This is a genomic window from Nocardioides sp. NPDC000445 (assembly GCF_040300245.1).
Lineage (GTDB): Bacteria > Actinomycetota > Actinomycetes > Propionibacteriales > Nocardioidaceae > Nocardioides.
In genome coordinates, this window is sequence record NZ_JBEPDH010000026.1 from 1 (window position 1) to 55,869 (window position 55,869).

The 55,869-nt window shown below is 69.7% G+C and carries 54 protein-coding genes and 2 riboswitches (1 of these 56 only partly in view); of the genes, 27 read left to right on the forward strand and 27 right to left on the reverse strand.

Annotated elements, in window-relative coordinates; translation table 11 throughout:
• Positions 1–151 precede the first annotated feature (151 nt).
• Together ABT304_RS26925 and ABT304_RS26930 are read left to right on the forward strand one after the other, a co-directional pair.
• Complete coding sequence (locus ABT304_RS26925; RefSeq protein WP_350719943.1) at positions 152–2,869, forward strand: DEAD/DEAH box helicase family protein; 2,718 nt, start codon at positions 152–154, stop codon at positions 2,867–2,869.
• A 105-nt stretch (positions 2,870–2,974) separates the two neighbouring features.
• A complete protein-coding gene (locus tag ABT304_RS26930; RefSeq protein ID WP_350719945.1) occupies positions 2,975–3,754 on the forward strand; it encodes a class I SAM-dependent methyltransferase in 780 nt (259 codons plus the stop codon).
• A 147-nt stretch (positions 3,755–3,901) separates the two neighbouring features.
• Here the strand turns inward: ABT304_RS26930 and ABT304_RS26935 are convergent, their stop codons facing one another.
• Positions 3,902–4,651 carry an SGNH/GDSL hydrolase family protein gene (locus tag ABT304_RS26935; RefSeq protein ID WP_350719947.1) on the reverse strand — a complete coding sequence of 250 codons (750 nt, stop codon included), beginning with the start codon at positions 4,649–4,651 and terminating at the stop codon, positions 3,902–3,904.
• Between the two features lie 132 nt (positions 4,652–4,783).
• Between ABT304_RS26935 and ABT304_RS26940 the strand changes: the two genes are divergently transcribed.
• Together ABT304_RS26940 and ABT304_RS26945 are read left to right on the forward strand one after the other, a co-directional pair.
• Positions 4,784–6,010 (forward strand): sensor histidine kinase, encoded by a 1,227-nt coding sequence (locus tag ABT304_RS26940; protein ID WP_350719949.1) that lies wholly within the window; start codon positions 4,784–4,786, stop codon positions 6,008–6,010.
• Positions 6,007–6,666, forward strand: a complete 660-nt coding sequence (locus ABT304_RS26945; protein ID WP_350719951.1) for a response regulator — start codon at positions 6,007–6,009, stop codon at positions 6,664–6,666. Before ABT304_RS26940 ends, ABT304_RS26945 begins: the two co-directional genes overlap by 4 nt.
• Positions 6,667–6,678: 12 nt before the next feature.
• On the opposite strand, the gene ABT304_RS26950 is transcribed toward ABT304_RS26945, so the two are convergent.
• A complete protein-coding gene (locus ABT304_RS26950; protein WP_350719953.1) occupies positions 6,679–8,505 on the reverse strand; it encodes a flavin-containing monooxygenase in 1,827 nt (608 codons plus the stop codon).
• Between the two features lie 106 nt (positions 8,506–8,611).
• On the opposite strand from ABT304_RS26950, the gene ABT304_RS26955 reads away from it, so the two are divergent.
• The 4 genes from ABT304_RS26955 to ABT304_RS26970 all read left to right on the forward strand — a co-directional run bounded on the left by ABT304_RS26955 (position 8,612) and on the right by ABT304_RS26970 (position 13,813).
• A complete protein-coding gene (locus tag ABT304_RS26955) occupies positions 8,612–9,796 on the forward strand; it encodes a GAF domain-containing protein (RefSeq protein WP_160021976.1) in 1,185 nt (394 codons plus the stop codon).
• Between the two features lie 96 nt (positions 9,797–9,892).
• Positions 9,893–10,474, forward strand: a complete 582-nt coding sequence (locus ABT304_RS26960) for a hypothetical protein (protein ID WP_350719955.1) — start codon at positions 9,893–9,895, stop codon at positions 10,472–10,474.
• A 244-nt stretch (positions 10,475–10,718) separates the two neighbouring features.
• Complete coding sequence (locus ABT304_RS26965) at positions 10,719–11,429, forward strand: ABC transporter ATP-binding protein (RefSeq protein WP_160021978.1); 711 nt, start codon at positions 10,719–10,721, stop codon at positions 11,427–11,429.
• Positions 11,429–13,813 (forward strand): ABC transporter permease, encoded by a 2,385-nt coding sequence (locus tag ABT304_RS26970; RefSeq protein WP_350719957.1) that lies wholly within the window; start codon positions 11,429–11,431, stop codon positions 13,811–13,813. Before ABT304_RS26965 ends, ABT304_RS26970 begins: the two co-directional genes overlap by 1 nt.
• 33 nt (positions 13,814–13,846) lie before the next feature.
• Here ABT304_RS26970 and ABT304_RS26975 read toward each other — a convergent pair whose 3' ends face one another.
• The gene (locus ABT304_RS26975; RefSeq protein WP_350719959.1) at positions 13,847–14,782 is read right to left on the reverse strand and encodes a TerC family protein; all 936 of its coding nucleotides are present in this window, start codon (positions 14,780–14,782) and stop codon (positions 13,847–13,849) included.
• 202 nt (positions 14,783–14,984) lie between these two features.
• Between ABT304_RS26975 and ABT304_RS26980 the strand changes: the two genes are divergently transcribed.
• Both ABT304_RS26980 and ABT304_RS26985 read left to right on the forward strand, forming a co-directional pair.
• The gene (locus ABT304_RS26980; RefSeq protein WP_350719961.1) at positions 14,985–16,367 is read left to right on the forward strand and encodes an FAD-binding oxidoreductase; all 1,383 of its coding nucleotides are present in this window, start codon (positions 14,985–14,987) and stop codon (positions 16,365–16,367) included.
• A 24-nt stretch (positions 16,368–16,391) separates the two neighbouring features.
• Positions 16,392–17,219, forward strand: a complete 828-nt coding sequence (locus ABT304_RS26985; RefSeq protein WP_350719963.1) for a DUF8832 domain-containing protein — start codon at positions 16,392–16,394, stop codon at positions 17,217–17,219.
• Positions 17,220–17,222: 3 nt separating this feature from the next.
• Here ABT304_RS26985 and ABT304_RS26990 read toward each other — a convergent pair whose 3' ends face one another.
• The 5 genes from ABT304_RS26990 to ABT304_RS27010 all read right to left on the reverse strand — a co-directional run bounded on the left by ABT304_RS26990 (position 17,223) and on the right by ABT304_RS27010 (position 21,761).
• The gene (locus ABT304_RS26990) at positions 17,223–18,926 is read right to left on the reverse strand and encodes a copper resistance CopC/CopD family protein (RefSeq protein ID WP_350719965.1); all 1,704 of its coding nucleotides are present in this window, start codon (positions 18,924–18,926) and stop codon (positions 17,223–17,225) included.
• Positions 18,923–19,633 carry a YcnI family copper-binding membrane protein gene (locus tag ABT304_RS26995; RefSeq protein WP_350719967.1) on the reverse strand — a complete coding sequence of 237 codons (711 nt, stop codon included), beginning with the start codon at positions 19,631–19,633 and terminating at the stop codon, positions 18,923–18,925. The genes ABT304_RS26990 and ABT304_RS26995 overlap by 4 nt, the downstream gene beginning before the upstream one ends.
• Before the next feature lie 61 nt (positions 19,634–19,694).
• A complete protein-coding gene (locus ABT304_RS27000; protein ID WP_350719969.1) occupies positions 19,695–20,216 on the reverse strand; it encodes a cell division protein FtsQ in 522 nt (173 codons plus the stop codon).
• A gap of 149 nt (positions 20,217–20,365) precedes the next feature.
• A complete protein-coding gene (locus ABT304_RS27005) occupies positions 20,366–20,995 on the reverse strand; it encodes a 3-oxoacid CoA-transferase subunit B (RefSeq protein ID WP_350719971.1) in 630 nt (209 codons plus the stop codon).
• Between the two features lies 1 nt (position 20,996).
• Positions 20,997–21,761, reverse strand: a complete 765-nt coding sequence (locus ABT304_RS27010; protein ID WP_350719973.1) for a CoA transferase subunit A — start codon at positions 21,759–21,761, stop codon at positions 20,997–20,999.
• 128 nt (positions 21,762–21,889) lie between these two features.
• On the opposite strand from ABT304_RS27010, the gene ABT304_RS27015 reads away from it, so the two are divergent.
• The gene (locus ABT304_RS27015) at positions 21,890–22,672 is read left to right on the forward strand and encodes an IclR family transcriptional regulator (protein ID WP_350719975.1); all 783 of its coding nucleotides are present in this window, start codon (positions 21,890–21,892) and stop codon (positions 22,670–22,672) included.
• Here the strand turns inward: ABT304_RS27015 and ABT304_RS27020 are convergent.
• The 9 genes from ABT304_RS27020 to ABT304_RS27060 form a co-directional block, all read right to left on the reverse strand.
• Complete coding sequence (locus ABT304_RS27020; protein ID WP_350719977.1) at positions 22,638–24,140, reverse strand: FGGY-family carbohydrate kinase; 1,503 nt, start codon at positions 24,138–24,140, stop codon at positions 22,638–22,640. The genes ABT304_RS27015 and ABT304_RS27020 overlap by 35 nt on opposite strands.
• Before the next feature lie 80 nt (positions 24,141–24,220).
• Positions 24,221–24,739: a ribose-5-phosphate isomerase gene (locus tag ABT304_RS27025; protein ID WP_350719979.1), complete on the reverse strand. Its 519-nt coding sequence runs from the start codon at positions 24,737–24,739 to the stop codon at positions 24,221–24,223.
• Complete coding sequence (locus ABT304_RS27030; protein WP_350719981.1) at positions 24,736–26,484, reverse strand: dihydroxyacetone kinase family protein; 1,749 nt, start codon at positions 26,482–26,484, stop codon at positions 24,736–24,738. Before ABT304_RS27030 ends, ABT304_RS27025 begins: the two co-directional genes overlap by 4 nt.
• 4 nt (positions 26,485–26,488) lie before the next feature.
• Positions 26,489–27,454, reverse strand: coding sequence for a substrate-binding domain-containing protein (locus ABT304_RS27035; protein ID WP_350719983.1), 966 nt, complete (start codon positions 27,452–27,454; stop codon positions 26,489–26,491).
• Between the two features lie 62 nt (positions 27,455–27,516).
• Positions 27,517–28,644 (reverse strand): ABC transporter permease, encoded by a 1,128-nt coding sequence (locus tag ABT304_RS27040; RefSeq protein WP_350719985.1) that lies wholly within the window; start codon positions 28,642–28,644, stop codon positions 27,517–27,519.
• Entirely contained in the window at positions 28,641–30,242 is a 1,602-nt protein-coding gene (locus ABT304_RS27045; RefSeq protein ID WP_350719987.1) for a sugar ABC transporter ATP-binding protein, read from the reverse strand. The genes ABT304_RS27040 and ABT304_RS27045 overlap by 4 nt, the downstream gene beginning before the upstream one ends.
• On the reverse strand, positions 30,239–30,898 hold the full coding sequence (locus tag ABT304_RS27050; RefSeq protein WP_350719988.1) for a DUF2291 family protein: 660 nt from the start codon (positions 30,896–30,898) through the stop codon (positions 30,239–30,241). The genes ABT304_RS27045 and ABT304_RS27050 overlap by 4 nt, the downstream gene beginning before the upstream one ends.
• Positions 30,895–31,740 (reverse strand): triose-phosphate isomerase family protein, encoded by an 846-nt coding sequence (locus tag ABT304_RS27055; protein ID WP_350719990.1) that lies wholly within the window; start codon positions 31,738–31,740, stop codon positions 30,895–30,897. Before ABT304_RS27055 ends, ABT304_RS27050 begins: the two co-directional genes overlap by 4 nt.
• Positions 31,737–32,798: an alcohol dehydrogenase catalytic domain-containing protein gene (locus ABT304_RS27060; protein WP_350720108.1), complete on the reverse strand. Its 1,062-nt coding sequence runs from the start codon at positions 32,796–32,798 to the stop codon at positions 31,737–31,739. The genes ABT304_RS27055 and ABT304_RS27060 overlap by 4 nt, the downstream gene beginning before the upstream one ends.
• Positions 32,799–32,960: 162 nt before the next feature.
• Between ABT304_RS27060 and ABT304_RS27065 the strand changes: the two genes are divergently transcribed.
• Positions 32,961–33,947, forward strand: a complete 987-nt coding sequence (locus ABT304_RS27065; RefSeq protein WP_350719992.1) for a sugar-binding transcriptional regulator — start codon at positions 32,961–32,963, stop codon at positions 33,945–33,947.
• Between the two features lie 15 nt (positions 33,948–33,962).
• On the opposite strand, the gene ABT304_RS27070 is transcribed toward ABT304_RS27065, so the two are convergent.
• Positions 33,963–34,952: an LLM class flavin-dependent oxidoreductase gene (locus tag ABT304_RS27070; protein ID WP_350719994.1), complete on the reverse strand. Its 990-nt coding sequence runs from the start codon at positions 34,950–34,952 to the stop codon at positions 33,963–33,965.
• 162 nt (positions 34,953–35,114) lie between these two features.
• On the opposite strand from ABT304_RS27070, the gene ABT304_RS27075 reads away from it, so the two are divergent.
• Positions 35,115–35,795 (forward strand): Crp/Fnr family transcriptional regulator, encoded by a 681-nt coding sequence (locus ABT304_RS27075; RefSeq protein ID WP_350719996.1) that lies wholly within the window; start codon positions 35,115–35,117, stop codon positions 35,793–35,795.
• A 9-nt stretch (positions 35,796–35,804) separates the two neighbouring features.
• On the opposite strand, the gene ABT304_RS27080 is transcribed toward ABT304_RS27075, so the two are convergent.
• A complete protein-coding gene (locus ABT304_RS27080) occupies positions 35,805–36,842 on the reverse strand; it encodes a CobW family GTP-binding protein (RefSeq protein WP_350719998.1) in 1,038 nt (345 codons plus the stop codon).
• 77 nt (positions 36,843–36,919) lie between these two features.
• A riboswitch (glycine riboswitch) is annotated at positions 36,920–37,015 on the forward strand.
• A 1-nt stretch (position 37,016) separates the two neighbouring features.
• A riboswitch (glycine riboswitch) is annotated at positions 37,017–37,117 on the forward strand.
• Positions 37,118–37,173: 56 nt separating this feature from the next.
• Here ABT304_RS27080 and gcvT point away from each other — a divergent pair.
• The 4 genes from gcvT to ABT304_RS27100 are packed head-to-tail and all read left to right on the forward strand — an operon-like array spanning position 37,174 to position 40,691.
• On the forward strand, positions 37,174–38,277 hold the full coding sequence (gcvT, locus tag ABT304_RS27085) for a glycine cleavage system aminomethyltransferase GcvT (protein ID WP_350720000.1): 1,104 nt from the start codon (positions 37,174–37,176) through the stop codon (positions 38,275–38,277).
• Between the two features lie 20 nt (positions 38,278–38,297).
• The gene (gene gcvH, locus ABT304_RS27090; protein WP_350720002.1) at positions 38,298–38,669 is read left to right on the forward strand and encodes a glycine cleavage system protein GcvH; all 372 of its coding nucleotides are present in this window, start codon (positions 38,298–38,300) and stop codon (positions 38,667–38,669) included.
• Positions 38,670–38,717: 48 nt separating this feature from the next.
• The gene (locus ABT304_RS27095) at positions 38,718–40,124 is read left to right on the forward strand and encodes an L-serine ammonia-lyase (RefSeq protein ID WP_350720110.1); all 1,407 of its coding nucleotides are present in this window, start codon (positions 38,718–38,720) and stop codon (positions 40,122–40,124) included.
• A 39-nt stretch (positions 40,125–40,163) separates the two neighbouring features.
• Positions 40,164–40,691 (forward strand): helix-turn-helix domain-containing protein, encoded by a 528-nt coding sequence (locus tag ABT304_RS27100; RefSeq protein WP_350720004.1) that lies wholly within the window; start codon positions 40,164–40,166, stop codon positions 40,689–40,691.
• 4 nt (positions 40,692–40,695) lie between these two features.
• Here the strand turns inward: ABT304_RS27100 and ABT304_RS27105 are convergent, their stop codons facing one another.
• Positions 40,696–41,181 carry an FBP domain-containing protein gene (locus ABT304_RS27105; protein WP_350720005.1) on the reverse strand — a complete coding sequence of 162 codons (486 nt, stop codon included), beginning with the start codon at positions 41,179–41,181 and terminating at the stop codon, positions 40,696–40,698.
• A gap of 57 nt (positions 41,182–41,238) precedes the next feature.
• Between ABT304_RS27105 and ABT304_RS27110 the strand changes: the two genes are divergently transcribed.
• The gene (locus ABT304_RS27110) at positions 41,239–41,850 is read left to right on the forward strand and encodes a TetR/AcrR family transcriptional regulator (protein ID WP_350720007.1); all 612 of its coding nucleotides are present in this window, start codon (positions 41,239–41,241) and stop codon (positions 41,848–41,850) included.
• Here the strand turns inward: ABT304_RS27110 and ABT304_RS27115 are convergent, their stop codons facing one another.
• A complete protein-coding gene (locus ABT304_RS27115) occupies positions 41,851–42,798 on the reverse strand; it encodes a GlxA family transcriptional regulator (RefSeq protein ID WP_350720009.1) in 948 nt (315 codons plus the stop codon).
• 71 nt (positions 42,799–42,869) lie between these two features.
• Here ABT304_RS27115 and ABT304_RS27120 point away from each other — a divergent pair, with 71 nt between their 5' ends.
• The 6 genes from ABT304_RS27120 (at position 42,870) to ABT304_RS27145 (ending at position 49,336) form a co-directional block, all read left to right on the forward strand.
• Positions 42,870–43,952 (forward strand): saccharopine dehydrogenase family protein, encoded by a 1,083-nt coding sequence (locus ABT304_RS27120; RefSeq protein WP_350720011.1) that lies wholly within the window; start codon positions 42,870–42,872, stop codon positions 43,950–43,952.
• A 482-nt stretch (positions 43,953–44,434) separates the two neighbouring features.
• Positions 44,435–46,177: a KAP family P-loop NTPase fold protein gene (locus ABT304_RS27125; protein WP_350720013.1), complete on the forward strand. Its 1,743-nt coding sequence runs from the start codon at positions 44,435–44,437 to the stop codon at positions 46,175–46,177.
• Positions 46,178–46,293: 116 nt separating this feature from the next.
• Positions 46,294–46,959 (forward strand): Qat anti-phage system associated protein QatB, encoded by a 666-nt coding sequence (locus ABT304_RS27130; RefSeq protein ID WP_350720015.1) that lies wholly within the window; start codon positions 46,294–46,296, stop codon positions 46,957–46,959.
• Positions 46,956–48,260, forward strand: coding sequence for a hypothetical protein (locus ABT304_RS27135; RefSeq protein WP_350720017.1), 1,305 nt, complete (start codon positions 46,956–46,958; stop codon positions 48,258–48,260). The genes ABT304_RS27130 and ABT304_RS27135 overlap by 4 nt, the downstream gene beginning before the upstream one ends.
• Positions 48,261–48,291: 31 nt before the next feature.
• On the forward strand, positions 48,292–48,975 hold the full coding sequence (locus ABT304_RS27140) for a TatD family hydrolase (protein ID WP_350720019.1): 684 nt from the start codon (positions 48,292–48,294) through the stop codon (positions 48,973–48,975).
• Between the two features lie 37 nt (positions 48,976–49,012).
• Entirely contained in the window at positions 49,013–49,336 is a 324-nt protein-coding gene (locus tag ABT304_RS27145) for a hypothetical protein (RefSeq protein ID WP_350720021.1), read from the forward strand.
• Positions 49,337–49,897: 561 nt separating this feature from the next.
• Here ABT304_RS27145 and ABT304_RS27150 read toward each other — a convergent pair.
• From ABT304_RS27150 to ABT304_RS27165, 4 genes are all read right to left on the reverse strand, one after another.
• Positions 49,898–50,476, reverse strand: coding sequence for a carboxymuconolactone decarboxylase family protein (locus ABT304_RS27150; RefSeq protein WP_350720023.1), 579 nt, complete (start codon positions 50,474–50,476; stop codon positions 49,898–49,900).
• Between the two features lie 87 nt (positions 50,477–50,563).
• A complete protein-coding gene (locus tag ABT304_RS27155) occupies positions 50,564–51,439 on the reverse strand; it encodes a helix-turn-helix domain-containing protein (protein ID WP_350720025.1) in 876 nt (291 codons plus the stop codon).
• Between the two features lie 48 nt (positions 51,440–51,487).
• Positions 51,488–52,039: a DUF6879 family protein gene (locus ABT304_RS27160; protein WP_350720026.1), complete on the reverse strand. Its 552-nt coding sequence runs from the start codon at positions 52,037–52,039 to the stop codon at positions 51,488–51,490.
• Between the two features lie 5 nt (positions 52,040–52,044).
• Complete coding sequence (locus tag ABT304_RS27165) at positions 52,045–52,266, reverse strand: hypothetical protein (RefSeq protein ID WP_350720028.1); 222 nt, start codon at positions 52,264–52,266, stop codon at positions 52,045–52,047.
• A 204-nt stretch (positions 52,267–52,470) separates the two neighbouring features.
• On the opposite strand from ABT304_RS27165, the gene ABT304_RS27170 reads away from it, so the two are divergent.
• Positions 52,471–53,175: a TetR/AcrR family transcriptional regulator gene (locus ABT304_RS27170; RefSeq protein WP_350720029.1), complete on the forward strand. Its 705-nt coding sequence runs from the start codon at positions 52,471–52,473 to the stop codon at positions 53,173–53,175.
• A gap of 23 nt (positions 53,176–53,198) precedes the next feature.
• Here ABT304_RS27170 and ABT304_RS27175 read toward each other — a convergent pair whose 3' ends face one another.
• Both ABT304_RS27175 and ABT304_RS27180 read right to left on the reverse strand, forming a co-directional pair.
• Positions 53,199–53,729, reverse strand: a complete 531-nt coding sequence (locus tag ABT304_RS27175) for a hypothetical protein (RefSeq protein ID WP_350720030.1) — start codon at positions 53,727–53,729, stop codon at positions 53,199–53,201.
• Positions 53,730–53,883: 154 nt separating this feature from the next.
• Positions 53,884–54,825: a hypothetical protein gene (locus ABT304_RS27180; protein ID WP_350720032.1), complete on the reverse strand. Its 942-nt coding sequence runs from the start codon at positions 54,823–54,825 to the stop codon at positions 53,884–53,886.
• Positions 54,826–55,027: 202 nt separating this feature from the next.
• Between ABT304_RS27180 and ABT304_RS27185 the strand changes: the two genes are divergently transcribed.
• Positions 55,028–55,438: a hypothetical protein gene (locus tag ABT304_RS27185; RefSeq protein WP_350720034.1), complete on the forward strand. Its 411-nt coding sequence runs from the start codon at positions 55,028–55,030 to the stop codon at positions 55,436–55,438.
• Between the two features lie 65 nt (positions 55,439–55,503).
• Positions 55,504–55,869, forward strand: the beginning of a protein-coding gene (locus ABT304_RS27190) for an alpha/beta fold hydrolase (protein WP_350720036.1). 495 nt of this gene lie beyond the right edge of the window; the window shows 366 of its 861 coding nt (coding positions 1–366); its start codon is at positions 55,504–55,506; its stop codon lies beyond the right edge, outside the window.

The window sequence follows — 55,869 nt, forward strand, 5'->3', positions numbered from 1 at the left end:
TTTATTTTTTTTTTTTTTGTTGTGTGGTTTCCCGTCGGGGCCGTCCGTCTTGTCGTGCGGGGGGGGGGGGCGGGGGGGACCCCCCCCCCCCGACGTACCTGACGCCTCGGCCGGCGCGGGTGACGCCTCGGCGCTGGCTAGGCTTCGCTGAATGAAGCTCCGTGTCCATCAGCAGCGTGCGCTCTCCGCACTGAGCGCGGCGTGGGGTGCGGGGCGTTCGCGGGCGTGGGTGGTGCTGCCGCCCGGCGCCGGGAAGACGCTGGTCGGGCTGGAGACGGCACGCGAGGCGATCGCGGACGGGGCGAAGGTCGTCGTACTCAGCCCCAACACGGCCATCCAGGGGCAGTGGCTGCGCCAGGCGGCCGCGCTGGGACTTTCGGCGTCCTCGTCGCGGGATCTGGACGCGCCACTGACCTCGCTGACCTACCAGTCGGTCGCGGTCTTCGGTGACCCCGACGACGAGGCGGAGACCGGGGAGAGCCATCTGGCCAGGCTGCACGACAACGGCCGGGCGCTGGTCTCGGCGCTGCGTACGGCCGGGCCGCTGCTGCTCGTGCTGGACGAGTGCCACCACCTGCTCGAGGTCTGGGGCGAGCTGCTCGGCGAGATCCTCCTGCTGCTGCCGGACGCGCGGGTGCTGGGGCTGACCGCGACTCCACCCGAGGCGCTGACCAAGGAGGAGTCCGCGCTGGTCGGGCTGCTGTTCGGCGAGATCGTCTTCTCGACCTCGATCCCGGCCGTGGTGCGCGAGGGCGACCTGGCACCGTTCGCGGACCTGGTCTGGCTGACCGCGCCGACGCCGGGCGAGCGGGAGTGGCTGCGAGGGAGCGCGGAGCGGTTCGAGGAGCTGCTCACCGCGCTGACCTCGGCCGATCTGGGCAGCGTGCCGTTCCTGACCTGGCTGGACCGGCGGTTCGTGTCCCGGTCGGCGGGGGCTCCGTCCTGGGCCGAGCTCACGAAGGCGATGCCCGACGTGGCCACGGCGGCGCTGCGGGCCCACCATCGCGGGCTGCTCGCCCTGCCCGACGGGGCGAACCTGACCGAGGCGCACCGTCGCGATCCCTCGGCCGAGGACTGGGTGGCGCTGATCGGCGACTGGGTACGCGGACATCTGGCCGCCTCCGAGGCGGAGGCCGACCAGGAGGCGCTGGCCGCGATCAAGCAGGCGCTGCCGGCGGTCGGCTACTCGCTGACCCGGCGTGGCATCCGGGCCGGGCGCTCGCCCGTCGACCGGGTGCTGGCGCGCTCGGAGGCGAAGACGACGGCGACCGCGGCCATCGTGGACCACGAGCGTCTGGCCCACGGTGACTCCCTGCGGCTGCTGGTCGTCACCGACCACGAGCGGGCCTCGGCCACGCTGCCGATCGACCTGCGCGGCGTGATCGCCGAGCAGTCCGGCTCCGCGCGGGCGGTGCTCGCGACGCTGTGCGGGTCCCACGACGACGTCCTGCTGGTCACCGGCGCCACCGTCGCCGGACCCGCGGCGACCCTCGCCGCGCTGGTCGAGCACATCGCCGAGACCGACCCCGCTCTGGCCGAGGCTCTGGAGGTCGAGCCGGGGGAGGCGTACGCCACGCTCGTGGGGCGCTGGGGGAGTCGGCAGTGGGTCGGGCACGTGACCCGGTTCTTCGAGGCCGGTGGCTGTCGGGTGCTGGTCGGCACGCGCGGCCTGCTCGGGGAGGGCTGGGACGCCCGGTCGGTCACCGGGATCGTCGACCTCACCGCGGCCACGACCACGACCGCGGTCGTGCAGCTGCGCGGGCGGTCGCTGCGTACGGATCCGGAGCGGCCCGACAAGGTCGCGGTCAACTGGACGGTCGTCTGCGTCGAGGAGGAGCACCCGCGCGGCGACAACGACTGGAAGCGCCTGGTCCGCAAGCACACCGGCTTCTTCGGCGCCGACGAGGACGGTTCGGTCGTCGACGGCGTCGGCCACATCGACGAGACGTTCTCCCCGTACGCCGCCCCGCCGGAGTCCGACTTCGACACCGTCAACGCCCGCATGGTCGCCCGCTCGGAGGACCGCACGGCGATCCGGGAGCGGTGGCGGATCGGGGAGCCGTACGCCGACGTCGCCGGCCGCACCGTCAGGATCCGGCTCCGCCGGGCGGGTGCGCTGCGTGCGCCGTCGGGGGTCGTGCTCACGCCGCGGCCACCGGGATTCCGGCTGCTGGAGGGCCGGGTGCCGGAATGGCGACTGCCGGCGCCGGTCGTCCTCGTCTCCGCGGTTCTGCTGAGCTTCGGGCTGGCCCTCGCGCTCGCCTTCGGTGCCGCCGGCGGGGCCGCTGCGGTCGTCGGCGGCGCGGTCGGTGGGCTGTGGGCGCTGTGGGCCATGAACGTCTATCGGGACGGCACCCGGATCGCCTCCCAGCTGCGCCGGCGCCCCAGCGTCGGTGCGGTCGGGGCGGCGGTCGCGGACGCGCTGAAGACGACCGGACAGACCTCGGCCGGCGCCGACAGCCTCGAGATCGCCGTGGACAGCGACGGCAGCTACCGCCTCCACCTCTCCGGGGTGCCCGAGGGCGAGTCGGCACTCTTCGCCGCCTCGCTCGAGGAGGCGCTGGCGCCGATCGCCGCCCCCCGCTACCTCGTCTCGCGCCCGATCACGGGCGACCTGAGTGCCCTCGAGAGGCTGCGGCTGGGCGTCTCGGGCAGGCACGCCGCGAACGCCGAGGCCTGGCACGCGGTCCCCACCGCCCTCGGCCGTCGAGCCGCCGACGCGAAGTCGTTCCTCGCCGTCTGGGAACACTGGGTAGGCGGCTCCGGCCTGCTCTACACCGGCTCACCCGAAGGCGCCGGCGTCCTCGCCGCCCAACGCGGCGCCGACCCCTTCGACGTCACCGCCGTCATCCGCCGCCACTGGTCCTGACCCGAGACGGCACCTACGTCGGCCGAGACGGCACTTACGTCGGCCGAGACGTCAGTTATGGCAATCGAGTTGTCAGTTGTGGCGACGTACCGGAGTGTTGCCTGCGTGGACTCGGACCTTCGGCACCGGCACGCCGCATCCTTCGGCGCGGCAGCGAATGCGTATGCCGCCCATCGTCCCGACTACGCGCACGACGCGATCCGGTGGGCGCTCGAGCCGGCGCCGGGGCCACGGGTGCTCGACCTCGGCGCCGGCACCGGGAAGCTGACCGCGACCCTGGCGGCGATGGGTACGGACGTCACGGCCGTCGAGCCCGACCAGGCGATGCTGGCGGAGCTGCGAAGGAGCCTGCCCGAGGTCGCGGCGCTGTCGGGCAACGCCGAGTCGATCCCGCTCCCGGACAGCTCCGTCGACGCGGTCCTCGCCGGTAACGCGATGCACTGGTTCGACATGGCCGTCGCCGGCCCCGAGATCGCCAGGGTGCTCGCGCCGGGCGGGGTGCTCGCCGGTCTGTGGAACACCGTCGACGACAGTGTCGACTGGGTCGCCGGGCTGGCGAGGGCCAGCGGCCCCGCGGCGATCGGGCAACGCGACACCCCGGCGAGCTGGCGTACGGAGACAGCGACCCTGCACCTGCCGACGACGGACGCGCCGGTCCACTTCGGCTCCCCGGAACAGGCCGGTTTCCAGCACGGGCAGCGCCGCACCGCCGACTCGCTCGTCGCGACGCTCGGCACCCGCGCCGGGATGCTGGTCATGCCGGACGAGGAACGGGAGGCCAACCTCGCCCGGATCCGGGGCTACCTCACCACCAGGCCGGAGACCTCGGCCGGCGAGTTCACTCTGCCGATGGTCACCTGCGTGCTCCGCGTACGACACCTCTGACCACTCGGCCCCAGCGAGGCGTCGCTCCCGTCGGCCGAGGCGTCACTCGCGCTGGCCGAGTTGGCACATCATGCCCACTCGGCCGACGTACGTGACGCTTCGACCGACCGACGTGACGCCTCGGCCGACGTAGCTGACGCTTCGGCGTCAGTTGGGGATCGGGGTCCAGGTGGGGAACTTGGCGGTGCGACCGTCGCCGGAGGATCGGCCGGTGAGGCGGCGGTGGATCCAAGGGCCGACGAACTCGCGGTAGTAGGCCAGGCCCTTCTTGCCCGCGGCGGCCTCGAAGTCGAGGTCCCACCAGCCCTCGGGGACCTCGACGCCGAGCGAGTCGAGGACGCGGGCGGCGACGCGGTGGTGGCCGCGGGCGTTCATGTGGAGGCGGTCCTCGGACCAGAAGCGGCCGTCGGTGAGGGTGGTGTCGGGCCAGTTGTAGGCCCGTACGACGTCGTCGCGATGGGCGATCCGCTGCTCGACCAGGCCGACGAGCTCGTCGCCGCGACGCTGGAAGACCTTGCCGAGCGGGAGCCGGGCCGAGGGGTTGGCGCCGGAGAGCAGGATCAGCTTGATCCCGTGGGCGTCGCAGGCCTCGAGCACGGGATGGAGGAAGTCGGCGATCGCGTTCGCGTCGGCCTTCGGGCGGAGCATGTCGTTCCCGCCGCCGTTGAAGGAGAGGTGGGTCGGCTTGAGCGCGAGCGCGGCGGGGAGCTGCTCCTCGACGATCGGGCGGATCAGGCGCCCACGGATCGCGAGGTTGGCATACTCCACCCGGACGCCCGAAGCGGCCCAGCCCTGGGCGACCAGATCGGCCCAGCCGCGTACGTGACCATCAGGAGTCTCGTCGCCGACTCCCTCCGTGAACGAGTCACCGATCGCGACGTAGCGCACTGCCTCCACGAGCCCTCCCAAGCACCATCAAGCGGCGAGTATCCATCGCCAGCCTCTGGATTCTAGTCCGCCCCGGGTCTGAGGAGCACATCCGTCCCCGGGCTGACGTCGTGGCCGCCTCGGCTCCTCTACGGTGGGTGCGTGGAGGAGTTGGTACGGCCCTGGCGGCTCGGCCCGCGTGGGCGATGGTGGTTCGACGTACTGCTCGCGGGGACCCTGTTCCTGATCATCCCGTTCTACGCGGTCCAGGCGCTGCTCAGCGGCGGCGCGGCCCAGGACGTGTCCAGCGTCAACCACGTCGCCGACCTGGTGCTCGTGGTGATCCAGCTGGTGCCGTTGCTGTGGCGCCGCCGGCACCCGGTGATCGTCTACGCCATCGTCGCCGGAGCCTGCGGGCTCCAGGTGCTCCTGCTCGACTATCCGCTCGTCTCCCAGGTCTCCTTCCCGATCGCGGTCTACTCGGTGGCGCGCTACGCCCGGCCGCGCTGGGGCCTGGCCGCGCTCGCGGTGGGCCTGTTCGGGTCTGTCCTCGGCGCCTACGACTGGCTGGGCGCCGTCGATGCCGCCTCCAACGGCCCGGCCCAGGACGAGATCAACTGGAGCACCTACGTCCCGGTCGTGCTCTCGCTCGCCACCTTCCCCGTGGCCGCCTGGGCACTGGGAGCGCTGGCGCGCACAAGAACGGCGTACGTCGACTCGCTGATCCAGCGCAACGAGCAGCTGCGCCGCGAGGCCGAGCAGCGTGCCGAGCTCGGAGCGACCCAGGAGCGGGCGCGGATCGCGCGCGAGATGCACGACGTGGTCGCCCACGGACTGAGCGTGATCGTGGTCCAGGCAGACGGCGCGCGCTATGCCGCCGAGCAGGACCCGGCCCTCGCCCCGAAGGCACTGGAGACCGTCGCGCAGACCGCCCGGGAGGCGCTGACCGAGATGCGGCAGCTGCTCGGTCTGCTGCGCGACGGGGACACGCTGACCCGTCCGCAGCCACGGCTGGGCGACATCGCGACCCTCGTCGAGGAGACCCGGGCCGGCGGCATGGAGCTCGCCGCGAACCTTCCCGAGCCCGGTCTCGCCGTGCCCGAGGGCGTCGCGCTGACCGCCTACCGAGTGGTGCAGGAGTCGCTCAGCAACGTACGTAAGCACGCCGGTCCGGGCGCCGCGGCCAGAGTCACCGTGACCGCCGACGACGGCGGTCTCGCGATCGAGGTCACCGACAACGGCCGCGGCGCAGCCGCGGACGCCACCGCGCAGCCGGGCGGCCTCGGCCTCGTCGGGATGCGCGAGCGCATCTCCGCCCACGATGGAACACTCGAGACCGGCCCCGCATCCGGCGGTGGCTTCCGTGTCTACGCAAGACTCCCGCTATGACGATCCGTGTCTTTCTCGTCGACGACCAGGAGCTCGTCCGTGCCGGCTTCCGGATGCTCATCGACTCCCAGCCCGACCTGAGCGTCGTCGGCGAGGCGGGCGACGGCCAGGAGGCCGTCGCCGCGCTGGGCCGGACCGAGGCCGACGTGGTCCTGATGGACGTACGCATGCCCCGCATGGACGGCGTCGAGGCGACCGGTCTGGTCGCCGGCCGCCAGGGCGCACCCCGGGTGATCGTGCTGACCACCTTCGACCTGGACGAGTACGCCTTCGCCGCCATCCGGGCGGGCGCCGCTGCTTTCCTGCTCAAGGACGCCCGCCCCGAGGACCTGCTGACCGCGATCCGCACCGTGCACGCCGGCGACTCGGTCGTCGCGCCGAGCACCACCCGGCGCCTGCTGGAGCACTTCGCCGCCTCCGCGCCCGCGACCGCCGGGCCGTCGGTCGAGGGGCGGCTGGAGGCGCTGACCGAGCGTGAGCGCGAGGTGCTCACGCTGGTCGGCCGCGGCCTGTCCAACACCGAGATCGCCGAGACCTTCGTGGTCGCCGAGGCCACCGTGAAGACCCACGTCGGCCGGCTGCTGGCCAAGACCGGCTCTCGTGACCGCGTCCAGCTCGTGGTGCTGGCCTACGAGACCGGCCTGGTCGGCCGCTGACTCCGGAGAGTCTTAGGCGAGGTGATGCACCGGCGCCAGGTTGTAGACCGGCGTCTCGATCCCCTCGAACCGGGCCTTGAGCTGCAGCGCGAGATAGAGCGAGTAGTGGCGCGACTGGTGCAGGTTGCCGCCGTGGAACCACAGCGCCTCCTGCTGGGTCGGCTTCCACATGTTGCGCTGCTCGCCCTCCCACGGCCCCGGGTCCTTGGTGGTGTCGGAGCCGAGACCCCAGCACTTGCCGACGCGGTCGGCGACCTCCTGGCTGATCAGGTCGGCGGCCCAGCCGTTCATGGAGCCGTAGCCGGTGGCGTACACGACCAGGTCCGCCGGCAGCGACGTCCCGTCCTCGAGCACGACGGCCGACGAGGTCAGATGGGAGACCTGGCCGTGAGCGAGCTTGACCGACCCGTCGGCGACCAGCTCGGCAGAGCCCACGTCGATGTAGTAACCCGAGCCGCGGCGCAGGTACTTCATGAACAGCCCCGAGCCGTCGTCGCCCCAGTCGTGCCGGAAGCCTGCCTTCTCCAGACGCTGGTAGAAGTCGGCGTCGCGCTCAGCCATCTGCTCATACAGAGGAATCTGGAACTCGTGCATGATCCGGTAGGGGAGCGAGGCGAAGACCAGGTCGGCCTTCTCCGTGGTCATCCCGGAGGCGACCGCACGCTCGGAGTAGAGGTCGCCGAGCCCGATGTCCATCAGCGTGTCGCTCTTCACGATGTGGGTCGAGGACCGCTGCACCATCGTCACGTCGGCACCGTGCTCGAACAGCGCCCCGCAGATGTCGAAGGCGGAGTTGTTCGACCCGATCACGACACACCGCTTGCCCTCGTACGCATCCGGCCCCGGGTGCTTGGAGGAGTGGTGCTGCTCGCCCTCGAAGATGTCCATGCCCGGCAGGTCGGGGATGTTCGGCTTGCCGGACATCCCGGTGGCCAGGATGAGCTGCTTCGGGTGCAGCGTGATCTCCTCCCCGCCGCGCGAGACGGTGACCGTCCACTCCCCGGCCTCCTCCGAGTAGGAGGCGCTGGTGGCCGTGGTCGAGGACCAGTACGGCACCTCCATCACCTTGACGTAGGACTCCAGCCAGTCGCCGATCTTGTCCTTGGGCGCGAAGACCGGCCAGTTGTCGGGGAACTTCAGATAGGGCAGGTGGTCGTACCAGACCGGGTCGTGCAGGCACAGCGACTTGTAGCGGCCGCGCCACTGGTCACCGGGCCGCTCGTAGCGGTCGATGACGAGCGACGGCACCCCGAGCTGGCGCAGCCGCGCCCCGAGCGCGATCCCGCCCTGCCCGCCACCGATGACCACCGCGTACGGCTGCTCGGTCAGGCCCAGCGTCTCCGCCTCGGCCTGCCGCTTCTCCGCCCAGGTCACCCGGTCCCGGTTGACGCCGTGCTCGGCACCCCTCGGGCGACGTACGCCGCGGGGCTCCTCGTGTCCCTTGAGCTCGTAGAGCGTGGTCAGGAACGTCCACGCCTTCGCGCGGTCGTCCTCGACCTTGAGGCGCAGCAGCCCGCGGCCGCGACCGATCGCGGTCTCGAAGGTGAACCACGCGGTGGTCACCCCGTCCGCGGTCGCCTCCGGCTCCTCGAGCGCGAAGCCGGAGGGGTCGACGCGCTCCAGCGTGGCCGAGAGCAGGTCGGCAACCCCGGTCGGGTCCTCGACGGTGGTGATGTTCCAGGAGAACGCGACCAGGTCGCGCCAGAAGCTCTTCGTGGCGAAGAGGCCAGCGGCCCGGGGGATGTCGCGCTCCTTCAGGGCGGCCTCGAAGTCGGCGAGCCAGGTCTGCGCCGGGCCGCTCTGGACGGCCGCGGGAGTGGGTTCGAGTGTCTGGGTCATGCCCCCAGCACACCGCCGCGCGGGCGGAGGAGAAAGGGTTGCAGCCGATTGCATGTGGCGCCGGTCACAGCGAACACCTACCCTCGGAGGCGGAGGTGGACGCCAGATGACAGTGACCGGAGCAGTCCCGGCGGGAGCAGACCTGCCGCGCCTCGCCCGTGATCTCGTACGCGTCCACGACGCCGTCCTGTCCGGCACCCGCCCACCCAGCACGCCCCGGATCCTGGTCGAGCGCTCCTGGCGCCGCGTGATGAGCATGGGCCTGGAGCCCGGCAGCAGCAACGGCAGGCGTACGCCGTCGGCAGCCGAGTGCGCGGCCAGGAGAGCGCGCTCGCCGCTGGCGATGGTGATCGACGACCTGAAGGCGGTGCTGACCTCGGCCGCGGATGCGGCGACGTACCTGATGGTGGTCACCGACGCCGAGGGCGTGGTGCTGTGGCGGGCGGGCTCGGCCCGGGTCCTCAAGATCGCCGACCAGCTCGGTTTCGTCGAGGGCGCGCTGTGGACCGAGCGCGCGGTCGGCACCAACGCCATCGGCACCGCGCTGGCCGAGGCAGCACCGGTCGAGCTCTTCAGCGCGGAGCACTTCGAGCAGGCCCAGCATCCCTGGTACTGCACGGCGGCCCCGATCCACGATCCCCGCACCGGAGCCCTGCTCGGCGTCGTCGACGTCAGCGGCCCGGCCCTGACCTTGCACCCTGCGATCGGCGCCTTGGTCGAGAGCGCGGTGCGCCTGGCCGAGATGAGCCTGTGGCGCCGCCACCAGGAGTGGCTCGAGCGGCTGCGCCGGGAGACCGACCACGTCGTCTCCGGCGTCGAGGGTCCGCTGCTGGTCGTCGACGACGACGGCTGGGTCGCCCACCACGCCGGGATGGCCGCCCGCGACCGGATCGCAGCGCCCCGGCAGGACAAGATGCTGACCGTCCCGGGACTGGGGCTGTGCCTGCCCGAGCGGGTCGGCGAGCGCGGCTGGCTGGTCCGGCCGACCTCCTCCGGCTCCTCCGGCACCCTGACGGCCCGGCTCGACCCCGACGGGACCCTCGAGGTCGTCTCGGAGTCAGGCCGGTGGCGCACCACCCTGACCCGGCGCCATGTCGAGATCCTCACCCTCGTCGACCGGGCCGGCCCCACCGGGCTCACCGCCCGCGGGCTCAGCGAGGCCGTCTTCGGCGACGCCGAGCACATCGTCACCGTCCGCGCCGAGGTCTCCCGGCTGCGCCGCTCGATCGGTGCGCTGGTCGCGACCAACCCCTACCGGCTGGCCGACGGGGTGACCCTCACCCGGGGATGACCGTGCTCCACCGGGCGAGACCGCCAACCGTCGTCGAATGTCGGCATCGGTGTGCCTGCCGACGATTCTCGGCACGTCAGGGGACAATCCCGTCCGGTGAGCACCGATCATCCGGACTATGCCCTTCACGCTTGGGTGGACGAATCCATCCATGTGAGTGCAGGCTTCTACATGATCGCCGCGGCGATCGCCGATGTAGCCCAGATCGAGTCTCACCGCGACTTCGTGCGAGCGATCGCCCCCTCACCGCGTCGGCGGATCCACTGGCGCGAAGAGGAGGACAAGGATCGACTTCGGATCGCCGAAGCGTTCGGGCAACTCGACCTTGCGCATACGGTCGTCGTTGCCAGCCCGATCGATCCTAGAAAGCAAGAACGTGCACGCCGCAAATGCTTCGAGCGCCTTCTCCCCGAGTTGGCCGGCATCGGCGTCACGCATGCCTGGCTGGAGACTCGGACCACCGTGCTCAACGGTAGGGATCGCGCCATGGTTGCTGCGATGCGCGGCTCCGGGGCCTTGACAGGATCCTTGCGCGTCGAGTTCGGGGATCCCGAGATCGAGCCTCTGCTCTGGATCCCCGATGTCATCGCCGGGGCTCTCGGAGCGGCCCGTCGCGGACTGCCTAGGTACCGTGACGCTCTTGCGATCGCTATCGACGAGATCGAAGTCTGTCTGTAGCCGCTGAAAAGCGCGAAACCCGGGTCCCGTACTGCGGCGGTATCCCGGGTTCACTTCCTCGCACCCCTCAGGGGGAGGCTTCATCCATTACCTTACAGGTTGGGCCTGCAATGCGCACGCAGCTCCACACGCCGCTCTGAGGGAAGACCCTGAGCCGACCCTTGCCGATCCACCCCCGGTCGTACGCCGGGATCAGCCTCCAGCCCGATGCGGGCTGACGCGTCGCGACGAGAGGCTCGGTGGCATGACACAGACCTCTGTTCCCACGATGACGGCCGCTGCCCGAGCGGTGGGCCTGACCAAGACCTACGGCAAGGGTGCGACCGAGGTGCACGCCCTGCGCGGGGTCGACCTGGAGATCCGCAGCGGCGCATTCACCGCGATCATGGGCCCGAGCGGCTCGGGCAAGTCGACGCTGATGCACTGCCTGGCCGGCCTCGACCGTCCCACCGGCGGTGAGGTGACGGTCGCGGGCCAGCCCCTGCAGAACCTCAACGACGACCAGCTGACCATCTTCCGGCGGGAGAACATCGGCTTCGTCTTCCAGGCGTTCAACCTGCTGCCGATGCTCACCGCCGGGCAGAACATCCAGCTGCCCCTGGAGCTGGCCGGCAAGCGGGTGACCGACGAGACCCGCGCGCGGGCGCAGATGATCGCCGACACCCTCGGCATCGGGCAGCGCCTGGGCCACAAGCCCTCCGAGCTCTCCGGCGGCCAGCAGCAGCGCGTGGCCATCGCCCGTGCGCTGGTCACCCAGCCCGCGATCCTCTTCGCCGACGAGCCCACCGGAAACCTCGACTCGGAGACCTCGGCCGAGGTGCTCGACCACCTGCGCCGCAGCGTGCGCGAGCTGGGTCAGACCGTGGTCATGGTGACCCACGAGGCCTCCGCCGCGGCGTACGCCGACGAGATCGTCACTGTGAAGGACGGCCACATCGAAGGGGTGACGCGCTGATGCGGACGGTGCTGTTCGCATCCCTGCGGACATACGCACGCCGGTACGCCGCGGCAGTCGTGGCGGTCGTCGCCGCGGTCGCGCTGATCGTGGTGACCAACGCCCTCACCTCGGCGACGAAGTCGGGCCTGTTCGCGGGCATCGACGCGCCGTTCCGCAACGCGGTCGGGGCGGTCGACCTCCCGTCCGAGGAGGTCACCCAGAAGTACGTCGAGAAGGGCGGCTGGGCGCTGGCCGCCTCGACGCAGCCGGTCCGCACCGACGAGACCATGCTCGGTCAGGACATCATGGTCGGCGCGGTCTCGACCGAGAAGCGCTGGCAGTGGCAGGACCTCGAGGAGGGCCGGTTCCCGACCCGCGCCGGCGAGGCCGTGGTCGACGCCAACGCCGCCAAGACCAACAAGGTCGCCATCGGCGACACGCTGAAGGTCGGCAGCGGGAAGACCGCGATCGAGACGACCGTCGTCGGTCTGGTGGATGCCCCGTCGATGTGGTCCTCGCCGGTCTACGTCACCTGGCCCGAGATGGAGGGCTGGGAGAACCAGTACGTCCAAGCCGTCATGACCGCGGGGACGGGTGCCGAGGCCGACAAGTGGCTGAGCACCGACGACTACCTCGTCGAGCTGCAGACCCAGCTCAACAAGGAGGTCAACATCGTGGCGTACATGATCCTGATCTTCGCCTTCATCGCGCTGTTCGTCTCCGTGCTGGTCATCACCAACACCTTCTCGATCCTGTTCGCCCAGCGGATGCGCGACTTCGCGCTGCTGCGGGCGATGGGCGCGACGAAGCGTCAGGTCCTGCGATCGGTACGCCGCGAGGCGCTCGCCCTCGGGCTCCTCGCCTCGTTGCTCGGCCTGGTGGTCGGTGTCCTGCTCGGCTGGGGGATCGTCGCGCTGGTGCGCCAGCTCGCCGAGACCGCGCCGCTGGGTGACGTCTCCTTCGAATGGCCGTGGCTCATGGGCGCCTTCGTCCTCGGCGTACTCACCACGCTGGTCGCCTCGTGGCTGCCGACGCGCCGGCTGATGCGGCTGAGCCCGCTGGCCGCGCTGCGGCCGCAGGAGGGCTTCGACGTACGCGGCGCCGGGCTGTTCCGGCTCGGCCTCGGTCTGGTCGTGGCGCTCGCCGGCATCGTGACGATCTTCGTGGCGGTGGGCTGGGACGACTCGCAGACCGGGATGCTGATCGTGCTGTTCGGCTGTGGGGTCACCTTCATCGGCGTGATGCTCCTCGGGCCCGCGCTCGTGCCGGGCCTGGTGAGGCTGGCCGGGTCGGCGCTGGCGCTGGTCGCCGGCTCCCCGGCGAAGCTCGCCGCGGCCAATGCCGGACGCAACCCGAAGCGCACCGCCGCCACCGCGGCGTCGCTGCTGGTCGGCGTCACCCTCACCACCGGCGTGCTGACCGGGATGGCGACCATCCGCGGCGCCACCCTGGACGAGATGGCCAAGCAGCACCCGATCGACATCGCGCTCCAGTCCGAGTCGAAGCCTCTGGAGGACTCGGTCCTCGGCGATGCGAAGTCGGTCCCGGGGGTCGCGGACGCGGTCGCCGTACCGGGAGCCATGGCGTCGGTGAAGGCCGACGGCAAGCCGGTGTCGCTGCCGGTCGTGGCGCCCCCGGCGGGTGACGTCCCGCTCCGGGACCTCACCGTGAAGCCCGGCACCATGGTGATCTCGCCGGTGGCCGCCTCGGCCTTCGTGAAGGACGAGTTCGAGGCTTCGGGGGAGAAGGTCACGCTGGCCGTCGGCGACCGGACCGCGACGGTGACCCTGGACGTACGCGAGGTCGACGGTGCCCCGCAGATCTCCGCGGCCACGCTGCGAACCCTGGTCGATGACCCGCAGACGTACGCCGTCTGGGTCCGTGCCGACGCCGACGCCGATCCGGAGGACCTGGCCGGTGCACTGGGGGCGATCGCTCCGGACGCCGAGCTCACCAACGGCAAGAGCCAGCGCGCCTGGGTCGAGCTTCAGCTGGACGTGTTCACCTGGGCGGTGATCGGGCTGCTGGCGGTCTCGGTGCTGATCGCGCTGGCCGGTATCGCCAACACCCTGGGCCTCTCGGTGCTCGAGCGTGGACGTGAGCACGCGCTGCTGCGGGCGCTGGGCCTGACCCGGCGCCAGCTGCGGCGGACGCTGGCCGCCGAGGCGGTGCTGCTCTCGGCCGTTGCGGCTCTCGTCGGCACCGCGCTGGGCGTCTTCTTCGCCTGGGGCGGCAGCGAGATCCTGGTCGGCGACACGCTCCCCGACGCCACCTTCGAGCTGCCGGTGTTGCAGCTGGCGGCGGTCGTCGTGGCCGCAGGCCTGGCCGGCCTGGTCTCCTGCGTGGCGCCGTCCAAGCGGGCCACCAAGGTCAACCCGGCGGAGGGACTCGCGCTGGACTGACCCTGGCTGGGCCGACTTCGGGACAACGCTCGATCAGACCTCCGCGTGCTCCTTCTTCTCCTCCTCCTCCGGAGAGGTGGAGCGCGCGGAGGCGATCAGGCTGGTGGTGACGGTGACGGCGAGGATGCCGACGATGATCACCAGGGAGAGCCAGGTCGGGACGACCGGGACGCTGTCCCAGAGGCCGTGGGCCCAGTGCAGGCCGAGCTTGACGCCGATGAAGGCTAGGATCGCGGCCAGACCGTAAGAGAGGTGGACCAGCTTGGACAGGGCACCCTCGAGCACGAAGTAGAGGGCCCGCAGGCCGAGCAGGGCGAACGCGTTGGTGGCGAAGACCAGGTAGGGGTCGCCGGTGATGCCGTAGACCGCCGGCACCGAGTCGACCGCGAAGACGATGTCGGTGGCGAAGATCGCGAGCACCACGATGGCCATCGGCTTCAGGCCGATCTTGCGGCCGATACGTACGGCCAGCATCTCCTCGGGGTCGACCTTCTGGTCGTGGCCCCGGAGCGCCTCGGTGAAGATCTTCGCGGCGGTGATCAGCAGGATCGCGCCGAAGATCAGGAAGACGATGTCCCACTGGGAGAGCGCGGCGGCGCCCAGCGCGATGAAGATGCCGCGCAGCACGAGCGCCCCGACGATGCCGAAGAGCAGCACCTTCTGCTGCAGGTGCCGTGGCACCGCGAAGGCGGCGAGCAGCAGCATGAACACGAACAGGTTGTCGACGCTGAGCGACTTCTCGACGATGTAGCCGGTGTAGTACTCGAAGCCGGTCTGGCTGCCATGGGCGTTCCAGACCCAGACGCCGAAGGCGAGCGGGAGCGCGATGTAGAAGGCCGACCAGCCGACGGCCTCCTTCATGGAGACGTCGTGGGGCTTGCGGGTCAGCACGAAGTCGAGGGCGATCAGCACCACGACGGCGGCGATGGTCACGGCCCACAGAGTGGGCGTGGCGATGGTATCGAGCATGCGGGTTCCTCAGGCGTGTCGATGAACGTCTGAGGTCTCCCTCACCCCGAGATCGGGGTGTCACTCCGGGACGGTGTCGGCACCGACGTACTGACCGGAATGAGCTTGGTGAGGTACTCCCCTCGAGGGAGAGCGTATCGGTAACGTTGAAGGGGTTGGCAATTGGCCGCCGGAGGAGTCGGTCAGGCGAGAGGATGTCAGGATGACGACGGAGTCACAGCTTTCCCTGGTCGATGATCTCGCCGCCGGCGTCTCCGAGGTGGTGACCGACGAGATCTCGCTGCTGGCGGCCTCGACCGACCGGTCCGGATCGGTCGCCGCCGGCCTGCCGCTGGCGGTGGTGAGGGCTCACAGCATCGCGGACGTCCAGGCGGCGATGCGGGTCGCCTCCGCGCACCGGGTGCCGGTGGTCCCGCGGGGCGCGGGCACCGGGCTGGCCGGGGGAGCGGTGGCCGGCACCGGCCACCTCGTCGTCGACCTGTCCGCGATGGACCGGATCCTCGAGCTCGACCCGGTCGACGAGATCGCGGTCGTCGAGCCCGGCGTGCTCAACGCCCGGCTGGACGCGGCGGCGGCCGAGGTGGGGCTGAGGTACGCACCCGACCCGGCCTCCGCGGCGATCTGCTCGATCGGCGGCAACGTCGCCACCAACGCCGGCGGGCTGCGGTGCGTGAAGTACGGCGTCACCCGGGAGGCGGTCCTCGGCCTCGACATCGTGCTCGCCGACGGCACCCTGATCCACACCGGCCGCCGCACCATGAAGGGCGTCGCGGGCCTCGACCTCACCGCGCTCTTCGTCGGCTCCGAAGGCACCCTGGGCATCGTGGTCGGCGCGACCCTGCGGCTCAAGCCACGGCCGGTGCTCACACTGACCGCGTCGGCGGCGTACGCCTCGGTGGCGGCGGCCGCTCGCGCCTGCGCCGAGATCGCCGCCGCGCGGCGGCTGCCGTCGATGCTGGAGTTCCTCGACCGCAGCTGCCTCGAGGCGGTCGACCGGTTCGCCGGGACGTCCTATGCCGAGCGCGGGGACGCGCTGGTGATCGCCCAGGCCGACGGGCCCGCGGCGGCGACGGAGATCGAGGCCATCGCGGCGATCCTCGGCAAGGAGGCGACCTGGATCGAGCAGGGCGTCGACGAGGAGTCCTCCGACCGGCTGGTCGAGACGCGTCGCCAGGTCCTGCCCGCGATCGAGGCGGAGGGCTCCTGGTTCATCGAGGACATCTGCGTGCCCCGGTCCCGGCTCGCCGAGGCGGTCGACCGGATCTCCGAGATCGCCGAGCGGCACGGCGTACGCACCTACACGCTCGCCCACGCCGGCGACGGCAACCTCCACCCGGTCATCGGCTGGGACCCGTCGCCCGACGATGTCCCCGGGGTGATGCCGCCGGCCGAGACCGCCGCGGGCGACGAGATCTTCGCCCTCGCCATCGAGCTCGGTGGCACCACGACCGGCGAGCACGGCGTCGGCCGGCTCAAGCAGAAATGGCTCGAGCCCGAGATCGGCGCCGACTCCATCGACCTGCAGCACCGGATCAAGGCCGCCCTGGACCCGCTCGGGATTCTCAATCCTGGTGTCGGGTTCTGACCAGCGCCATGGCACCCTTGGCCCGTGCGTGTCGGAATTGCTGCTGTCGTCCTGACCCTCGGCCTCGCGATCACCTTGATCGCCTGCGGCGGCGAACCGGAGGCGGCCGACCCCACCTCGACCCCGAGCGCGGCGACCGTCGTGACCGCCATCAAGGGCGCCGACGGCACCTCCGCGACCGCGGGCGGCTACACGATCGGTGACGTCAGCCTGCCCGCCGAGGCGGGCACGCCGGGGAAGGTGAGCTTCACGATCACCAAGGAGGGCGACCCGGTCACCGACTACATCGAGGAGCAGACCAAGGACCTCCACCTCTACGTCGTCCGTGACGACCTGGAGGTCTTCCGGCACCTGCACCCGACCCAAGGTGAGCCCGGGGAGTGGTCCGGCGACCTGACGCTGCCCGCGGGCGGCACCTACCGGGTGGTCGTCGAGTTCGCGGCCCGGACCCCCGACGGCAAGGGGGAGCAGGCGATGCTCGGCACGACGGCGAAGGTCGCGGGAGCCTCCGAGGTGGACGTACCCGGCTCCGACGACGGCACCGTGATCGCTGCCCTGGAGGAGACCCCGAAGCCCGGGATCGACCAGGAGATCGGTGTCCTGATCTCCGACCCGGCCGGCAAGCCGGTCAACCTCGGCACCTACCTCGGGGTCTACGCGCACGTGACCGCGTTCAGCCGCGAGACGGGCGAGGTGATCCACCTGCACCCGCTCGGCGGCCCCGAGAACGGCGAGGACGGCACCCGCCTCGGCATCCACGTGAAGCCGCCGAAGGCGGGTGACTACGTCTTCTTCGTGCAGGTACGTGTCGACGGGATGATCCACACGCTCCGGCTCCCGGTCACCGTCTGAGAGTCATTGCCTGACGGAGAACTTCACCAGCGCCAGCGGGCTCTCGAACTCCCCCAGACGCAGTCCGACGGTCGCCTCCCAGACACCGCCCTTGGGCAGTACGACATCTGCCTCCCAGGTGCCGGCAGCGACCGTCTTCAGGGCCAGGCTGCCCAGGTCGACATCGCCTGACCTCAGCTTGGCGGTCGGGACCGCCGCCGCCTCGACGGGCTCGCCGGCCGCGTCCTGGATCTGCAGCCGGAGCACGTTCGGGCCCGGCCCGGACGGGGTCAGCGTCGCGTAGACCCGGTGGTCGTCGCCCAGCTCCGCGGCCTGGGTGTTGGTCTGTGCGACCGTGGCCGATCCGGTCCCGGGCGAGCCGCCCCCGGCCTGCGGCGGCTGGTCGACCAGGAAGCCGGTGACGCCGAGGACGACGACGAGCACGCCGGCCTCCATCAGCACGGCCCTGCGCAGCATGGAGCCGGCCTCGACGGTGTCGTCGTGGCCGGCCGCCTGACGGACGCGCGGGAGGACCAGCAGCCGGTTGCCGGCCGCCATCACCGCCACGGCGACGACCAGGGCGATCTTCGTCATCAGCAGGGTGCCGTACGTGCTGTTGAGCAGGTTGTCCCACGAGCCGAGGATCCGCCAGCCCATCAGCACGCCCGAGACCGCGAGGGCGGCCAGGGACACGGCGGCGAGGGTGGAGAAGCGGGTGACGATCTCGGCCGCGACCGTACCGCGCCGGGTGATCAGCGGCAGGGTCAGCGCGAGACCGACGAGGCCGCCGAGCCAGAGCGCCCCGGCGACGAGGTGGATGACGTCGGTGGCGGTGACCAGCCAGGCGGGTACGACCGCCCGGGAGTGGCCCACCAGCGCCGGGGAGCAGATCGCGACCAGCCCCGCGACCGCGGCGAGGCGGGGGCGTTCGCGCAGCGCGAGCGCGGCCGCGATGCCCACGATCCCCACCAGCGCGCTGAGCCACTCCTTGCCGACCGAGGCCGGCGACCAGGCATCGAAGGTGAGGATCGCCCCGGGTCCGCTCTCGCTCTGCAGCGCACCGCTGGCCGGGGCCAGCGCGACCAGCGCGACCACGGCGACCATGCCGGCCAGGATCTGCACCCGCTGGACCCGGGCGATGGCACGGTCGGGTACGCGGTGCTCACCGACGATCACCCCGCGGAACCAGACCAGGCCCACGACCAGCAACAACGCGGCGTACTGGAGGAACTGGAGCACCCCGTGGATCATCGCCGTCGCTCTGGACGGCTCTGTGGACGGAGGCGGGGCGACGCTGAGGCTCGGGGCGCCGACGGCGAAGGTCAGCGAGCCCGAGATCGGGTGACCGTCGGCCGACACCGCTCGCCAGGCGACGACGTAGGTGCCGTCGCCGAGGCTGCTCGCCTCCGCGAGCGCGACCTGCATCTCGGTGCCGCTCGCGGTCGCCTCGGAGGTGACCTCCTCGCCCTTGGCGTCGTAGACGGTCACGCCCGCCGGAGGCAGCGTCACAGCCTCGTCGAAGGTGAAGGTGATCGTCTCCGGCGCCTGGTCCAGGACCGCCCCCTCCTCGGGGTCGGTGCCGATCAGCGTCGCGTGCGCCTGGGCGGGGGAAGTGCTGAGCAGGACGGCGTACGCAGCGGCGGCGAGCACCACCAGCAGCCGCCCCAGGGCGCGCCGGCCCGGGCCTCGGTGGTCGAGGCCGGGCCGGCGCGTCAGGGGAGCACTCACGCCTTACGACGCCCCAGCGCGAGGGCGGTCGTGCCCGCGATCAGACCGAGGATGCCGGCGCCGGCACCAATGGCACCCCACACGTTGTTGCTGTCGCCCTCCTCGATCTCCGCAGCGGCCGGCTCGGCCTTCTCGGCCGACTCCTCGGCGTCGTGGCCGTGGCCGTCCTCGGACTCGGCGGCGGTGACCTCGAAGGAGGGCGCGGGGTTCTCCGGCTCCTCGGTGGCGCCCTCGGGAGCCTCCTCGACCCAGGCGGTCTCGCCCTTCACGCAGGTCTGGATGACCGGGAAGGCGAGCGTGCCCTCCTCCTCGGGCAGCTGCAGGGAGACCTCGAAGGCGTCGCGCTGACCGTCGGGCAGCGGCGTCTTGGCGGTGTAGACGACGGTGGCGTCGCGCTCGGTGAGCTTGTTGCCGTGGGCGTCCTCGATCGGCTCGGCGAGCTTCTCGGAGACGACCTTGACGTCGTAGAACGGCTGCCGCGTGGGCGTCACGTCGTTGATCCCCTCGGGGACCTGGATCGTGATCTGCTTGGTCGGCGAGCCTTCGCAGCCGTGGCCGTTGCTGAAGGTCAGCACGGTGTAGGCGCCGGCCGCCGTCTCGGTGGGGGTCACCGTGACGTGCGCGGAGGCCGGAGCGGCGACGAGGAAGATGACGGCCGCGGCAGCGGCAGCGGGCGCGCCGAGGCGCGCGAGGGTACGTCGAGACATGGTTGTTGCTTTCTGTGGAGTGTCTGCTGGTGGGCGATGCCCAGTTGTCGGGGTCGGGTCCTCAGAGGAGGACCGGCGGACCCCGGCCGGCAGCGACGTACGTCCACAGCCCGGTGCGCGGCACGACCGGCTGTGCCTGGACCGGCAGGCGGAACGGGATCGGGTTCGGGGGCGTGGTGAGCGCCCGGGAGATGACCTGCCAGGCCCGGCGGTGCAGCAGCCACACGACCACGGTGAGCACCGCCGCCGCGGTGTGCGCGACCAGCATCGAGGTGTCGCCCGAGCCGCTGTCGTGCAGGTGGGGAGCCGGAGTCGCGTACGCCTCGAAGGCCTCGTGCATCCCCAGCTGGGCCGCGCCCGCCAGCACCGCCCCCAGGACGATCCCGACTCGGCGTTGCAGCACCACGATCCCGGCGCCGAAGGCGGCGAACCCGGTCGCCACCAGCCACAACGCGTCCGGCAGCTCCCCGCCGCCGGCCAGGTGGGCCAGGCTGGACCCGGTGGTGATCTCCACCGCCGCGAGCAGCGCCAGCCACACGCTCCCGCGCGTCGGCCGCACCACCCTCAGATCCACGCCGGACATTGTCGCAGACCCGCCGAGCCGTCACCTACGTCGGCCGAGACGTCACGTACGTCGGCCGAGTCGGCACGTACGTCGGCCGAGTCGGCACGTGCCTGCCAACTCGCCCGACGCAAGTGACGCCTCGGCCGACGCCGCTGACGTCTCGGCGATCAGCGGAGGATCGGCGGCTCGGTCTTCTGCTCGACCTCACCGAGCGTGACGCCCGGGGCGAGCTCGACGAGGCGCAGACCCTCGGGAGTGATGTCGAGGACGCAGAGGTCGGTGATGATGCGCTGCACGACGCCCAGCCCGGTGTAGGGCAGCGAGCACTCGTCGACGATCTTGTAGGAGCCGTCGCGGGCGACGTGCTCCATCAGCACGACGACCTTCTTGGCGCCGTGGACGAGGTCCATCGCGCCGCCCATGCCCTTGACCATCTTGCCGGGGATCATCCAGTTCGCCAGGTCGCCGGCCGCGGAGACCTGCATCGCGCCGAGGATGGCGGCGTCGATCTTGCCGGAGCGGATCATCCCGAAGCTGGTGGCGGAGTCGAAGAAGCTCGCCCCCTTGCGTACGGTGACCGTCTCCTTGCCGGCGTTGATCAGGTCCGGGTCGACGGCGTCCTCGGTGGGGTAGGCGCCGGTGCCGAGGATGCCGTTCTCGCTCTGCAGCACCAGCTCGACGTCGTCGGGGACGTAGTTGGGCACCAGCGTCGGCAGCCCGATGCCGAGGTTGACGTAGTCGCCGTCGGAGAGCTCCGCGGCGGCGCGGGCGGCCATCTCTTCACGTGTCCATGCCATGTCAGCGGACCGTCCTCTTCTCGATGCGCTTGTCGGCGGCCTGTTCGGGGGTCAGGGGGACCACGCGGTGGACGTAGACCCCGGGGAGGTGGACGTCGTTCGGCGGGATCTCGCCGGGCTCGACGAGCTCCTCGACCTCCGCGATCGTGATCTGTCCGGCCATCGCGGCCAGCGGGTTGAAGTTGCGGGCGGAGTCCTTGAAGACGAGGTTGCCGTGACGGTCGCCCTTCCACGCGCGGACGATGCCGAAGTCGGCGACGATGGCCTCCTCCAGGACGAACTCCTTCTCACCATCAGGCGTCTCGAAGGTCATCACCGGCTTCTCGGGAGAGGTCTTGATGACGTTGCCGGCGTCGTCGTACTTCCACGGCAGCCCGCCCTGCGCGACCTGGGTGCCGACGCCGGTGCGGGTGTAGAACGCGGCGATGCCGGAGCCGCCGGCGCGCATCCGCTCGGCCAGCGTGCCCTGCGGGGTCAGCTCGACCTCGAGGTCGCCGGAGAGGTACTGCCGCGCGAACTCCTTGTTCTCACCGACGTACGAGGCGACGACCCGCCGCAGGCGCCCGGCGCCGAGCAGCAGGCCCAGGCCCCAGTCGTCGACGCCGGCGTTGTTGGAGACCACCTCGAGGTCGGTGACGCCGGCCTCGAGCAGAGCATTGATGAGCACCGACGGGATGCCGCACAGCCCGAAACCGCCGACCGTGAGGGTCGCTCCGTTCGGGATGTCAGCAACCGCCTCGGCAGCTGAGGAGATGACCTTGTCCATGATGATCAGTCAAGGATGGGTCGGCCGTCCGGTCAATAGATGAGCGCGAGTTCACGCTCGATCTCTCGTTGAACGACCCCGCTGCCGCAGATGCGTCCACTGAGTGGACGTCGCCTATCGTACGTCCCATGGAACCCGGTCCCAGCGTCATCCGTCGCAGTGCGCACCTGCTGCGCCTGCTCGCCGCGCGCGAGCCGGAGGGCGCGACGACCACCCATCTGGCGACGACCGCCATCATCCCGCGCCCGACCGCCCACCGGCTGCTCAGCGCGCTCCAGGAGGAGGGGCTGGTCGAGCGCGACAACGACACCGGCACCTGGCACCTGGGCCCGGAGTGCTTCCTGCTCGGCGCCGCCGCGACCACCCGCCACGACATCACCCCGGCGGCCCGGGCGGCTGTGCTGCGCATCGCCCGGGAGACGGGGGAGAGCGCCTTCTTCTCGATCCGGCGCGGTGACGAGACGGTCTGCGTCCTGCGTGAGGACGGCAGCTTCCCGATCCGCTCGCACGTGCTCCACGAAGGCATCCGGTTCCCGCTCGGCGTCGCCTCGGCCGGCCTGGCGATCCTCGCTTTCCTCCCGGAGTTGCGGCGCGAGGCCTACCTGGCCCGCACCGACCTCGTCGGCGCCTACGGCGAGCAGCACTCCGCCGACGCCCTGCGCGAACGCGTCGCCGCGACCCGCGAGCTCGGCTACGCGGTCAACCCGGGCCTGATCGTGGTCGGCAGCTGGGGCCTCGGCGCCGCCGTCTTCGACGCTCACGGACAGCCGTACGGAGCGCTCAGCATCACCGGCATCGAGGCCCGCCTCGCGCCGCCGCGGCAGGCCGAGCTCGGTCGCCTCCTCCTGGAGGTCGCCCACGCCCTGACCACGAAGGCTAGGTCGGGACCTGAGTCAGGGCTTCCTGCATGAGGGCAAGGCGGTGCACCTGCTCACGGGTCGCGGGATACAGGTCGGTGAAGGCGCCGTAGAGCTCGTCGTAGACCGCGCGGTTCTCGGGGATGGGAACGACCTCTCCGACGATCCGGGTCCAGTCGGTGTCCGGAGGCACCAGGCCGGAGCCGATGGCGGCCAGGAGGGCATCGCCGTAGGAGGCTCCGATGGTCTGCTCGGGCACGAGCTGCCTGATCCCGGCGACGTCGCTGACGATCTGGGTCCATGGTCCGCTCCGGGTGCCGCCACCGACCGCGACCACGCGGGACGCCGGCCCGCCGGCATCCTCCAGGAGCTCGAGGATCTGGCGTACGCCGTAGGCGATGCCTTCGTAGACGGCCCGGTACAGGTGCCCGCGGCCATGGCGCAGGGACAGCCCGGCGATGACGCCGCGTGCGTGCGGATCGAAGATCGGGGTGCGCTCCCCGGCGAAGTAGGGCAGCACGATCAGCCCCTCCGCGCCGGCCGGAACGACGTCGGCCTCCTTGGCGAGCGTGGTGATGTCACGGTTCCCGGTGAGCTCCTGGACCCACGACAGCAGGCTCCCGGAGGTGGCCATCCCACCCGCGAGCGTCTTCACCTCCGGCTGCACGCTCATCGCGGTCCACAGCGGAGGACAGGCAGCGAGATCGGTGCCGATCTGGATGAAGAACATCGTGGAGCCGTACATCAGCATCAGGTCGCCCGGCTGCCGCACACCGCAGCTGAAGGCCTCGGCCCAGGCATCCACCGTTCCGGCCATGACCGGGGTGCCGGTGGGCAGGCCCGTCGCCGCGGAGGCCTCGGCGTGCAGCGCCCCGACCACGTCACCGGACCAGGCGAGCCGGGGCATCGGGAGGTCGCCGAGGATCTCCTCGGCCCAGTCGGACGCCCAGTCCTCGGCCGCGATGTCGTAGAGCGGTGCGCACTGGCTGGCGGTGTGGTGGTCCATGATGTATTCGCCGGTGAGGCGGGCCACGACGTAGGAGCTCGAGCCGAACCAGCGGCGGGTCCGCGCCCAGACCTCGGGCTCGTGATGGCGGAGCCAGAGCAGCTTGGGGCCGACCGCCTGGGAGCTGAGCGCGCTGCCGGCCCGGTCGAGGATGGCGTCCGCGCCGAACCGGTCGGTGAGCTCCTCGATCTCGGCCGAGGCCCGGCTGTCGATGCCGTAGAGGATGCCCGGCCGGAGCGGGGTCAGGTCGTCGTCGGTGACCAGTACGCAGGGGCCGATGCCACTGACACAGAGCCCGGCGATGGTGTGCCCCCGAGCGTGCAGCGCGAGCTCGCGGCAGATCGAGGCCACCTCGCCCCACCAGATGGTCTCGGCGTCCATCTCCGCGTGTCCGGCCCGGGGCAGCGACATCTGGTGATGCCGCATCGTCTTGGCGATCACGACGCCGTCGGCGGTGGCCAGCACGCCCTTGCTGCTTCCGGTGCCGACATCGACCCCCACGACCAAGGCAGCCATATACCCTCCCAGTCGCGCCGGACCGCCGTGTCCGACAACCTCGACGGCGTGATCGGTCGATCCTAGTAGCAGTCGGGGACTCAGCAGCTCGAGGGTTGTTCCTGCTCCGTGGCACCTTGCTCGACGGCACCTTGCTCGTACTGGCCGATGGCCGCGACCTTGGCCGCCGAGGCCGACTCGGGGTCGAACTCGTAGCCCAGCCACTCCTTGGCGAGGCGTCGGGCGAGCTCGATCCCGACGACGCGCTGTCCCATGCACAGGACCTGCGCGTTGTTGCTGAGCACCGCTCGTTCGACGGAGAAGCTGTCGTGCGCCGTCACCGCGCGTACGCCTGGCACCTTGTTCGCGCTGATGGCGACGCCGAGCCCGGTGCCGCAGACGAGCAGCGCCCGGTCGACGCTGCCGTTGGCGACCAGGTGTGCGGCCGAGGCGGCGACGTGGGGGTAGGCGGTGTGCTCGTCGGTCGTGACCCCGACGTCGACCACGACGGCGACCCGGGGATCGGCCTCCAGGTCGGCCTTCAGGATGTCGCGGTAGGAGACGCCGGCGTCGTCGCAGCCGACGGCGATCCGCAGTCCTTCGGTGGACGGCTCGGTCATGAGGACTCCTCGAGGTTCTGGCAGGTCTGGTCGAGCTGCTCCCCGATCGCGGTGACGATCAGAGCGAGCGAGACGGCACCGGGATCAGGGGTGCCGATGCTGCGGTCGGCGAGCGGGCGGGCTCTTCCGACCTTCGGCACCATCGGCGCGGTCGCCTCCGCCGCCCTGGTGCAGGCCTCCGCGGCAGCGCGCCAGGCCTTGGCCAGGGGGAGCGCAACCTCGGCACCCTGTTCGAGCGCGTCGGCGAAGGGACAGAGCGCATCGAGCATCGTCTTGTCGCCGAGCTCGGCGTGCCCGAACGTCTGCACCCGGGTCGCCCCCGCACGTACGGCCGCGGCGAGACCGTCGAGGGTGACCGGTTCCTGGTTGCCGAGGCCCTCGCCGACGGTCTCCAGGAGCAGGCCCCACAGGATCCCGCTGGTGCCGCCGGCGCGGTCGCCGAACGCGGCCCCCGCCGCCTCGAGTACGGAGCGGACGCCGCCGCCGGCGGAGACGGCCGCCTCGGCCGCCTCGACGGCGGCCCGCGATCCGCGACTCATGCCGATGCCGTGGTCGCCGTCGCCGGCTACCGCGTCGATCTCGCCGAGCCGTTCCTTGTGCTCCTCGACCGTCGCCGCGAGCGTCGCGACGAGGCTCTGCGCGATGGTCGCGTGCCGGCGGGAGGCATCGCTGGCGATCTCGTGCGTGCCCTCTTCGGTGGCGCCGGCCGACACCGCACGTTCGGTGAACAGCCCACCGGCGACCGCCTGGCCCCGGCGGTAGGCGGGGGTGTCGGCCGGAGCCCGCCACAGCGGTTCGAGCTCGTCGTCGAGCCAGGTCACGGTCAGCGAGCAGCCGGCCATGTCGAGGCTGGTGACCAGCTCGCCGACCTCTGGGTCGATCAGGTCGACCCCCGCGGCCCGCAACCTGGGCTCGACCTCGCTCCAGAGCACGTAGAGCTCCTCGTACTTCGTCGAGCCGAGGCCGTTGAGCAGCACCGCGGCCCGCCCGTCGGCCGAGGCCGGTCGCTCGGCGAGGACCCGGTCGACGAGCTGGTCGGCCAGCCGCGCGGCGGGGATCCAGTCGGTGGTGCTGATGCCGGGCTCCCCATGGATCCCGAGCCCGAAGTCCACCTGGCCGTCCTTCACATGGAAGAGAGCGTCGCGGGCACCCGGCAGCGTGCAGCCGTCGAACGCCACCCCGAAGGAGTACGTCACTGCGTTGGCGTACCGCATGAGCCGTTCGACCTCGTCCAGGTCCCGGCCCTCCTCGGCCGCAGCGCCCGCCATCTTGTAGACCGTGAAGGTCCCGGCGATGCCACGGCGGTCCTCCTCGGCTCCCGCCGGCGCGGAGGCCACGTCGTCGGTCACCCACACGACGCGTACGTCCACACCCTCCGCACGCAGCCGGTCGGCCGCGACGCCGAAGTTGAGCCGGTCACCGGCGTAGTTGCCGAAGGCGAGCACCACCCCCGCGCCGCCGTGGGCGGCGCGGGCGATGCGGTAGACCTGCTCGGCGGACGGTGAGGCGAAGATGTCGCCGAGCACGGCGCCGTCGGCGAAGCCCGGACCGACGACCCCGTTGTAGGAGGGGTAGTGGCCCGATCCGCCGCCGATGACCAGCGAGACCTTGCCGGCCAGGGGCCCGCCCGCGCGGATGAATCCGGAGGCGTCGGGGACCCGTTCGACGTAGCGGGGGTGGGCGGCGGCGAAGCCGGTAAGGACGTCGCTCTTGAAGGTGTCGGGATCGTTGTAGATGTGGGTCATCGGGTCACTCGCTGATGACGAAGTTCTCGACGGAGTCGACGTTGTCCTTGGTGACCAGGACGCAGTCGAGGGCCTGCTTCTCCTCCGAGACGCCCGTCTCGCCGGTCCGGATGACGCTGTCGAGCTGCTCGATCGCGCTGGTGGTGCCTTCGACGATCGGCTGGACGACGGTGGCCACCAGGTCACCGGCCCGCACCGCGTCGACGGCGTCCTGGCTGCCGTCGAAGCCGAGGACCTTCACCTGGTCGAGCTTGCCCTCTGCCTTGAGCGCGTTCACCGCGCCGAGCGCCATCTCGTCGTTGCCCGAGATCACCCCGGTGATGTCGGGGTTCTTCGCGAGCAGGGCCTCCATCTTCTCCTGGCCCTCCTGGCGGTCCCAGTTGGCGATCTCCTCGCCGACCTTCTTCAGGTCCGGGTACTGGCTGAGGACCTGCTCGTAGCCGTCGGAGCGGACCTGGGCGTTGTTGTCGCTGGGGTTGCCGAACAGCTCGACGTACGTCCCCTTGTAGTTCATCGACGCGGCCCAGGCCTCGGCGCCGACGGTGGCGCCCTGGGCGTTGTTGGAGACGATCTGGGACGCGGCGAGTCCGGTCTCGGAGATCTCCGCGTTGATCAGCACGATCGGGATGTCGGCATCGACGACCTTCTGCACCGCGGCGATCGACTCATCGGCTCCGGCCGGGTCGAGCAGGATCCCGTCGACCTCGTCGTTGACGGCGGTCTCGATCAGGGTGTTCTGCTCGTCCGGGTCGTTGCCGTGTGCCGCGGTGTAGGAGTCGTAGCCCAGGTCGGTGGCGGCCTTCTTGGCCGTGTCGACCTCGGCCTTCCAGTAGGGGTTGGAGGGGTCGACGGTGATGATGGCGATGGTGCCGCCGCCCTTGCTGCCCGCGTCGTCGGTGGCCTCCGCGCCGCAGGCGGCCAGGCTCAGGGCGAGCCCGGTGGCGGCGAGGCCGGCGAGAATTCGCTTCATGGTGTCTTTCCTCTCGATGGATCGCGGACGTGCCGCGACCTGGTGGTGGGGACGGTTGGTGCTCATGCGCTCGCGCCCGCGGCGGTACGTACCTCGGCCGCGGCGCGTCGCGCGGCCCCGCGGTTCTGGGCGATCTGCTGGATCCGGTCGACCGCGACCGCGAGGATGATCACGGCACCGGTGATGACCTGCTGCCAGAACGGCGAGACGCCGACGATGACCAGCCCGTTGGCGAGGAACCCGATCACGAAGGCGCCGATGATGGTGCCCCGGACCGTGCCGCGACCACCCGAGAGAGCGGCGCCGCCGATGACGACCGCGGCGATCGCGTTGAGCTCGTAGAACTGTCCGAGGTCGGCGGTCGCGGAGCTGATGTTGGCGATCTGGAGCAGCCCGACGATGCCGGCGCAGGTGCCCGCGATCACGTAGATCCGGGTCTTGACCCGGGTGACGGGCACGCCCGAGAGCTCAGCCGCCCGCTCGTTGCTGCCACTGGCGTAGAGCCAACGGCCGAACGGCGAGCGGACCAGCAGGATCGAGGCCAGCACGGCGAGCGCGATCATCACCCATGCGGAGATCGGCAGCCCGAGGGGGCGGCTGGCGAAGACCTCGAAGAAACCGGTGTTGCCCAGACCCTCCTGGCCGCGGAGCTCGTTGGTGATGTTCTGCCCGTTGAGCAGCACCTCGGTCAGGCCGCGCCCCACGTAGAGCATCCCCAGGGTGACGATGAACGGGGCGAGGCGTAGTCGCGAGATCAGCAGCCCGTTGGCATAGCCGACCAGGGCGCCCACGCCGACCGAGACGACCACGATCACCCAGACCTGCGGGAACATGATCGCCTGGGTCAGCGGGAGGTCGAGGCCGCGGAAGAGGTTGCCGGCCACGGCGCCGGTCAGGCCCACGGTGGAGCCGACCGAGAGGTCGATCCCGCCGTTGAGGATGACCATCAGCATCCCGAGCGCCAAGATCGCGTTGAAGGCGACCTGCTTGGTGATGGTGACCAGGTTTCCGGGGTCGAGGTAGTTGTCGCTGAGCAGCGCGAACACCGCGATGATGAGGACCAGGGCGAGCAGCGCCCGGCCTTCCACCAGAGCGTTGCTGAGCGTGATCGAGCGGAGCCGCGAGGTGAGGCCCCCGGTCGGGCTCTGCGGGCGTGATGTCGCCTCGGCCGATGCGTTGGTCGTGGTCATTGCGTGCCTCCGATGGATTCGTCGGTGGTCGTGGTGCTGGTTGTCGGGCTGGCTGACTCGCCGGACGCGGCCATGACCTCGGCCCGGGTGCTCGTACGTGGGTCGAACTCGCGCACGATGCGGCCCTTGTTCATCACGACGATGCGGTGGGAGGCGGTCATCGCCTCACCGATCTCCGAGGTGACGTACAGGACGCCGAGGCCCTTCTGCGCCTCCTGGAAGAGCAGGGCGAAGATCTCGCCCTTGGCCCCGACATCGATGCCGCGGGTGGGCTCGTCGAGGAGCAGGACGCTCGGATCGGTCATCAACAGCTTCCCGATCACGACCTTCTGCTGGTTGCCGCCCGACAACGAGGTGATCGGGGTGTCCGGGCCGGCGGCCTTCACGGTGACCTCGTCCATGCCACGCCTGATCCGGTCGGACTCCGCGCCCCGGGAGATCAGACCTCGGCGGACCACCGAGCGCAGCCCGGCGAGCGACAGGTTGCTGCCGACGCTGAGCAGCTGGACGACACCGTCGCGCTGCCGGTCCTCGGGAACGAGCCCGAGGCCGCGGGAGATGCGCTCGCTGACACTCAGGTCGGCGATGTTCTCGCCGTTCAGCAGCACCTCGCCGGCGGTCATGGGGTCGCGGCCGGCGAGGGTCTCCATCAGCTCCGTACGCCCGGCACCCATCAAGCCGTAGAGGCAGACGATCTCGCCGGTGCGTACGTCGATGGAGACGTCGTCGACCACCACCCGCCCGGTGCCGAGGTCGGCGACGGTGAGGTTCCGGACGGAGAGCGCGACCGCGCCGAACTCCCGGGGCTCTTCGCGGAAGTCGTACTCCGCCTGCCGGCCGGTCATCCGGTGCACCACCCAGGGCAGGTCGATCTGGCTCGCCGGCTCGTGCGCCACCAGCTCGCCGTCGCGGAGCACCACCGCGTGGTCGGCGATGCTGATCGCCTCCTCGAGGTGGTGGGAGATGTAGACGATCGCGACCCCGTTGGCGGTGAGCTCCCGGATGACCCGGAACAGCACCTCGACCTCGCTCGCACTGAGGGCGGAGGTGGGCTCGTCCATGATCAGGATCCGGGTCTCGGCGGCCAGCGCCCGCGCGATCTCGACGATCTGCTGCTGGCCCATCCGGAGGTCCGCGACCGGGGTCTGAGGCGCGATCTCCTCCTCGAGCTGGCGCATCAGCCGTGCGGTGATGTCGGCCTCGCGGGAGTAGTCGATCCCGCCCATCCGGGTGTGCAGCTCGCGGCCGAGGAAGATGTTGTCCCGCACGTTGAGGTTCGGGCAGAGGTTCGTCTCCTGGTGGATGATCGAGATCCCTCGCTCCACCGCGTCGACGGTGTTCTCCAGGGTGACCGGTTCGTCGTGCAGGACCAGCTGACCGCCGGTGGGCTGCTCGACGCCGGAGAGGATCTTCATGAGTGTTGACTTCCCGGCGCCGTTCTCCCCGAAGAGCACGGTGACCTGGCCGGCGCGGACCTCGAAGTCGACGCCCTTGAGCGCCTTGGTCACGCCGTACGTCTTGGAGATCCCGACCGCGCGGAGCACCACCTGACCCGTCTCGGTGGAGCCGGCGGTGGTCGTCATGGTTGGTGCGCTCATGGTGCGACCTCCAGCGTCAGCGGCTGGATCTGCACCGGCTTGGCCGCAGGCTGAGGCATGCCGGTGTCGGTGACGCTCACGATCCCGGTGAAGTCGAGCTTCGAGCCGGGCGCGATCTTCCCGCCCGTGCCCTGCTCGATCTGCTCGCGGACGAGAGCTTTCAGCTCGTCGCCCACCTGCTGATAGGTGGTCTGGTTGGAGGCGTCCCCGAACTTGAAGCCGAGGGCGTCGCGCAGGACCGCGCCGTTGGCGGCCGGTCCGGAGGCGAGGCTGAGCGGGGTCGTCGCGGGGACGCCCTCGACGGTGATCTCGACAGCCTGCTCCTGGGCCGCGACGACGGTCGCGGTGCCGCGTACGGGGAACAGGTAGGTGGTCTCGTTGGGCCTGGACGCGTCGAGGTCGTCGGCCGTCTTGGCGACATCCTCCTGGAGCCCGGTGAGGAGCTCAGGAAGCGGCGTCGCCGAGTCGGGGATGGTCTCGTTCGCCTCGGCGAAGAGGTCCTCTGCGGTCTTGGCCGGGTCGAAGGTCTCCGGGCCGATCGAGGCGAGCTCGTCGGGGGTGACGAAGCGGGTGCTGAGCGTCATCGCGACGAGGAGCGCGGCGAGGGCCACCGCTCCGCCGATGCGGAAGGGGGTGAGGCGGCGGTGTCGTGTCATCTTGGGTCCTTTCGAACGATCGCGGACACGAGGTCGGGGGTTGTTCGTCGACGGGGCCGTCGTCGACGGAGCGCGTCGGTGCACCGGTGAGCGAGGTCGAGAAGGCCCGGCGCGGTCCACGCGGCGCGCCCGACGAAGAGCCCGTCCACGTCCAGGCCCGTCACCAGGTCGGCGGCGTTGCCCGCATGGACGCTGCCTCCGTAGAGGACGGAGGTCGGCGTGCCCATCAGGTCCTCGTCCAGGGCCCGACGTACGACGGCGAGGCCTTCGGAGACCTCCGTCGGCGTGGCCGGACGGCCCTCGGACCCGATGGCCCAGTGCGGCTCGTAGGCCACCATCAGCTCGCTGGGTCGGTCTCGCCCGAGTCGGCCGAGTGCGGCGCGCACCTGGTGGGCCAGCACACCCGGGGTCTCGCCACGGGCGCGCTCGGCTGCGGTCTCGCCGACGCACACCAGGGGCGTCAGCCCGGCCGAGACCGCGGCCGCGACCTTGTCGGCCACCATGTCGTCGGTCTCGCCGAGCAGGGTGCGCCGCTCGGCGTGCCCGATCTCGACGAGGCTCGCGCCGGCGTCGCGCACCATGCTCATGGACACCTCGCCGGTGACGGCCCCGTCCGGACCCGGGTGCGCGTTCTGCGCCCCGAGGGTCACCCCGGACCCGTCCAGCCGGTCGTGGACGGTGGCCAGGGAGGTGGTGGCGGGCAGGACGAAGAGCCGCAGCTCGGGCGGGACGTTCCCCGCCTCGACCGCCGACCGCAGTTCGTCCGCGTACGCCCCGGCCTCGCCCAGGGTCTTCGTCATCTTCCAGCTCGTGCCGAGCCAGAAGGAGGTTGCGGTAGTCACGGGATCAGCGAGACCTTGATCGACTCGGTGCCACGCGCCACCAGGTCGAGGCCGTCCTGGAACCGGGCCAGGGGTAGCTGATGGGTGCAGATCTCGTCGAGCGGGAGCACACCCGACTCGAGCATCCGGATCGCGGCGGGCCAGCAGTGCGGGCCGAGATGGGCACCGCGTACGTCGAGCTCCTTGTCGTCGCTGATGATGCTCCAGTCGACGGTCACCTCGGAGCCGAAGACGCCGTACTCCACATAGGTGCCGAGCTTGCGCAGCACGTTGAGTCCCTGCAGCACCGCGGAAGGGTGCCCGGTTCCCTCGAGGTAGACGTCGGCGCCGTACCCGTCGGTGATCGAGCGGACGAACTCGACGGGGTCCTGCTCGGCGATGTTGACGATGTCGGTGGCACCACACTTCGTGGCCAGGTCCAGCTTCTCCGGTGCCATGTCGAGGGCGACCACCCGTGCCGGCGACTTGGCCGCGGCGCCGGCGATCATGCCGAGGCCGATGGGTCCGCAGCCGGCGACCACGACGACGTCGTCGAAGGTGATCTGGGCCCGCTCCACGGCGTGCAGGGAGCAGGACAGCGGCTCGGCGAAGGCCGCGTGCGCGGGCGGCAGGTCCTTGCTGATCCGGTGCACCAGGGAAGCGGGGGAGAAGACCATGTACTCGGCCATCGCGCCCGGGGTGCTGCGCTTGAACCCGAACATGTCGTGGGGTCCGCACATCCAGTACTCGCCGCGCCGGCAGTAGCGACACTCCCCGCACGGCACGATCTGCTCGGCGACGACCCGGTCGCCGACCTCGACCCCCCACCGAGCGCGGGCCTCCTCGTCCAGCGCGACCACCTCGCCGGTGAACTCGTGGCCGGGGATGACCTCGGTCTCGGCCCAGGCGGGCCGGTTCTCGTCACCCCAGAACTTGGCGGCGCCGTGGTAGCACTTCAAGTCGCTCGCGCATATCCCGACGGCCTCGACCCGGATCAGCGCCTCGCCCCGTCCCGGGACAGGGATCGGGACCTCCTCGAAGCGGTAGTCCTCGGGCCCGTGGCAGACGACCGCCTGCATCGTGCGCCCGTCGATCTCCGAAGCTGCCTGCGTCATGGGACCTCCTGTTAGTGATCTTGATCACTCGAACTCATCCACCGTCCCATACGTCGCGAACAAATGTCCAGAACAGATTTTCAGGTTTGGACGGATCGGCGGCCGCGGCTGTGGAAGAGTGGTGCCGTGGAGAACACAGGCGGAGCGCACGGCAACCAGCCGATCCTGGAGGCCGCAGGGGCGGCCAGCACACGCTTTACCCCCGAGGTCATGCATGCGGCGGCGACGCTCTACTACCTCAAGGAGGCAACCCAGGCTCAGGTCGCGCAGCAGCTCGGCATCAGCCGCGCGACGGTGAGCAGGGTGCTCTCCGAGGCGCGCCGCACGGGCATCGTCCGGATCGAGGTGATCGACCCCGCGACCCGGCGCGCCTCCGAGATGGAGGAGCGGCTCTGCGAGGCCCTCGGCCTCGCCCGGGTCTTCGTCGCCGGAGGGTTCCACCGCTCGCTCACCGGAGCGGCGCTCGCCGCCCGGCTCGGCGAGGCGTTGACCGAGATCGGGCTGAAGGCCGGCGACGTGCTGCTGGTCTCCTCGGGTCGCACCGTCTGGGAGGTGAGCCAGGAGGCGCTGCCGTCCTTCCCGGGCGTGGTGGTGACGCCGACCGTCGGTGGGCAGGACGAGCCCGAGGCCTGGTATCAGACCAACGAGATCACCAGGATGTTCGCCGAGCAGCTCGACGGGCGTCCGGTCTTCCTCTACGCCCCGGCGCAGCCGGGAGCCGACCTGCACCGGCTGCTGCTCCAGGATCCGAGCACCCGTCGAGTGCTCGACCTGTGGAGCCAGGCGCGGGTGGCCGTGCTCGGCATCGGAGCGCCCCCGCTGACCCGCGAGTCGTTGCCCGGCTATGTGCCGCGCGACGCGCCCTGGCTCCGTGAGGCCGCGGGCGACATCTGCACCAGGTTCTTCGACGAGGACGGGCAGCCGCTGCCCTACCCCGAGGAGTTCCTCGTCGCCACCACCTACGAGGAGCTCCGGGCCATCCCGCACACCATCGCGGTGGCGGTGGGTCCGACGAAGGTGCCCAGCATCATCGCGGGCTCGCGGGCCGGCTGGTTCAACACCCTGATCACGGACGAGGACACCGCTGTCCGGATGCTCGACAAGCTGGGCTGAGGCGTTTGCCGGCGACTATCTCCCGACGGCCCGGCCGGTCATGATCCCGGCGAGCGCGGCGTCGGAGGCGAGCTGGGCGTCGCGGTCATAGGTCGAGGTGAAGGCGAGCAGCTCGTCGGCTCCGGTGGCCTCGGCCAGCCGGTCGAGGCGACGCCGGACGGACTCGGCAGATCCCGCGGTCGTACGCGCCAGATGCGCGTCGACCCGTTCGCGCACCTGGTTCGACCAGGTCTGGTCCCGGATCGCCGCGACCGGCTCGAGCGGACCGAACTCGCCGGTCTGCCGCGACCTGGCCATCGCCCACGCCTCCGGCAGAGCGAGCTCGGCGGCCTCGGCGTCGGTGTCGGCGACGAGCACGTCGACGGAGACGGTCACCGACGGCTCGGCCGCCCGTGAGGAGGGCCGGAAGTCCGTGCGGTACGCCCCGAGGACCTCGTCCAGCCGCGGGCTGTACAGCACCGGACCGCCCACGACGACCGGCAGCCCAAGCTTCGCGGCGAGAGCGACGCCCTTCCCGGTCGCCAGCACGAACACCGGGATCTGGTGGGCGGCGGCAGGCCGGGCGGTGACGGCCGCGGTGCGGTCGAGATAGTCGCGGAGCTCCACGATGTCCTCGGCGAACGCGTCCGGGGCGTCGAGCTCCTGCCGCAGGGCGCGGCGTACGGGCGCGGTGAAGCCCAACGTACGGCCCAGGCCGAGGTCGATCCGGCCGGGATAGAGCGCGTCGAGCATGAGGAACTGCTCGGCGACGACCAGCGGCTGGTGGTGGGGCAGCATCACCCCGCCCGACCCGAGCCGGATCGTGGACGTGTGCGCGCCGAGCGCACCGAGGAGCACCGGCGGCGACCCCGACGCGATCCCCGGCACCGCGTGGTGCTCGGCGACCCAGAACCGGTGGTAGCCGAGCCGCTCGGCGGCCACCGCCCGCTCGATCGTGTGGGTCAGCGCAGCGCCCTCGGCGTACCCCACCCGCGTGCGGGACCGGTCCAGCATGGAGAGCTTCACGGCAGGTTCAACGATCCAGAGCCCCCGAGGCTTCCCGCCGTGGCCGGTGTGGCGAAGAACGCACCCGACAGGGGTGCGATGCGGGCCACACCTCCGCTGTCGAGGCCCCGGATCTGGCTACGCTGATGTCTTCGGTAAAAAGATGACAGGAGCGGCTGGGTAATGGATCAAGACGTGCTTCGGCACGCACCGCTTTTCAGCGAGCTGGACGACGAGTCGATGACGGCGATGCTCGCGATGATGGGTCAGACACGCCTTAGGCGCGGCGAGGTGTTGTTCCACGAGGGCGACGCCGCCGACCGGCTCTACGCGGTCGTGGACGGCAAGGTGAAGCTGAGCCGTGCCGCGGCCAACGGACAGGACAGCGTGCTCGCGATCCTGGGGCCGGGCCAGGTGTTCGGCGAGCTGTCGCTCTTCGACCCCGGCCGACGCTCCTCCACGGTCACGGCCGTCACCGATCAGGTCGAGCTCGCCTCGCTGTCGCACGACGACCTGTTGGGCCTGCTCGACGGGCGCCCGAGCGTGACCCGCGGGCTGCTCGCCCTGCTGTCGGGCCGCCTGCGCCGGGCCAACGACGTGATCGGCGACCTGGTCTTCGCGGACGCGCCCCGCCGGGTGGCGAAGGCTCTGCTCGACCTCGCCGAGAGGTTCGGCGAGACCACCGACGAAGGCGTGCACGTACGCCACGACCTGACCCAGGAGGAGCTCGCGCAGCTCGTGGGCGCGGCTCGGGAGACGGTCAACAAGGCGCTCGCCGACTTCGCGGCCAAGGGCTGGGTCAGGCTGGAGTCGCGGTCGGTGGTCATCACCGACATGGAACGGATCGTCCGCCGCGCGGGGTGATTCGGCTGGTCAGAGGCTGACCCGGACCAGCTGGCGTAGCCGGCGAAGACCCTCGGTGCTCGGCCGTTCGGCCGGGGCGAGGGCGTCGGTGAGGTCCACCCGGACTGAGTCGGCCTCGAGCTCGAGGCCGATCGCCACGAGCTCGCTCGTCGCGTCCTGACTCCGTCTGGCTGCGGCGACGTGGGCGCTGCGTCCGACCAGGTTCACGTGGTAGCTGCGCGGCCCCTGGCCGGTCGCGACGGCGACGGTCCCCTTGACCCGGTACGCCGTCGCCGGCGGCTCCTCGAGCAGGTCGACCAGTCGAGCCGGCTCGATGGTGCCCGGCGTCGTCACGGTGACCGCCCGGGCATGCTGATGTGCCTCGTGCGAGGCGGCCGCCACGCGCAGCAGCGCGGCGATCGGCAGCTCGTCGGGCGGGTCCTCGGGCACGGCGGCGTCGTAGACGAGCCGCGGGTCGATGCGGCCACCCACGGCGTACGCGATGTGGACCTCGGGGTTGTGCTCGCGCACGCGTCGCTCGATGCGCGCCAGGACCTCGTCCCGCTCGGCAGCCGGAACCAGGTCGGTCTTGTTGATCACGACCAACGAGGCGGCCGCGAACCGGACCGGCGCCGGGCCCCGGCCGTCGTCGAGGGTGTCGAAGTACGCCGAGGCGTCGACGACCTCGATGAGCCCACCGCGGCGTACGCGCTCGACACCGCTGAACCGGACCAGCTTGGCCAGCGTGCCGGGCTCGGCGATCCCGCTGGCCTCGACGATGACGACGTCGAGCGCGAGCCGCGGGTGGGTCAGCTTCTCGAGGGCGTCGTCGAGACCACCGGCGTCGGGCAGGCAGCACAGACAGCCCCCGGCGATCGAGGCCGGCTCGTCGATCTGGCCGGTGACGAGACCGGCGTCGACGTTGATGTCGCCGAAGTCGTTGACGACCACGCCCACCCGAGCGCCGGGCTGGCGCAGCAGATGGTTGAGCAGTGTGGTCTTACCCGACCCGAGATGACCGGTGAGGATGACCACGGGAACCCGGCTGCTGGTGCTGGTCGGTGGCATCGGGCCATCGTAGGTCGTCATCTTGACGGCTGAGATGGCCACACCTAGGTTTGCCGCACAACTTCACATCCGCCACTTGAACCGCAGCGGGAGAGTCCTTGCCCATCCGGGGTGAGGCGCCGAAGGAGCAAACCTCCCCAGAATCTCTCAGGCCCCATGACCGCTGTGGTGAGGCGACCTCTGGAAAGACAGGATCCGCTGGATCCTGCACCCACGGTGCAAATCGCCCCCATCGGGCGGTGAAGCTCTCAGGTAGCGATGACAGAGCGGGGAGGTCACCCGTCCACGGGTGCCGCTGTCGGCACCCACCACCAGGGAGCCTCCCGCACACATGACCTCACCCGTCCCTACCCCTCTGCACGCGATCCACCAGGCGCTCGGCGCCTCGTTCACCGACTTCGCCGGCTGGAGCATGCCGGTCCGGTACGGCTCGGAGACCGCCGAGCACCATGCCGTACGCACCACCGCGGGCCTCTTCGACCTGTCCCACATGGGCGAGATCGAGGTGACCGGCCCCGAGGCCGGACGCGCCCTCGACCACGCCCTGGTCGGCAGGCCCTCGGCGATCGGCATCGGCCGCGCCCGCTACTCGATGATCTGCGCCGAGGACGGCGGCATCATCGACGACCTGGTCGTCTACCGGCTCGAGCAGGAGCGCTACCTGGTCGTCGCCAACGCGAGCAACGTCGGTGTCGTCGCTCCGGCTCTGGTCGAGCGGGCCGAGGGCTGCGACGCCGTGGTCCGCGACGCCTCCGCGGAGTGGGCGCTGATCGCGGTCCAGGGCCCCGCCTCGGCGGCGATCCTGGCCGCTGTGACCGACCTGGACGTCTCCTCCCTGAGGTACTACGCCATCGACGCCGGCACGGTCGCCGGGGTCGAGGCCCTGCTCGCCCGCACCGGCTACACCGGCGAGGACGGCTTCGAGATCTACTGCGCGCCCTCGTCGGCCGCTGCCGTCTGGGAGGCCCTCACCGAGGCGGGTACGCCGCACGGCCTGCAGCCCGCGGGACTCGCCTGCCGCGACACCCTCCGGCTCGAGGCCGGCATGCCGCTCTACGGCAACGAGCTGAACCGCGAGACGACCCCCTTCGAGGCCGGTCTCGGCCGGGTCGTCGTCTTCGACAAGCCCGACGGCTTCGTCGGCGCCGCCGCCCTGGCCGTACGCCGCGACGAAGGCCCGCGCAGCGTGCTCGTCGGCCTGGTGGCTGCCGGTCGCCGGTCTCCGCGAGCGGGCTACGCCGTCGTGGATCCGGCCACCGGCGACGAGATCGGCGTGGTCACCAGCGGCTCACCCTCGCCGACCCTCGGACGTCCCATCGCGATGGCGTACGTCCGGCCTGATCTCGCCGCCGCCGGCACCAAGGTCCACGTCGACGTGCGCGGTAGCCGCGAGGACGCCGAGATCGTCGACCTTCCCTTCTACTCCAAGAAATGACCCGAGAGATGAGCACCGCCATGAGCAACCCGACCCACCTGTCCTACACCGCCGAGCACGAGTGGATCGAGACCCGCGGCGACGTCGCGCGCGTCGGCGTCACCGCCTTCGCCACCGAGGCGCTGGGCGACATCGTCTTCGTCGAGCTGCCCGAGGTGGGCAGCAAGATCACCGGGGGAGAGAGCTGCGGCGAGCTGGAGTCGACCAAGTCGGTCAGTGACCTCTTCGCGCCCGCCGACGGCGAGATCCTCGAGGTCAACGCGGCCGTCGTCGCCGACCCCGCGCTGATCAACAGCGACCCGTTCGGCGCCGGCTGGCTCTTCGAGATGCGCGTCTCCGGCGCTCCCGAGCTGCTCGACGCCGCGGCCTACGACGCTCTGATCGAGGAGTGAACCGTCGTGACCGCTGACCTCAGCGGCGCCCCGACCCCGGTCGTGGCGATGGCCCTGAGCACCTTCGACCTCTACTCGATCGGCATCGGGCCCTCGTCCTCCCACACCGTCGGGCCGATGCGCGCCGCGAAGACGTTCGTCGACGGCCTCGTCACCGACGGTCTCGTGGACGCGGTCACGCGGGTGAGGGCCGAGCTGTTCGGGTCGCTCGGCGCCACTGGTCACGGTCACGGTTCGGAGGGCGCAGTGCTGCTCGGCCTCGAGGGTGAGGAGCCGGCGACCGTCGACACCCGGGCCTCGTCCGGTCGGGTGGCGGCCATCAGGGAGCGCCGGGAGCTGTCGCTGGGCGGCGCCACCCCGATCCGCTTCGACGCCGACACGGATCTGGTGATGCATCGCCGCAAGAGCCTGCCGGGCCACCCCAACGGCATGGTGTTCACGGCCTACGACGCCTCCGGAGAGGTACGCCGGGAGCGCACCTACTACTCCGTCGGCGGCGGCTTCGTGGTCGATGAGCACGCCTCGGGCGCAGCCCGGGTCGTGCCGGACCACTCACCGGTCCGCTTCCCCTTCACCACCGGAGCCGAGCTGCTCAGCACCTGCGAGCGCGAGGGCTTCCGGGTCTCCGACCTCATGCGCGCCAACGAGCTGACCTGGCGTACGCACGAGGAGATCCGCGCCGGTCTGCTCGAGATCTGGCGCGTGATGGCGGACTGCGTGCAGGCCGGCTGCGACCGTGACCCGGTCACCGACGGCGTACTTCCTGGTGGTCTGCGGGTCCCACGCCGGGCGCCGCTGCTCTACCGCGTCCTGTCCTCCGGGGCCGGTGCCCAGGACCCCTTCCGGGTCATGGACTGGGTCAACCTGTTCGCGCTGGCGGTGAACGAGGAGAACGCCTCGGGCGGCCGCGTCGTCACCGCTCCCACGAACGGCGCGGCAGGCATCGTGCCCGCCGTCCTGCACTACTGGGTACGTTTCGTGGCTCCCCAAGCCGGGCTGGACGAGGCCGCGATCGAGGACGGCATCGTCCGGTTCCTGCTCACCGCGGCCGCCATCGGGATCCTGTGCAAGACGAACGCCTCGATCTCCGGCGCCGAGGTCGGCTGCCAGGGCGAGGTCGGCTCGGCCTGCGCGATGGCCGCCGGTGCCCTGTGCGAGGTGCTGGGCGGCAGCCCGGAGCAGGTCGAGAACGCCGCCGAGGTCGGCATCGAGCACAACCTCGGCCTCACCTGCGACCCGGTCGGCGGGCTCGTACAGATCCCGTGCATCGAGCGCAACGCCATCGCCAGCGTGAAGGCCATCAACGCCGCCCGCCTCGCTCTCAACGGCGACGGCTCCCACAAGGTCAGCCTCGACAAGGCGCTCAAGACGATGCGCGAGACCGGTGCCGACATGAAGATCAAGTACAAGGAGACCTCCCGCGGCGGCCTCGCGGTCAACGTCATCGAGTGCTGAGGCGAGACGCTCCATAGTAGATTTTGCTATACTCGGGTCATGTCGTCACGTGGAGAGATCCTGCGCGAGGTGATGCTCGAGACGGGCACCACCCAGTCGACGCTGTCTCGCACCAGTGGCGTTCATCAGCCGAGCATCAGTCAGTTCCTCTCCGGGAAGGTTGACCTGAGCGACGACCAGCTCGACCGCCTGCTGTCGTGCATGGGCTGGCGTCTCGAAGTCGTACGCCGCCCGATCACGCCCGACCGGACGCGCTCGGAACGCCGCTCGTGGATGCTTCACCGACGCCTCTCTGGTGACCTGACCTCGACGACGCTGCAGGAGTGGAAACCGCGGATCGAGCGCCGCCTCGACCACCTCCGCCGCAACGTCAGTGGACAACCTCACGAGCGAAACCTCGAGCGCTGGACCTCGCTCGTGGAAGACGAGGACGTACGCGGCCTGCAGCGCGTCATGACTGGCCTCGACCGCGACTCCATCGAGATGCGCGAGGTCTCGCCCATGGGCGGCCTGCTCAGCGAGTCCGACCGCATCGAGGCCCTTGGAGGGCTGGCCGACGCCGGCTGATGTGTCACGCAGGCCGGAGCACCCGCGCCACGAACGAGTCGAGGTTGCCGAGCAGCCGGTCGACCTTCTGCTCGACGCTGAGGGTCTCGTGGATGACCGGGCTGTCGAGCTTGCGCTTGCCGCGCGCCTTGAGGGAGCAGTCGAGGTCGGCGCAGATGTAGGTGCCGACGGAGTTGCCGTCCTGCCCCGCGCGACCGGCGCGGGAGGCGACCAGCAGTGCGACGTCACCGACCGTGGTGCACAGCGCGCACATGGTCTTGCGCGGCCCGCGCGACTCGCGCGAAGCCCGCAGGGCGACGCCGCAGAGCCGCCCGTCGTGCTCGGTGACGAGGTAGTGGTTCTGTGGCGCCTTCGGGTCCTGCCAGCCGAGGTAATCGAGGTCCTCCCACGGCCGTTCAGCCAGGTCAGCGGGGAGGTTGAGGCGCTTGGTCGCACCCTTGGTGAGGTTGACGAAGCAGGAGCGTAGGTCGGTCTCGGTCAGCGGCTTCATGCCATCGATGCTAGGTTTCCTACAACTCGTAGGCAACTCGTTATCGAGAGGAATCCGATGGGTCGTCCTGGACTGAACCGGCGCGACGTGATCGCGGCCGCCGCCGACCTGGCCGACGAGCTGGGCTTCGACGCCGTCACGGTCTCGGTCCTGGCTCGGCGCCTCGGCGTCAGGTCGCCGACCCTCTACTCCCACATCTCCAGCGGCACCGACCTCCGCACAGCCGTCACCGCGTACGTCCTCGACGAGCTCGCCGACGCCACGACCCAGGCGACGGCTGCGGGGGAGGGCCGCGACCTCCTTGTCGCGTACGCCAACGCCATCCGCGACTTCGCCCGCCGCTCACCCGGTCGCTACGACGCCACCACTCGCCAGCGCGTCCCGCCCGCGTCGGAAGGGGAGTCCCGGCCTGACTCCGTGGACGAGGCGATCACCGCCGGCCGCCGCAACGCCGACCTCGCCCTCGCCGTCGTCCGCAGCTACGGAGTGACCGAGACCAACGAGACGTACGCCGTCCGGCTGATGTCCAGCCTCATCCACGGCTACATCACCCTCGAGCTCGCCGGCAGCTTCGCCCACAGCGAGCCCCCGAGCGAGGTCACCTGGCCCGAAGCCCTCGACGACCTGGACCGCACCCTCGGGCGGATGGCTCTCGGCCGGGGCCACTGATCAGTCGGCGAGCCGGAAGGTGGTCCGGTAGGTCGTGGGTGTCACGCCGAGAGTGCGGTGGAAGTGACGGCGCAGCGTGGCCGCCGTGCCCATCCCGCAGCTGCCCGCGATCTGGTCGATCGAGGCGTCGGTACGCTCGAGGAGCTCCTGGGCACGCGAGATGCGCTGGTGGTGCAGCCAGTCCAGAGGCCCGGTCTGCAGCTCGGCCTGCATCCGCCGGGCGAGCTGACGGGTGCTGAGACCGGCGTGGGCAGCGAGGTCGCGGACCGTCAGGGGCTGGTCGAGTCGGGCGCGCGCCCACTCGAGCGTGGGCGCGAGGCCGTCGGGAACAGGGGGCTGCGCGGGTGGGGTGATGAACTGCGCCTGTCCGCCGGTGCGGTGGGCTGGGACGACGAGGTTGCGGGCGATCCCGTTGGCCGCGGCGGCGCCGAGGTCGCTGCGTACGAGGTGGACGCAGAGGTCGAGCGCAGCGGTCTTGCCGGCCGAGGTGAGCACGTCGCCCTCGTCGACGTAGAGCACGTCCGGGCGGACGTCGACCTGCGGATAACGCCGGGCGAGCTCGTCGGCGTGCAGCCAATGGGTCGTCGCGACCCGGCCGTCGAGCAGCCCGGCGGCGGCCAGCACGAACGAACCGGTGCACAGGGACGCGATCCGCGCGCCGCGCTCGTGTGCGCCGCGAAGCGCCTCGAGGAGCGCGAGGTCGGGGTTGTCGTCGAGATCGACCGAGGACGGGACGACGACAGTGTCGACCTCGGCGATCGCGTCGTAGGAGGCCGTCGGCAGGCCGGCCAGCCAGGGATGCGGTGCGCCGTCGGGGGTGCAGACGACGAGGTCGTACCACTCACCGCCGGGAGCGAGGTCGGAGTGGTCGCCGCCGAAGATCTCGGCGGCGATCGCGACCTCGTAGAGCATCGAGGAGCCATGCAGGACGAGGGCGAGCCGAGGCATGTCGCAAACTGTACGTAGTACGTCGTTTCAGACACTCGTTCGGCTGGGTCTCGCGGCTCGAAGATGGAGCCATGAACACAGATGAGCGAGTCCTGGTCTATGGCGCCACCGGTCACACCGGGCGTTTCGTCGTCGATGAGCTGGTACGCCGCGGGCTGACCCCGGTCCTCGCCGGCCGCAGCGCGGAGCGCCTCGCTGAGGTCCCGTCCCGCCATGCCGCCCTGGAGAGCCGAGTCGTCGGCCTCGGCGACCCCGAGCGACTGCGGCACGCGATCGCGGGTGTTGCCGCGGTCATCAACTGCGCCGGCCCCTTCCTCGACACCGCGCTCCCACTGGCCCGGGCCGCGGTCGAGTCCGGTGCCCACTATCTCGACGTCACCGCCGAGCAGCCGGTCGTACAGGCGCTCTATCGCGAGCTGGACGCCCCAGCCCGAGACATGGACGTCTCCGTGGTCCCCGCGATGGCGTTCTACGGTGGCCTCGCCGACCTGCTCGTGACCGCCGTCCTCGGCGGCTCGTCGGCCGATGAGGTCGAGGTCGCCATCGGGTTGGACCGCTGGTGGCCGACCGCCGGCACCCGGATCACCGGAGCCCGCAACACCGCGACTCGTCTGGTCATCCGCGATGGCTCCCTGGTCGCGTTGCCCAGCCCCGCGCCGACCGGCGCCTGGTCCTACCCGGAGCCGCTGGGCGAGCAGGCAGTGGTGGAGCTGCCGTTCTCCGAGGTGATCACCATCAACAACCACCTCGAAGTCGGGAAGCTCCGCTCCTACCTCAACAGCGCTCCGCTCGCCGAGTTCCGCGACGAGGCGACACCCGAGCCGGCCGCGAGCGACGAGTCAGGACGCTCGGCCCAGCGGTTCGCCGTGGACGTCCGCGTACGTCAGGGCGCCGACGTCACGCGGATCACCGCGACCGGCCGCGATATCTACGCCGTCACGGCACCGATCGTGGTCGAGGGCGCCCTCCGGCTCCTCGACGGCCGCCGCCGTCGCTCCGGCGCCGGGGCACCGGGGGAGATCTTCGACGCCGCCGATGTCCTCGACGCGCTCGAGCGCGACGGTCAGGCCATCGTCGTGCAGTCCGACTCGAACCTCGCCCGTCCCGTCCTGTCCGAGAGCGCCAGCTTGCACGCGCAGAGCGCCGTGGGATGAGGCATCGTGCCAGGGCTGCGTCATACGCGCCGGAATGACGCGGCTCGGCCGACTACCCGTGAAGCGACATGAGCGGTTGTCTCGTAGTCCGTGCGGGTCACTGCGGCTTCCCGTCCACGTCTAGGGACTCACCGTCACCGTTAACACCCAAGGCGTCGTCATCAAGAGCGAACCCGACGCCATCAACGTCACTTGGCGCAACAAACTCGTCAAGTGGCTCCTACGGCGTCATCCGCGCCCGCGACACCTTCGACGCCACCTACGAGGTCGCGCGACGCTCCACCACCTGGCGAACCTATCGGCGAGAGCGCCGCCAAGCCACTGGTGTCCTCGGGTCGCTGCCAGGTAGATCGCACGGTACGAACATGCCGCCTTCTTCAGCGAACTGTCGGTGGCGACCCGTATCTTCAACTCTGCGAGGCCTCTCGGGCAAGGAACCTCGGTCGGCTCGTTCACCGGCTCCGGCCAGCAAGTGGGGGAACATGACAGACAGCATGCGACTTTGGGACGACAACCCGACGGTCACTGACCTTCTCGGCATCGACACCGTGGTCGAAGCGGTCGCCGCGGCGCTCCTCGCCCGCGACCTCGACCCGGTCACCGTCGCCTTGCAGTCACCGTGGGGTGGAGGCAAGTCGTCCGCGCTCGACATGCTCGCGAAGCGGTTCGAGACCAACGAGCGTGTGCTCGTTGTTCGGGTTGACCCGTGGGAGTTTGAGGACAGCGATGACGTCCGCGCCACCCTGATCAGCCATCTGCTCACCGAACTGCGCGCCCAGCGCCCGGCCTCCTTCACCGAGAAGGTGGGTGACCTGTTGACGCGTATCGCGTGGAAGCGTGTGGGAGCGACGATCGCCAAGAGCGCCATCACGATGTCGGCCAACCCGATCGACATCATCAAGGCATTCACCCCCGACGCGAAGGAGCAGCCCACCAACATGGCGGGCTTCCGCGACGAGTTCGACAAGATGATCGACAACGCCAAGGACGTCGACAAGGTCGTCGTGCTCGTCGATGACCTCGACCGGTGCAAGCCCGCCTCCGTGGTCGCCTCCCTCGAAGCCATAAAGGTGTTCCTCGCGGTCCCGAAGATGGCGTTCGTGCTCGCCGCCGAGGAAGACATGATCAGGTGGGCCATCGCACAGGACATCCACGCGGGCGGCCGCAGCGAGTTCGCCGATCGCTACTTGGAGAAGATCGTTCAGTTGCCGGTCTCGCTGCCGCGTCTCACCCCGGAGACGACCGAAGATTTCGTGACGCTGCTGTTGTGCCAGAAGCAGTGCGAGGCCGTCGACACCAAGCCTGCCTTCCAAGAACTGGTCGCGCACGTCGCCGAGCGACGTCGCAACCGGCAGTACCCGCTGATCCACGAAGGTGACTACCCCAAAGCGGCCCACCGTCCGGATGCTGCTGACCGGCGGATGGCCACCTTGGTGGCGCGTGGCCTGAGCGGTGACCAGTGGTCGAGCCCGCGAGCGATCAAGCGTTTCCTCAACGCTTGGGGTGTGCGTGAGGCCATCGCGAACGCTCGCGAGGTCACCATCAAGCCGGACGTGTCGCTCAAGTTGTATCTGCTGGAGCAACGCTTCCCCGAGGACTTCAAAGCTCTCCAGCAGATCGACCCCAACGATCGGACGACGTTCGTCGGCGCGTGGGAAGCCTGGGGCAGGGGAGACGAGGACGCCGAGAAGCCTGAGAAGGTGTCCGAGGCCACCCAGTTCTGGGCCGGATCCGGGCCCTCCATCGCAGCAGCCATGGACCAGTTCGACCGGTACGTGAACCTCGCCGCCTCGTTCACCTCGTTCAGCGCCGGATCCGGCCTCACAGACGCTGAGCTCGCGCTCCTCGCCGAGCTGGCCCACCAATCCGACGGGACACGCATGGGTGCCGTCGATCAGGTTCTCGCCGCCGAGCCGACTGTCCGACGCACCATCGTGGAACGCCTCTTCAGTCGCCTCGTCACGATCGACAACCCGTCGGACTCCATCGAGTCTGCCTGCCGTATCACCATTGGCGACCAGTCGCTGGTCGCCGACGTGTGTGGGTGGTTGCGGCGCTACGGCCTTACCCGGATCGCAGTGATCGACGTCTTCGAGATCGCACAGGTGCCCGGGCCCGAGGTCGACAAACTCCTCCACGACCTCGCCAACGACCAGCAGGTGACTTCCGGTGTCCGTACGACCGCGCAGGAAAAGTTCGACGAGCGAGCCAGAGCAGGTGTCTGATGGGCACCTCGGGTGCCTACGGGGGCAGCGGGTCGCAGTCTTGGGGTGACGCACGCGATGCGGTGAGCGCCCTCCCAGCATCCGGACCGGCGACACCGACACAGGTAGCGACCACGGTGCAGCAGATCGCCGCTGCCGTGCACCGCTTGTTCCCGACGCCGCGCACGCCCACGACCTACAACTACGAGCCTGGTGCGCTCCTCGGCCGCCGGACCGGGGCCGGCGGCTCACCCAGCAGTGGCCGCAGTCGCCGCTCCGGGGGCGGGATGTCGTCTTCGAACGCCGCCCGCGGCGGCGCTGCGGTCTACGCCGGACATGCCGCGCTCGCCGGAAGTCAGGCCGATCTCGACGCCCTCGGCGTCGGACTGAGGCTCGAAGATATGCGCGACATGTCGATCAACGACCGCTGCAACTACATCCTCGACAAGGTGCTGGGAGCACCCGGCTCGCCCGACGAAGAAGTGCTGCGCCGTGCCGCCCTCGAAGCGCTCAAGGAACTCAGCCTTGACCCCACTCGCAGTACCGAAGACTCCATTACCGCGTTCATGTCCGCCTACATCTACCAAACTGCCCTCGTCGAACTGACCTCACACAAGGCGTCGCTCAAACTCACCCCCGACCAGGTCCTCAAGCACGAGAAGGACCTCAAGCAGTACATCCGAGGCACCGCCAAGTACAGCGGCGTCACCGACGGCCCCCGCATCGGCGTCAAGGCACTCATGAACAAGGTCGCCGAGTACCGCGACAAGGCACTGGCGTTCCTGCGAAAGGCAATCGGATGACCGACCAGACGCGACAGTTCGAACTCCTCGCGCCCAACGAGGCCATCACCGTCCCCACCAGCAGCACGGGCGTGAAGCGGCTCTGGTGGCCCGCTCAGGGTCAAGAGACCGCCATCCGCACCGCACTGGAATGGGACCTCACCACCACTTACGGCGACGTCAGCGCTCCAGCCGCCGACCTCCTCCACATCGCCGCAGCTGCCTACCTCGCCGACCTCCGGACCCGACGCCCCGCAACCTTCGGACGTCAACTGGCCATCACTGTCCACGTCCACAACCCAAAGACCTGGACCGGCAAAGCGGGGGAGACCATCACCGACCTCCTCGCATGGATTAGCGGGGACGAATGGACCCTCCACTCGGTGCCGATCGGCAAACACACACCCACTACCGACCCGGCGATCGCTGTGCCGCACCAGTCCGCTGCCTCCGCGATGCTCCTATCCGGCGGACTCGACTCGTTCTGCGGAGCAGTCGACCACCTGGCCACTGCGAAGGACCGAGTGCATGTCGGTCACCGCGACTCCGCCACCTCCGTCCAGCACGCCCAGCGCTCCATCAAGGCATGGCTGACCGCACAGGTGCCCGAGTTCACCTGGCTGCGCGACGAGCTGCGCCCCCGCGACCGGAAGCAGGAGAACACCACTCGCACGAGGTCGTTCCTGTTCATGGCCATGGCGATCGCTGCCGCCGACGGTGTCAACGCACCCACCGTCATCGTCCCCGAGAACGGCTACACCAGCCTCAACGTGCCACTTGTCGCCTCACGCGGCGGAGCACTGTCCACCAAGTCCACCCACCCATGGACCTTCCACCTCGTCAATCAGATCCTCACCGAGACCGGCATCAGCGTCGAGGTCACCAACCCCTACCTGAACCTCACCAAGGGTGAACTGCTCAAGCAGACCCTCACCACCGCACCCGCTGGGTTCCTCGACGCCACCAAGCACACCCTGTCGTGCGCCAAGTTGGACTCCGGGCGCATGAAGAAGACACTCGGCGGCGACCCCAACATCAACTGCGGTCTCTGCTACGCATGCCTGGTCCGGCGCGGCTCCTACGACGGCGCCGGGGTCAGCGACCCCACCGACTACCTCGTCAACCGCCTCAAGAAGCCCGTCCTTAAGGCGTACCGCAAGCGCAGGCACGACGACCTGTGGGCACTCGAACTCGCCGAGAAACGCACCATTACCGAGGACGACCTCATCGCGTCCGCCTCATGGCCACCCGGCTACGACCTCACCGCCGCGCTAGACCTCGTCAACCGAGGCCGAAAGGAACTGTTCAGTGTCCCCAGATGACAACAGGGATGCTGGGACCGAGGACCTACCGATGCTCGACACCCACGCACACATCGCACCCGACGTCACGCCCGCACAGGTCAGAGCACTCGGCAACGCCCACGTCTTCGCCGTGACCCGCAGCATCGCCGAAGCCCGCCTTGTCGCACGCCGCAAAGACACCAACCTCACCTGGGGACTCGGCGTTCACCCCGGCAAGCCCGACGCACTCGCCGCCTACAACGACAACACCTTCAGGCGAGCGCTCGACTACTTCTCCCTCGTCGGCGAAGTTGGCATGGACCGCCGCGGCGACCGCACCCGACAGCGCGAAGTGTTCGACAGGATCCTCACGGCCTGCACCAACCGACCCGTGCTGATCTCCATCCACAGCACCGGCCGCATCAACGACGTCCTCGAAGCCCTCACCGAACAACCCCACCCCGGGGCCATCCTTCACTGGTTCAACGGCACCCCTGACCAGATCGACAAGGCCGCCACCCTCGGCTGCTACTTCTCCGTCAATGCTGCGATGGCCCCCGAAATTATCGCCCACATGCCAGTCGAGCGACTCCTCACAGAAACCGACTTCCCCAGCTCCCGCCGCAAGACCCAAGCCTCCAAACCAGGTGACGTTCAGGCCATCGAACGCCTCATCGCGGACATCCACGAAGCCGATGCACGGAGGCTGGCCAGAACCAATCTCGAAGCCCTGCGACACGCAGCCCGCCTCTGACTCAGACGAGGTCTCCGGATCCTCGAAAGGAAGAACCATGCCGAGCCCATCGTCGCCCCTCCTCTTCTTCGCCGCCGCCGGAGCGCTCATCGGCGGCGCAATCGGAGCAACAGGCGGAGGCTGGTACTTGTGGCAGCGCGGGCATCAGGAAGCAGCCAAGAGATTGCGGCACGAAGACGCCATCGCTGCGAAGGAGGCATTGGAGGACGAGATCGAGATCGCGGCTCTGCGTAAGAAGGCCCAGAAGGCGGGCGTGGATCCGGACCAAGTGATCGCGGGATATCAGCAACTGCGCGACAAGCAGGTGACTCCGGGCCAAGTGCTGGAAGCCCTCCAACGGGCACCGATCACTGACCGTTGACCCAACCTGTCACCAGTTCGTGCAGCAGTCCGGTCGGCCAGTTGACCGGGTTCGTACGTGTCGAGACCACCGGGCACAAGAGGCTCTTCCGCGACCGTCCCGAGGACTTGGAAGTCATCCTCGAAGCTTTGCGCCTTCGGTTCGCAGACGTCATCCAGCGCGCCGACGCGTGGGCCGCGGTGGTCCCGGGGTTTTCGATGAGGATGCCGTGCCCCAGTTGACGGTTCACAGGATCAAGGGCCTCGAATACCACACTTTGTTCTTTATCGGCCTCGACCGCGAACAGTGGTGGGCACACGCTCGCGACATCGTGGAGTCCACAATGACGTTCTTCGTCGGCGTCCCGCGCGGCCGAGAGGCTGGTCTCCACCCAGTGCGACGAGCGTGGCACACCGGCGCCCCTCGGCGAGATCTACCAAGACCTTCAAGACGCCGGGTTTCACTCCTCCGGTTCGACTAAACAGCACGAGTTCAGGCTCCGCCGACCGGGATTGCCGGATTACGGCGGCCGACCTTGGAGGCGCGTCAATCTGGGCGATAAGGGCGCCATTGCCCTCCCCGTCACTCGGGGGCGCGACCCCACGTAATGGCTGTGCGGACGGCAGGGTCCAAAGTCTGAGCGAGGGCGATGTCTGGGCGAGCACCGAGGGCGCTGTTGATACTGGAGAAGGCTGTGCGGAGCCCGGCATACACAGTGAGGGCCGCGATCTGCGGCTCCTTGAACCCGGCGTTGCGCAGGCGTTGCACATCTTGCGGCGTGCTGCTGCTGGGGGAGCGGGCGACGGTGCGGGCCCAAGCGGCCAGGGCCCGTTCGCGTTCGCTGAACGGATCGTCGTCGGCGGTGAGGGCGGCGATTGCGGTCTGTGGGTCGGCCCAATCGGTCAGGCGTTTGCCCCAAGCGACGGCGCAATAGGAGTCACCGACCACCCGTGCTTGCGCGATGACGATCACGGCTTTGTCGCGCGGTGTCAGCCCGGCCGCATCCGCCGTGGCGTCGAACAGTCTCACGAGCTGTTCCTTCAGTTCCGGCTGATGTGCCCACGCCCGCGTGAGGTCCCAGACGTAGCCGTCGTCGGCGAGATCCTCGGCGTACAGCCTCTCCTGCCCGGCGCTAGGCGCAGGTTCCTCCAAGAAAGTCACGCGCACAGCACATCGGCGGCAGGTTTACCTTGTGCCGGATTGGTGCTGCACGTCCCCTGTGTTGGGGACCGGATCCGGTGTCGACGGTCAGGTGCGCGTGCTGTGGGGCTGGGGAATGGCTTGCGCGAGTTCTTGGCAGCGACGCGCGGCTGCTGGGCCGGTGAGTGCGACCGCTGTGAGTGCTTTGGCCCATCGTTCGTACTGGGAGACCTCGGTCGGATCTGCGATCTCTAGGCTGCCGGCCTGCGTCTCGATGGTGACTACTCGGTCACGTTGGACCCAGCCGTGTCCAAGGAGTACGGGGTACTGATCGAGCGGGATGATCCCAATGGTCGCTCGGGCACGCGTGGCCAAGCCTGCCAGATGCTCCAACTGCGCGCGCATCACCGCAGGACCGCCGACAAGCGGGTGGAGCGCGGCCTCGGAGACGAGGACGGTGACCTCGCGTCCGGGCTCATAGAGGATCGCAGAACGACGCATGCGGGTTGCGATCATTCTGGCTACGTCATCCTCGCTCGCGCCGTGCTCGACCGGACCGCCCATCAACTTGAGCAGCGCGGTGGCGTAATCGGCGGTCTGGCACAGCCCGGGAACGCTGGTCGGGTGGTAGCTGAAGACGGTCGATGCGGCGTTCTCAGCTGCGGCGGCTGCTCGCTGCAGCGCAGCCGCACCGTCTTCATCCTGGAATGCGTCTCGAAAGACGGAGTACTCCCACGATGCGCGCTCGTGGATGGCGAGCAGCCGGTCTGCGTCCGCGCCGACGGCTGCCGCCCAAGCGCGGACCTCGCCGGTGGTAGGCACCTGGCGTCCAGCCTCGATCTTGGAGATCTTCGGCTGCGACCACGGCTTGCCGGGCTGGTTCAGCTGCTCAGCAAGCGCGATACCGGTCAGGCCCGCCTCGCGTCGCGCTGTCCGTAGCGCCTCCCCGAGCGCCTCTCGTGCTCGTCGGGTCGGGCCGCCCACGCCGCATCGTCTCCTTGATCATCGTTCGGTAATGCTCGCGCCGCCAGTTCAGGCGTCGCGATCAAGATAGTCGTTCAGGGGCACTGCTATCGCGAGCGCAGTGTCTCGCCAGCGCCGGTAGGTCTCGATCGTCGCCGGGTCCTGAACCTGCTCGGCTCCATGGAAACCGCCGCCCTCGTCATAGTCCATCCCCCACGCTGTGCCGCCGGGTAGCCCGTCATCGAGGAGCCAGAAGTCGGTCTCTCGTGGCAGCCCGCCTGGCCATTGGCCGCGCGCCACCGGGATCAAACGAATGTCCTCGCCCGCGGCGTGGTTGCCGACGTACGCGGCGATCTCGTAGCGGATGTAGTCGGTGAGTGGCTCCTCGATGATGTGCACTCGCCGTAGAGAGCGGCCGGCGTTTGCGTGCCGGGTGATCAATGCGCGCCATTCCTTTTTGCGGTGCGGGGCGAGCTGCCCGGTGCGGAGAAACTCCTCGTACTCGTCACGCTCGGACTCGATGTCGTAGACCTGCAGTGTTTCGAGTCGGAACCATGACTCACTCAGCGTCTGGAACGAATCCGCCCACGACGGGTCGGGTGTCGTCTTCTCCACACCCACGCCGCTCAGGCCTTGCCTTCGATGATCCGCGCCGCGCGAAGAATGACGTCGGCTGGAATGGTGACAGCATCCTCATGGTCGGGCAGCGCTCCGCCGAGTTCGGCCCTCGTGGTCGCGTCGAGCCTGTTTCCCTGAACGACCAGGAGGTCGGGGTCATCGGTCGTGTGCACCGAAGGGCAGTTGGTGTCATCGCAATTACCGACTACAGCGATACGGGTGAGAGCCATGCCGAGTGCCTCCATCTTTCGCTGCCTCAGTCCGATCTGAGTCAGCCTGCTTGACAGCAATCATGCTCGGTGCACAGCAATCCTGCAAGCATCTCTCTTACATTTGAGTTGATAATATGATTCACTGACGGAACCTGGCCGCGACTCGGTCTTGTCAGTCGGCCGCCCAGGACCAACACTCCAACCAACTCGGGACGGAGCAACATGAGTTCCGCAGCCAGCGCCAATCAGCGTCCTCGACCTGGCCGTCCGCGTCTCACGCCACCCCTGCTCGCGGGTCCTCCGCGCGAGCAGGTCCTCGAAGCAGCAGCTCGGCTGTTCACGAGCAAGGGCTACGCCGCAACCTCGACCCGTGAGATCGCCGAAGCCGTCGGGATCCGCCAGGCGTCGCTCTACTACCACTTCACGGGCAAGGGTGAGATCGTCACCGAGCTGCTGAGCCGGACCATCCGCCCCACCATGGACAGCGTCGCTCGCATCGAGTCACTGACCGAGGACCCGGAAACGGCCCTGTACCTCGTGGCACTCAGTGACGTACGCACCCTGGCGAGCGCACCGCACAACATCGGCTGGCTCTACCTCGCCCCCGACGTCGCCCAAGTCGAAGGCTTCGACGAGTTCACCGCCGCTCGCGACGCGTTAGCGGCCACGTACGCGCGTCTGGCTTCGCGGATCGCAACGGTTGACGCGCTCGGGTCCATCGGGCCGGCAAGGCTGGGGGAGAAGTTGGTTCACACGGTGGAGGAGGTCATCGGCCTTCGGAACGCTGGTCACCGGATCAACATGGATGACGCCGCCTGGATTGCCTCGTCGTGCCTACGCCTGTGCGGCGTCGACAACGCTCGAGTCGAACTGGCCGTGAGAGACGCGGAGGAGTTCTTGGACGAGATCGACGGCGGTCGCCCCTGAAGGCTGGTGGCGCGACGGTGACCTCAATGGATCGAGTGAGCGCGGTACCCACGCTGCGGTTGACCGAATGCGAGTCCATTCTCATCGAGATTGTTTTGGATGACTAGGTAATCCTCGCCGAACCCGATACCGACGGCGACCATGCCATTCGCCATGTCGTCACCTCGGTACTCCAGCAGGTCCACGGCGGTGACGGTTCGTGCCTGCAGCCGAGCCAGTTCGGCAAGGGCATCGTCTCGCCAAACGAGGTCGAAGTCAGGGTAGGGAACACGGCGGGACGGATCGATTGTGTTCCAAGTGATCGAGAGCTCATCGAACTTCTGATGTTGGATCTCCAACTGCTCACCGGAAAAGTCGAGCACGACCGGGGCGTCGGCGAACCACTCATCGTCCGTCCGATCCCACAAGAGCCAAGATCGAGAGAGGGATAAGCCACGAAGACGTCCGAGGCGGCTCGCGTTCGCGAGCTCGATGGCATTGAGCCCGCTGCGCCACCACGGCCGGTAGTTGGCGATGTTGAAGTAGTCCTCGTGGCGTGGATCTGGGTGGCTCAAGCCGATACTCCGATTCGTGCGGCAATGCCGGTCGTCAGCTCGTAGGCCTGGTAGACCGAGATGGTCTCGGCGTCGTACGTGGCTCTGATCTGGTGTTTCGGGGTGCTCATTCTGCCCAGAGTTTTCGCGGTCCGCCGCATCGATATGCAACAGGTCATGGGCCGCCGACACGCCACCGCCTGCTGCTCATAGACGGCCTTTCTTGGTGCTCGCGCATGGTGGGCTTGTACGAAGCGCGCCACTTTGTCGGCGGCGATGAGAGGGTCTCGACAACAGCGGCGGCGACTTCCTCAGGGCTCCTGTTGATGAACGGAAAGGTGAGGAAGACCTGGAACGCAGTGTTGTCGGCCATGAGGGACACGAGGAACTGGTCGGGCTCCCGGAAGTGACGGGCGGCCCATGAGAACTGCAGACGGTGCTCGGCCAGCCGAGCATGATCGACCTGCTGGAGGATCAGCCTGGTGGCGGTATCCGCGGGTCGCTCCCAGGAACGGTCGGCGACGAGCCGCTCGACCTCGGCGTCGTACTGCTCGGCGACGAAGCTCGCACCGCTCGAGGCCGGTGTCTCGAGCAGCCAATCCCAATGAACGACGTCGCCGTCACGACGGATGAGGACATCGGTCGAGCCGCAACCGTACGTCCCGCATTCACATCGAGCGATCGGAACTTGTCGGGGTGTTGTCTCGGCATGGAGTTTGTTGACGGGAACGATCACGTCGAAGGGATCCATGCCCATACCAGCGCCTCGGGACGTCATCTCCACCTCGTTGACGAAGACCTGGAGCTCGAATCCGTCCGTCAGGTCCCGAGACGCCGGGGACACGGCGAACCTGATCACGTCGGTCGGAAGGCGGTCATACACCTCCGAGCTGCGATCCCGTGTAGGGCTGCCGGGTTGCCCGGGGACCGGGAGGCCGAGCTCGTCGAGCGCATCGGCGAGCACGGATTCGATCTCGTCGCGGCGCAGATCCGCCGTCAGTCCAGCAAGGGTGCGAAGAGCCGGAGAATCGAGATCGTCGACGAGTGCCTGTGTGGCCGCGTCGATGATGACCTGATGCTCTTGTCCTTCACCCCAGCGCGCTGCCGCGTCGTACAAGCGGGAACGAGGACTGGGACCTAGCGCGAACACGTCGTCATTCTGAGGTCAGCTGGTGTTCGGGCGCCACGGGGTATTCGAGCAACCGCCGGTCGGCAGGCGTGAAGCCGAGCCGGCCGAACCTTCTTATTCGAGTGGCACCTGCCGGAGACGTACGTGACGATGACTGTTCTGGGCCTGGTCTGGTCGAAGGAGGTGCAGCATGAGTCGGACGTCGTTCGTGAGCAGGCTTCGGGACCAGGTCATTCGGCCGCTCATGCACAGCGCGCTGGCACAGGACGAGATCCCCGATATCGATGTCGCCGTCGTGACTGGCACGGAGTTCACTAACTCGCTTAAGGAGCTGTGGGACCAGCCGTGGACCTACCCTGACGATGGGCACGAGTACGTCTGGGCGTACGTCACGTATCGGCCCACGAACGAGAGGTCCGGGTGGCGGTTGGGGCGCTCGGAGGACCTTCACGATCCAGCCGAGCTGGTGAATGCGCTGTGGCGGTTGGGCTCGGATTTCGAGGACTGGGTATGTGAGACGACGTTCGCATGGGGCGAGGAGCGCCATGCCCGGGTTCCGCAGATTCGAGATCTGCCTGATTGGCTGATGACCGGCGCCTGAAGTCTGATGGCCTGCCGGATCGCCGCAGGAATGGCAGCATGAGAACACCGTCACCAGGAGGCCGCATGACCACCACAGCCACGTTCGTCTCGCCGACCGACGGCACCGCGCTCGCGATCCGGACATGGGGGGAGGAGCTGTCCGCGCCGCGGGGAGTTGTCCAGATCGCCCACGGCATCGCCGAGCACGGGCAGCGTTACGACCGGCTCGCTCGGGCTCTCGTAGCGGCTGGGTACGTCGTGCGGGCGGTCGACCACCGCGGCCACGGCGGGTCTGTCGCGTCGGCCGACCAGCTCGGTCACTTCGACTTCGAGGCGCTGGTGGCCGACGTCGCGGCCATGGGTGCCTCGCTGCGCGATGAGTTCTCCGGGATCCCGGTGTTCCTGGTCGCGCACTCGATGGGGTCCTTTGCGGCGCAGACGGTGATCGTG

What these genes read in the sequence shown, in the direction of transcription:
- ABT304_RS27105 (WP_350720005.1), bottom strand. Translation starts at nt 41,181, where the DNA reads ATGAAGCCGCTGACCGAGACCGACCTACGCTCCTGCTTCGTCAACCTC.
- ABT304_RS26995 (WP_350719967.1), bottom strand. Translation starts at nt 19,633, where the DNA reads ATGTCTCGACGTACCCTCGCGCGCCTCGGCGCGCCCGCTGCCGCTGCC.
- ABT304_RS27030 (WP_350719981.1), bottom strand. Translation starts at nt 26,484, where the DNA reads ATGACCCACATCTACAACGATCCCGACACCTTCAAGAGCGACGTCCTT.
- ABT304_RS27000 (WP_350719969.1), bottom strand. Translation starts at nt 20,216, where the DNA reads ATGTCCGGCGTGGATCTGAGGGTGGTGCGGCCGACGCGCGGGAGCGTG.
- ABT304_RS27050 (WP_350719988.1), bottom strand. Translation starts at nt 30,898, where the DNA reads ATGACACGACACCGCCGCCTCACCCCCTTCCGCATCGGCGGAGCGGTG.
- ABT304_RS27100 (WP_350720004.1), top strand. Translation starts at nt 40,164, where the DNA reads ATGTCGTCACGTGGAGAGATCCTGCGCGAGGTGATGCTCGAGACGGGC.
- ABT304_RS27145 (WP_350720021.1), top strand. Translation starts at nt 49,013, where the DNA reads ATGCCGAGCCCATCGTCGCCCCTCCTCTTCTTCGCCGCCGCCGGAGCG.
- ABT304_RS27165 (WP_350720028.1), bottom strand. Translation starts at nt 52,266, where the DNA reads ATGGCTCTCACCCGTATCGCTGTAGTCGGTAATTGCGATGACACCAAC.
- ABT304_RS26965 (WP_160021978.1), top strand. Translation starts at nt 10,719, where the DNA reads ATGACACAGACCTCTGTTCCCACGATGACGGCCGCTGCCCGAGCGGTG.
- ABT304_RS27185 (WP_350720034.1), top strand. Translation starts at nt 55,028, where the DNA reads ATGAGTCGGACGTCGTTCGTGAGCAGGCTTCGGGACCAGGTCATTCGG.
- ABT304_RS27025 (WP_350719979.1), bottom strand. Translation starts at nt 24,739, where the DNA reads ATGACCGAGCCGTCCACCGAAGGACTGCGGATCGCCGTCGGCTGCGAC.
- ABT304_RS26975 (WP_350719959.1), bottom strand. Translation starts at nt 14,782, where the DNA reads ATGCTCGATACCATCGCCACGCCCACTCTGTGGGCCGTGACCATCGCC.
- ABT304_RS27035 (WP_350719983.1), bottom strand. Translation starts at nt 27,454, where the DNA reads ATGAAGCGAATTCTCGCCGGCCTCGCCGCCACCGGGCTCGCCCTGAGC.
- ABT304_RS26955 (WP_160021976.1), top strand. Translation starts at nt 8,612, where the DNA reads ATGACAGTGACCGGAGCAGTCCCGGCGGGAGCAGACCTGCCGCGCCTC.
- ABT304_RS27140 (WP_350720019.1), top strand. Translation starts at nt 48,292, where the DNA reads ATGCTCGACACCCACGCACACATCGCACCCGACGTCACGCCCGCACAG.
- ABT304_RS26980 (WP_350719961.1), top strand. Translation starts at nt 14,985, where the DNA reads ATGACGACGGAGTCACAGCTTTCCCTGGTCGATGATCTCGCCGCCGGC.
- ABT304_RS27110 (WP_350720007.1), top strand. Translation starts at nt 41,239, where the DNA reads ATGGGTCGTCCTGGACTGAACCGGCGCGACGTGATCGCGGCCGCCGCC.
- ABT304_RS26950 (WP_350719953.1), bottom strand. Translation starts at nt 8,505, where the DNA reads ATGACCCAGACACTCGAACCCACTCCCGCGGCCGTCCAGAGCGGCCCG.
- ABT304_RS27040 (WP_350719985.1), bottom strand. Translation starts at nt 28,644, where the DNA reads ATGACCACGACCAACGCATCGGCCGAGGCGACATCACGCCCGCAGAGC.
- gcvH (WP_350720002.1), top strand. Translation starts at nt 38,298, where the DNA reads ATGAGCAACCCGACCCACCTGTCCTACACCGCCGAGCACGAGTGGATC.
- ABT304_RS27060 (WP_350720108.1), bottom strand. Translation starts at nt 32,798, where the DNA reads ATGCAGGCGGTCGTCTGCCACGGGCCCGAGGACTACCGCTTCGAGGAG.
- ABT304_RS27045 (WP_350719987.1), bottom strand. Translation starts at nt 30,242, where the DNA reads ATGAGCGCACCAACCATGACGACCACCGCCGGCTCCACCGAGACGGGT.
- ABT304_RS27075 (WP_350719996.1), top strand. Translation starts at nt 35,115, where the DNA reads ATGGATCAAGACGTGCTTCGGCACGCACCGCTTTTCAGCGAGCTGGAC.
- ABT304_RS27015 (WP_350719975.1), top strand. Translation starts at nt 21,890, where the DNA reads ATGGAACCCGGTCCCAGCGTCATCCGTCGCAGTGCGCACCTGCTGCGC.
- ABT304_RS26970 (WP_350719957.1), top strand. Translation starts at nt 11,429, where the DNA reads ATGCGGACGGTGCTGTTCGCATCCCTGCGGACATACGCACGCCGGTAC.
- gcvT (WP_350720000.1), top strand. Translation starts at nt 37,174, where the DNA reads ATGACCTCACCCGTCCCTACCCCTCTGCACGCGATCCACCAGGCGCTC.
- ABT304_RS27095 (WP_350720110.1), top strand. Translation starts at nt 38,718, where the DNA reads ATGGCCCTGAGCACCTTCGACCTCTACTCGATCGGCATCGGGCCCTCG.
- ABT304_RS27170 (WP_350720029.1), top strand. Translation starts at nt 52,471, where the DNA reads ATGAGTTCCGCAGCCAGCGCCAATCAGCGTCCTCGACCTGGCCGTCCG.
- ABT304_RS27125 (WP_350720013.1), top strand. Translation starts at nt 44,435, where the DNA reads ATGACAGACAGCATGCGACTTTGGGACGACAACCCGACGGTCACTGAC.
- ABT304_RS27020 (WP_350719977.1), bottom strand. Translation starts at nt 24,140, where the DNA reads ATGGCTGCCTTGGTCGTGGGGGTCGATGTCGGCACCGGAAGCAGCAAG.
- ABT304_RS27005 (WP_350719971.1), bottom strand. Translation starts at nt 20,995, where the DNA reads ATGGCATGGACACGTGAAGAGATGGCCGCCCGCGCCGCCGCGGAGCTC.
- ABT304_RS27135 (WP_350720017.1), top strand. Translation starts at nt 46,956, where the DNA reads ATGACCGACCAGACGCGACAGTTCGAACTCCTCGCGCCCAACGAGGCC.
- ABT304_RS26925 (WP_350719943.1), top strand. Translation starts at nt 152, where the DNA reads ATGAAGCTCCGTGTCCATCAGCAGCGTGCGCTCTCCGCACTGAGCGCG.
- ABT304_RS27010 (WP_350719973.1), bottom strand. Translation starts at nt 21,761, where the DNA reads ATGGACAAGGTCATCTCCTCAGCTGCCGAGGCGGTTGCTGACATCCCG.
- ABT304_RS26945 (WP_350719951.1), top strand. Translation starts at nt 6,007, where the DNA reads ATGACGATCCGTGTCTTTCTCGTCGACGACCAGGAGCTCGTCCGTGCC.
- ABT304_RS27115 (WP_350720009.1), bottom strand. Translation starts at nt 42,798, where the DNA reads ATGCCTCGGCTCGCCCTCGTCCTGCATGGCTCCTCGATGCTCTACGAG.
- ABT304_RS27120 (WP_350720011.1), top strand. Translation starts at nt 42,870, where the DNA reads ATGAACACAGATGAGCGAGTCCTGGTCTATGGCGCCACCGGTCACACC.
- ABT304_RS27080 (WP_350719998.1), bottom strand. Translation starts at nt 36,842, where the DNA reads ATGCCACCGACCAGCACCAGCAGCCGGGTTCCCGTGGTCATCCTCACC.